Below are 57031 nucleotides of genomic sequence, written 5' to 3'. Positions count from 1 at the left end.
GTCGACGCCGGCAAGCAGGCGGCCGAAATCGCCAAGAAGGCGATGCCCAATGGCGGCAAGTGCCTCGGCTTCGTCGGCCTGCTCGGCGCCGACAATGCCAAGGAACGCATCCAGGGCATGAAGGACGGCCTGGCCGGCACCAAGATCGAGCTCGTCGACGTGCGCGGCGACGACATCGACCAGGCGCGCGCCAAGAAGAATGTCGAGGACGCGCTGGTCGCCAGCCCCGACGTCACCTGCATGGTCGGCTTCTACTCCTACAACACGCCGCGCATCTATGAAGCGCTGCGCGACGCCGGCAAGCTCGGCTCGATCACCGTCGTCGGTTTCGATGACGATCCGATCACGCTGGGCGGCGTCAAGGAAGGCACCATCGCCGCCACCGTCGTGCAGCAGCCCTTCGAATGGGCCTATCAGGGCATGAAGCTGATGGCCGCCTATCTCAAGGGCGACAAGTCGGGCATCCCGGCCAACAATCTGATCATCATCCCGACCAAGATCATCGGCAAGGATGATGTCGACGCCTACGCCGCCAATTTGAAGGCGATGGCCGGAAAATAAGACCTCGGGCAGTGCAGCCGGCTCAACGTCGCTTGAGCCGGCTGTCCGCATTGACGAACCCTGCCGGGACCGTCAGTCTGCGGATGGTTCAGTTCGCCAATCGCTGTCAGGCATGATGAATTACACCGACACCTCCATTGCCGCCTCCACCCCGTTCCTCAGCCTCGAGAACGTGCGCAAGACCTATCCGGGCGTCGTGGCGCTGGACGGATTTTCGATGGCCGTGATGCCGGGCGAGGTCATCGGCCTGGTCGGCGAGAACGGCGCCGGCAAATCGACGCTGATGAAGATCCTCGGCGGCGTCACCACGCCCGATACCGGCACGATCTCCGTCGACGGCACCGCCCATAACAGCCTGACCGTCGAAGGCAGCCTGGGTTCGGGCATCGCCTTCGTCCACCAGGAACTCAACCTGTTCGACAATCTCGACGTCGCCGCCAACATCTTCTTCGGCCGCGAGCCGCTGCGCGCCGGGCCGCTGAAGCTGGTCGACCGGGCGAAATTGCGCGAAATGGTGGCGCCGCTGTTGAAGCGCGTCGGCGCAAATTTCTCCGCCGATACGCAGGTCGCCGACCTGTCGCTGGCGCAGCAGCAGATGGTCGAGATCGCCAAGGCGCTGTCGATCAAGGCCAGGCTGGTCATCCTCGACGAGCCGACTTCGAGCCTGCCGATCGCCGAAACCGACAAGCTGCTCGACGTCATCAAGGCGCTGAAGGCAGACGGCATCTCGGTCATCTTCATCTCGCACCGCCTGCACGAGATCGAGCGCGTCGCAGACCGCGTCGTGGTGCTGCGCGACGGCATGCTGGCCGGTACGCTGGGCAAGCGCGACATCAACCACGACCAGATGGTCAAGCTGATGATCGGCCGCATGCTGAAGGAGCGCGAGAAGGCTTCCGAGGCGGCGCGGGCGCCGGGCGCCGTGGCGCTGTCGGCCAAGGCCGTCCGCACCCCCACCTATCCCGGCCGGCCGGTCGATCTCGACGTCAGGCGTGGCGAGATCCTCGGCCTCGCCGGCCTGGTCGGCTCCGGCCGCACCGAGCTCGCGCGCGTCTTCTTCGGCATCGATGCCTGCCTCGGCGGCACGCTGGAACTCAACGGCAAGCCGCTGGCGCTGGCGAGCGCCGCCGACGCCGTCGCGCAAGGCATCTTCCTGGTGCCGGAGGATCGCAAGCTGACCGGCATCCTGCTCGATCTGTCGATCGCGCAGAACATCTCGCTGCCCAACCTGCCGGCGCATGCCAGGCGATCGCTGGTTTCGGCGAGTGCCGAGACCGCCACCGCCGAGAAGCAGAAGAAGGACCTCGGCATCAAGGCGCCTTCGGTCTTAACCCGCACCGGCACACTGTCGGGCGGCAACCAGCAGAAGGTCGTGCTCGGCAAATGGCTGGCCATGAACCCGAAGGTGATGATCCTCGACGAGCCGACGCGCGGCATCGATATCGGCGCCAAGGCGGAGATCTACGGGCTGATGCGGGCGCTGGCCGATGCCGGCGTCGCGGTGCTGATGATCTCCAGCGACATGGAAGAGGTGATCGGCGTCTCCGACCGCATCGCCGTCATGCATGAGGGCCAGATCTCGGGCATCCTCGACAAGGACCAGTTCAGCCAGGAAAACGTGCTTTTGCTCGCGGTGGGCAAGCAGCCGAAATAGTTTTGCCGGGGGCTCGCGGTAGCGCGGCCGGCCCGGGCAGGCATTGGGGAGAAGACGATGAGCAAGAAAGATCTCGGCCTGCTGATCCTGATCCTGGTGGTCGGCGCGATCGTCGCCCTCATCAATCCGCGCTTCCTGTTGCCGATCAACCTCGCCAACACCTCGAACCTGATCGGCCTGTTCGGCATCCTGTCCATCGGCCAGGCCTTCGTCATCATCACCGGCGGCATCGAACTGTCGGTCGGCTCGCTGGTGGCGCTGCTCGGCACGCTGTTCATCGACTTCATCGCCGTGCGCGAGATGGACTGGCCGCTGGCCTTCGTGCTGATCCTGGTGCTGGGCGCCATCATCGGGCTGGTGCATGGCTGGCTGATCACGCGGCTGAAGCTGCAGCCCTTCGTGGTGACGCTGTGTGGCCTGTTGATCTATCGCGGCGTGGCGCGCTTCTACACCGCCGACGGAACGGCCGGTTTTGCCTTCGGCCAGAATTTCCCCGATCTCGAATTCCTCACCGCCGGCCGGTCCTGGGGCGTGCCGAACTCCTTCTTCGCGCTGATCGTCATTTCGATCGTCATGTGGGTGGTGCTGCACCGCTCGGTGTTCGGCCGCTATCTCTACGCCATCGGCAAGAACGAGGAGGCGGCGAAATATTCGGGCATCCGCACCGGACGCGTGGTCATGGCGGCCTACGTCATCTGCGGCGTGCTGACGGCACTGTCGGCGATCTATTTCGCCATGTATACGCGCTCGATCTCGCCGGCCAGCCACGGCCAGTTCTACGAGCTCTACGCCATTGCCGCGGCCGTGCTCGGCGGCTTCTCGCTGCGCGGCGGCGAAGGCTCGCTGGTCGGCGTCATCCTCGGCACGGTGCTGCTGCAGGAACTGCAGAACCTGGTCAACCTGCTCGGCATCCCCTCCTCGCTCAACTTCGCGGTGATGGGCGGCGTCATCCTCATCGGCGTGCTGGTCGACCAGCAATGGGGCGTGTTCCGGGCGCGCCGGCGGATGGTCGATGCCGCCCGCAAGGGCGCCGTCGGCGCGGCTGCGGAATAAATCCCCCGTCGCCCGCGAACAGCTTGTCCCTGCCGGTAGATTATTATAATAGCATAACCGATGCTGGCGGGGAGCTGACGGGATGCGCTGCGATTTGCGAGGCAAGGTGGCGCTGGTCACGGGAGCCGCCGGCGCGATCGGCAGTTCTATCGCACGACGACTGTCGGACAATGGCGCCGCGGTGGTCGTGGCCGACATCAATGGCGAAGGCGCAAGCGACATCGCCGGCGGATTGGGCGATGCGATGGCCTGCGCCACCGATATCCGCGACCCGAGCTCGGTGGACGCCGCGATCGCGGCCCTTATGCAGCGCTATGGCCGCCTCGACATCCTCGTCAACAATGCCGGCGTCAACACGCTGGCGCATCGCGTCACATTGGACGAATTCCCAACCGAGGAATGGGACCGCATCACCGGCATCGACCTCGATGGTCTCTACATCATGAGCCGGGCGGCACTGGCCCCGATGCTCGCCGCCGGCAAAGGCGGGCGCATCGTCAACATCGCCTCGGTGGTCGGGCTCGCCGCCATGCGGCTGCAGAGCCCGTTCGTCGCCGCCAAGGCGGGCATCATCCATCTGACGCGGTCGATGGCGATCGAACTCGGCGCCCGGGGGATTCTCACCAACGCCATCGCGCCGGGTTCGGTGATGACGGCGCTGACCGCCAAGTTGTTTTATGGCGAGGACGGCAAGTTCGCCGGGCGCACGCAGGAATTCCTCGCCCATGTGCCGCTGGCCCGGCCTGCCCAGCCCGAGGAGATCGCCGAGGCGGTGCTGTTCCTGGCCTCGCCGGCGGCCAGCTATGTCAACGGCCAGGTGCTTGCCGTCGATGGCGGCTGGACCGCGGGATACATGATGTGAGCGAGGCCATGGAAATCGATCTCGCCGGGGCAGTGATCGCGCTGGAAGGCGCAGGCAATCCGGTTGCCGAAGCCGCGCTCGCCGCCTTGCGCGCCAATGGCGGCCGCATAATCGACGGGGCGCGGCCCGCCGACATACCGCCTCCCGACATCATGCTGGTGTCATGCCCGCTGCGTCCGGGCACCACGGCGGAGAATCCCGGCGCCTTGTATGCGGCTGCGCGCAAGGCGGCGGTGGCGATGGCGGAACGCGGCGGCGGACGCATCGTCTTCCTGCTGTCGGTGACCGCCGGCATGCCGATGCGCCGCCATCCGCGCTTTTCCATGGAGAACGCCTCGATCCTGGCCGGCATGCGCACGCTGGCCATGGAGTTCGGCCCCAGAATCCTGGTCAACGCCGTCGGCGTCGGCCTGATCGAGGACGAGACCATGGTTTCGGGCGACAAGGCGATGCTCAGCCATGTCCCGGTCAATCGCGCCGGCAACATCGAGGAGGCGGTGGCGGCCGTGCTGTTCTTCTGCGATCCGCTCAACACCTACACGACAGGCCAGATGCTGGGCGTCGACGGCGGCTGGACGGCAGGCTATGGGCGCAATTTCTGACGCGCTGAGACCGAAGCGCCGGCCCTCTCGGGTGCCGCATGGCACCCAGGTCGACATGGCGCGCCCGTTGACGGCATCCAACCGTGCATTAGCCGGGTCCATCGCTGGAAAGCGGCGGCGGCAGACGCTATGAATGGGCATGCAGCGTGATCCCGGCGCATTGCCATGGTGGATCGTCTACGCTTTGGAGCCATTCGAGATGACCGATAGGCCAGGAGACGGCTCGGGCGGAAAGAAGCAGCCGCGCCGCCTCGGCGTCCGCGAGATCGCCAAGCGCGTCGGCGTTGCGCCGATGACGGTGTCGCGCGCGCTGTCCAATCCCGACATGGTCTCGCCGGAGACGCGCGCCAAGGTGCTCGAGGCCATAGAGCAAGCCGGCTTCGTACCCAACCGGCTGGCCTCCAGCATGCGCGGCAATGGCCGCATGATCGGCACGGTGGTGCCGCCGCTGATCAATTCGGGCATAGCCGAACAGGTGCAAGGCATGTCCGACGAATGCCACGAGAGCGGCTATTCGATGCTCCTGGTGCAAGGCGAATTCACGCAGGAGGCCGAGGACAAGGCGATCCGCGCGCTGCTCGGCTGGCGCCCGGTCGGCATGATCCTGCAGAGCTTCGTGCAAAGCGAGACCGCGCGCGCATTGCTGAAAAACAGCGGTGCTCCGGTGGTGGAGATCTCCGAGATCAAGGGCAGCAAGCCGATCGACATGGTGGTCGGCGTCTCAAATTTCGAGACCGCCTATGCGATGACCATGCATCTGGCCGCCAAGGGTTACAAGCGCATCGGCTTCGTCTCGACGCCGGTCCATGGCAATGACCGTCTCCGGCAACGCCGCACCGGCTACCACGCGGCATTGACCGAACTCGGCTTCAAGAACCATGCCGATCTGGAGGTCGAGGTGCCGATCACCGCGCAAGGCGGCGCCGAGGCGCTGGTGACGCTGACCTCCCGCCACAGGGATATCGACGCCATCTTTTTTTCCAGCGATACGCTCGCCATCGGCGCCGTGCAGGAATGCCACCGGCGCGGCTGGGCGGTGCCGGGAAAAATCGCCATTGCCGGCTATGGCGACATGGATCTGGCCGCGCAGCTTCATCCACCGCTGACCACGGTGAGGGTCAATCGCTACGAGATGGGCCGGCGCGCCGTACGGCAGTTGCTGGCAAGGCTGGGCGGCGACACCAAGGTGCCGACAATCACCAGCCTGGGCTTCGAAATCGTCGACCGCGAGAGCGCTTAAGCTCAAGGGAGGCTGCGTTTCCCCGCCTCTTCCCGCCGCCCGAGGCGCTTCTCCCAGCCTTGCGCGTGAACATTGAGATAGGCGTTCGGATCATAGGGATGATCCTTGATCGCATCGATGTCGAGGTCGATGCCGAGCCCCGGCGCATCCGGCAGCGAGAGATGGCCATTGTCGGGATTGACGGTCGGATGCCAGTTCACGAGGTCGCGCGTCCAGGGATCGTTGAAGGCATCGAAATGCTCCTGGATGAGTAAGTTCGGCACCGCTGCCGCCAGTTGCAGGCAAACCGCTGTCGCCACCGGCCCACCGCTCTGGTGCGGCGCGATATGGCTGCCATGGGCAAACGCCAGATTGGCGACCTGCATGGACGGGCCGATGCCGCCGAGCGACATCGGCTCGGGCTGGAAGATGTTGACGCCGCCGCCGGCCGCCAGCGCATAGAACTGGCCGACCGTGTCGTACATCTCGCCCGTCGCCACCGGGATCGGCGAACGATGCGCCACTTCGTGCACGGTCTCCTGACGGTCGCGCGAGGTCGGTTCTTCCCACCAGTAGATGTCGAGGTCGGCGAACTTTTGCGCCGCCTGCAACGCCGCGATTTCGGTGAAGCGGGCATGCACGTCGATCAGGATCAGCGTGTCCTTCGGCAGATGATCGCGCAAGGTCCGGCAGATGGCATAGGAAAGGTCCAGCTCGTCGCGTGAAATGAAGCCTTGCGCGGTGCCGAACGGGTCGAGCTTGAACGCCTTGAAGCCTTTGGCCAGCACCGCCTTGGCGGCCTCGAGGAAGGCCTCCGGCGTGCGCTCGGTGCGGTACCAGCCATTGGCATAGCCGAGCACGCTGTCGCGCACCTGTCCGCCGAGCAGCTGGTGGACCGGCACCCCGAGGCTCTTGCCAAGAATGTCCCAGCAGGCGACTTCGATGGCTGCGATCACCGTGCGGTGGATATGGCCGCCATCGAGCGAGACGCTGTCCAGCATGCGCCTGGCCAGCGCGTTGATGCGGCACGGGTCCTGGCCGATGGCGAGATGCTTGAGCTCATGCACGCCGGCTTCGGTGGTCTTGATGAAGCCGTTCAGCGTGCCTTCGCCGATGCCGTGGATGCCCTTGTCGGTATGCACCTTGACGAACAGCCAGTTCTTCCAGCCGGCGCCGACGGCAAAGGTCTCGATTTCAGTGATCTTCATGCCAAACCCTAGCTCAAACCAACGACCGTCGCGATGACGGCCTCTGTCGTCAGGCCGTATTTCGCTTGCAAGGTCGGCACCGCGCCGCATTCGATATAGCGATCCGGCAGGCCGATGCGCGTCACTGTCTTGCCAATACCGGCATCGAACAAGGTCTCGACGACGAGACTTGCAAGCCCGCCCACGACAACATGGTTCTCGACCGTCACGATACGGCCAACGGAAGCGGCGAATTCGGCCACCGCCGCAGTATCGAACGGTTTTATGGTCGGCACGTGCAATACGCCGGCGGCGATGCCCTGTTTCTGCAGAGCGTCCGATGCATCCAATGCCCGCTCGGTCATCAGGCCGGTCGAGATGATGCCGACATCGGAGCCGCCGCGCAGGCGGCGCGCCTTGCCGATCTCGAAGACATAGCCGGGCTCGAACACGACCGGCACGCTGCCGCGCAACAGGCGCATGTAGACGGGACCGCGATGGTCGGCGATCGCCTCCGTCGCGGCCTCGATCTCGGTCGCGTCGCAAGGATCGATGATGGTGAGGCCGGGGATCATGCGCATCAGCGCCAGATCCTCTATCGCCTGGTGGGTGCCGCCATAACCGGTCGTCAAGCCCGGCAGGCCGGCGACGATCTTGACGTCGAGATTGGAGTGGGCGAGCGCAATGGCGATGAAATCATAGGCGCGCCGCGTCGCGAAGACGCCATAGGTTGTGGCGAACGGCACCTTGCCGGTGCGCGCCAGCCCGGCGGCGACGGCGACGAGGTTCTGCTCGGCCATGCCGACATTGAAGAAGCGGTCCGGGAAGGCGTCGCGGAACGGCAGAATATCGGTGTACTTGCCGAGATCGGCGGTCAGCCCGACAATGTCGGCACGGCTCCCGCCGAGCCTTGCCAATGCCCGGCCGAAAGGCGCTTCGACGCTGCGCCGTCCGCCGCCGACGGCCTCGTCCTGGCCCATGGCCAGGGTGCGTCCGGCCTCCATCGCCGCGCCGCTCATCGGCCAACTCCCACGGTTTTCTCGAACTCGGCGATGATGCCGTCCCATTGCGCCACGTCGATGCGGAAGAAGTGCGATTTTTCAGAGGTTTCGATGCGCGGCACACCCTTGCCGGGCAGTGTGCGCAGAACGATTGCCTTCGGCCTGCCGTTGCGGTTTCTCGCATCCGTCAGCGCACCCACCACCGCGCTCATCTCATTGCCGTCGATCTCCGAGGTCTGCCAGCCGAAGGCACGCCATTTGTCGGCCACCGGCTCCATGTCGAGTACCACGGGCCCATCGGCCTGGATGCCGTTGCAGTCGATCAGCGCGACAAGCCCGTCGAGCCTGAAATGACTGGCCGACATCGCCGCTTCCCAGGTCGAGCCTTCCTGCATCTCGCCATCGGAAAGTTCGACGAAAACGCGCGCGTCGGATTTGTCGATGCGCAGGCCGAGCGCCTGCCCGACGCCTTGTCCGAGGCCATGACCAAGCGAGCCGCCGATCACCTCGACGCCGGGCGTGGTGTCGAGCGTCGACATTTCGAGCCGGCTGTTGTCGGCGCCGTAGGTAACGAGCTCCTCGACCGGAATGATGCCGGCCTCGGCCAGTGCCGCCCACAGCGCGATGGAATAGTGGCCGGTCGACAGCAGGAAGCGGTCGCGGTCGGACCATGCCAGATTGTGCGGATCGTAGCGCAGTTCGTGGAAATAGAGCGCGGCCAGCACATCGGCGATACCAAGACCCTGGCCGATATAGCCCTGGCCCTGGCCGCGCGCCATGGTCAGCATGTGCCGGCGCAGCAGCGTCGCCTTGCGTTCGAGCGCGCCGATATCGGCGCTGCCGGGTGGAGAATTTCGCAGCATGGGATCAGTCCTTGTCGAGCCCGCCCGACATGTTAAGGCGCTCTGCGGTCATGTATTTCGGCGCATCTAGGCAGAGCCAGACGACGGCCTCGGCCACTTCCGCAATCTCGGCGCGACGGCCGAGCGGAATGCGGCGCGTGCGCTCGTCGAGGAAGGCCTGCAGATCGTTGCGGCCATTGGCGCGGGCGAGATCCACCTCGGTCGAGCGCTGCATCTCGGTGTCCATCATGCCTGGCGCCAGGCTGTTGACCAGCACGCCATAGGGCGCCAGCGCCACCGCGGCGGCGCGGGTGATGGAATCGACGCCGGCCTTGCTTGCCGTGTAGGCGGTGTAGTCGGGAAGCGCCATACGCGAGCCGGGCGAGGTGATGTTGATGATGCGGCCCGAGCGCTGTTCGCGCATCACCCGTCCCGCCGCCTTGCAGGCCATGGCAAGGGCGGTGACGTTGAGCGCCAAGGTGCGCGTCCAGGCCTTGAAAGTGGCGTCGAGGAACGGCTCGATCACGCCATAGCCGGCATTGTTGACGAGGATGTCGATGCCGCCCCAGCGCGCGACCACTTTTTCGACGGCTGCTTCCGGCGCGCCTTCCCCGGTGAAATCGCTGACGATGCTTTCTGCCGGCGCGCCGGCGCCGGCAATCTGTCCGGCGGTCTCGGCGAGACCGTCACTGTTGATGTCGGTCACGGCGACGCGACAGCCGCGCCGCGCCAGCTGGATCGCCACCTCGCGGCCCAGGCCGCCGGCGGCGCCTGTGACCAGAGCCCTGGGCGGCATCGCGGTTTGATTTTCGGCAGGCAAGCGAGCACCCTCCCCGGTGGCTGTCTTGACGAATTTGATACCGGTACCATAAATGGCTGTCAACGGCGATGTGCTATTGTCCCGTCTGCCGGAATTGGGAGGACAAGATGAAAGTCGTCGCGCTCGAAACGCTGCAGCTGGCGGAATTTCCGTTCCTGTTCTGGCTGCGCGTCCACACCGATGCCGGCCTCATCGGCACTGGCGAGACGTTCTGGGCGCCGGGACCGGTGGCCTCCTATATCCACGACAATGTCGCCGCCTATCTGCTGGGCAAGGACCCGCGCGACATCGAGCTGCATGACCGCACGCTGGGCAGCGTCTATGTCGGGGCGCGCGATTCCGGCGCCGAGGTGCGCGGCAATTCGGCGGTCAACATCGCGCTCTGGGATATTTATGGCCAGGCGCTTGGCGAGCCGGTGTGGCGGCTGCTTGGCGGACGCACCCATAAGAGCGTGCCGATCTACAACACTTGCGCCGGCTACAAACATGTCCGCGCCACGAAGAAGAACGCGCTGTTCGAGCGCGGCGAGGACTGGTCGCTCAAGGCGGGCGATTCGAACGAGGGTCCGTATGAGGACCTGCTCGCCTGGCGCTACAATGCCGGCGATCTCGCCAGGAGCCTGAAATCGGAAGGCATCGGCGCCATGAAGATCTGGCCGTTCGACATCGCCGCCGAGGCCTCGAACGGCACCCGCATCTCGCTTGCCGACCTCGACAAGGCTCTGCAGCCTTTCCAGAAGATTCGCGAAGCCGTCGGCCGCGACATGGAGATCATGGTCGAACTGCATGGGCTGTGGACCTTGCCGCCGGTGCTGCGCATCGCCGAGGCGCTGAAGGCCTACGACGTCGCCTGGCTGGAGGAGCCTATCCGCTACAATGAACTCGACGCCATGGCCGAGCTTGCCCGTCATACATCAATTCCGATTGCCGCCAGCGAACGGCTCGCTTCGCGGCAGATGTTCAAGCAGTTGATCGACAAGCGTGCCGCCAGCGTCATCATGATCGACCTTGCCTGGTGCGGCGGCCTCTCCGAGGCACGCAAGATCGCCAACATGGCGGAAGCCAGCGAACTGCCCGTCACCTTGCACGACTGCACCGGGCCCATCGTCTATGCCGCGAGTTGCGCCTTGTCGGCGACCTTGCCCAACGTCAACTACCAGGAAGCGGTGCGCGCCTATTTCACCGGCTGGTACAGCGAGATCGTCGCCGATATTCCACCGGTGAGCGACGGCCATGTCGCTCCTCTCGAAGGCCCGGGCCTCGGTCTCAGCCTGCGGCCGGAGTTGTTCCAACGGCCCGACGCCACCGTGCGGATCACCAGACTCTAGCGTCTCACGCGGCACGCTTAGCGCCAGTAGACATTATGCTATTATAATCTATGATGCATCGAAGCGGACGACTTGCAAGTCCGCCGCCGGCGCTCAGCCGCCCGGCTCAGGACGTATTCAGGGAGGCTTTGGTGGCAATGTCCGCGGCGCGCGCATACGAGGACTCCAGAAGTGCGTCCAATCTGCCGGATCGGGAGATCCTGCTCGACCTGTTCGAACGCATGGTGCTGTTGCGCCGCTTCGAAAGCGTCGCCCAAATCGCTTGCCGCAAGGGCGAAACACCCGGCTTCCTGCATCTCTATATCGGCGAGGAGGCGACCGGCGTCGGCGTCTGCGCGCATCTGAGGCCAACCGACTGGGTCACCTCGACCCATCGCGGCCACGGCCACGCGCTGGCCAAGGGCGCCGATCCCGGGCGGGTGATGGCGGAGCTGTTCGGCAAGGCCGACGGCATCTGCGGCGGCCGTGGCGGCACCATGCATCTCTACGACCGTTCGGTCGGGCTGTTCGGCACCAACGGCATCGTCGCCGCCGGCATCGGCCACGCCGTCGGCATCGGCATGAGCGCGCGCCAGCAGGGCTGCGACGACATAGGCGTCGCCTTCTTCGGCGACGGCGCCGCCAATCATGGCGGCTTCCACGAGGCGCTCAATTTCGCCGCCGTGCAACGCGCGCCGGCCGTCTTCATCTGCGAGAACAACCTCTACGCCACCGCCACGCCGCTGAAGTCGATCACGCTCAATCCCGAAATCGCCAGCAAGGCCGCGTCCTACGGCATGCCGGGCGTCGCGGTGGACGGTAATGACGTGTTCGCCGTCTGGCTGGCGATGAAGGAGGCCACCGAGCGCGCCCGCGCCGGCAAGGGTCCGACGCTGATCGAGGCCAAGACCTACCGGACCGTCGGCCACCATGAAGGCGACCCGGTCATCGGCACCTATCGCACGCAGGAGGAGCTCGACGCCTGGATCAAGCGCGATCCGATCGACATGTTCCGCAAAATGCTGATCGAGGATTACGGCATTGCCGACGCCGAAGCGCTCGCGACAATAGAGACGCGGATCGAGAAGGTGGTCGAGCAGGCGCTGACCTTCGCCCGCAATTCGCCGGAGCCCGACCCGTCGACGGTGCGCCTGCATGTCTTTGCCGATCCGATCAATCCGCCCGCCGCGCTACAGCCGCGAGCGGTGACCGAGACCCGCACGCAAGGCTGGCTGGAGGCCGTGCGCGACGGCATCGCCGAGGAGATGCGCGCCAACAAGACTATCCTCTATTTCGGCGAGGGCACCGGCGAACGCGGCGGCAGTTTCGCGCACACCAAGAACCTCTGGCAGGAGTTCGGCGCCGAACGGATGGTCGACACGCCGATCTCCGAACAAGGCTTTACCGCCGCCGCCGTCGGCGCCTCGGCGACCGGCGCGCGCACCGTCTCGGACCTGATGTTCGCCGACTTCGCTTTCGAGACCGCAGGCCAGATTTTTCTGCAGGCGGCGAAGCTGCGCTACATGACCAGCGGGGTGATGAGCGCGCCGATGGTGGTGCGTGTCGGCGCCGGCGCACTGCGCAGCTCCGGGCCGCATCACAGCGGCATCTACCATCCGGTCTTCGCTCACATGCCGGGCCTCATCGTCTGCGTGCCTTCGACCCCGGCGGATGCCAAGGGGTTGATGAAGACGGCGCTGCGGGCCGGCGATCCCGTCATCATGCTGGAGCCAAAGGCGCTGTTTGCCTCCAAGGGCGAGGTGCCGGTGGGCGATCATTTCGTGCCGTTCGGCGTCGCGCGCATCGCCCGGGCCGGCGCCGACATCACCATCGTTGCCGCCGGCCAGATGGTGCAGCGCGCGCTGGAGGCTGCCGAAGCGCTCGCCGCCGAAGGCATAGGGGCGGAGGTGATCGACCCGCGCACCATCATGCCGCTCGACATCGACAGTATCGTCGCCAGCGTGCGCAAGACACATCGCCTGCTTGTCGTGGACGAAGCCTGGGCGATGTGCGGCCTCGGCGGCGAGATCGCCCAGGCGATCAACGAGCTCGCCTTCGACGAACTCGACGCGCCGCCCGGACGGCTGCACACCGCGCCAACCTCGCATCCTTTCGCGCCAGTGCTGGAACGCGCCATGCTGGTCGACAGCGCGCGCATCGCCCAAGGAGTGCGCGACGTCATGGCGGGGCGGCCGCCCGTGCCGGATCACTGGTATACGGTCGGCTTGAAAAGTGTTGCGCCGGCTAATTTGGCGCCTGCTCCGGTCAAGCCGCCGCCCGCCGCGCCAGCAACGGCTATTCTCGCTGCCGGAGACGACGAGCCGATAACAATGCCGTTCGGCGATCTGACCGTCAGCGAAGGTACCGTCGTCAAATGGCTGAAGTCTGTCGGCGATGCCGTCAAGGAGGGCGAGTTGATCGCCGAGATCGAGACCGACAAGGCGGTCGTCGAGATCGAGGCGCCGGTCAGCGGAACGCTCTGCGCGATCGATCAGCCGGTTGGCGCCGTGGTGCCGATGGGCGGCCGCATCGGCGGCATCAAAAAGTAACGCATCCCAATACGAGATCCGAAGGACTGGCATGAAGATCCTGTGCGCCAACTGGCAAGCCGCCGACGAGGCCGAACTCGAGCGCGAGCATTATCCCGACATTGAATTCGTGCTCGCGCGGTCGACCAATGACAGGGCGGCCGCTCTCGATCCGGCCATGTGCGAGACGGTCGATGCCGTCATCAACTATTCGCCGACCCACAATGTCGCCGCCGCTCCGACGGCCTTCCCCAAGGCACGCATCGCCGTGCGCTCCGGCGTCGGCTTCGACAACATCGATACGGCGGGCTGGGGCGCGCGTCGGATTCCGGCCTGCAACGTGCCCGACTATGGCACGACCGAAGTCGCCGACCATGCGATCGGCCTGATGCTGGCGCTGACGCGCGGCACCTCGGCCTATGGCGCGGAACTTTCCGGCCATGGCGCCGGAGGCTGGCATTTTTCCAAGGCGCCGCTGGTGCGTCGCCACAAGGGCGCTACTTTCGGCATTGTCGGGCTCGGCCGGATCGGACTTGCCACCGCCCGCCGCGCCGCCGCCTTCGACATGAAGGTGGTGTTTTACGATCCGCACCTTCTGTCGGGCGTCGATCTTTCGACCGGCTATGAGCGGGTTCATTCGCTGGCCGAGCTGATGGGGCGCGCTGATGTCGTCAGCGTCCACACGCCGCTCAGCGACGAGACGCGAAAGCTGCTCGGCGCGGCTGCCTTCGATGCCGCCAAGCCCGGCCTTGTGCTGATCAACACGGCGCGCGGCCCGATCGTCGATCTCGACGCGCTGGAGGCCGCCATGCGCAGGGGCACCATCGCGGGCGCCGGGCTCGACGTGCTGCCGAGCGAACCGGGCGATCTCGATCATCCGCTTTTGGCGGCATGGCGCCGCCGCGAACCCTGGATCGCCAATCGTCTGATCGTCACGCCGCATGCCGCCTTCTACAGCCCTGCGTCGATGCGCGACCTCCGGCTGAAATCGATCGAGGTCGTGCATGCCTATCTTGCCGAGGGCCGCCTCACCAACTGCGTCAATTCGGAGTTCCTGAAATGAATGCGGCCCTGGCACAGGCGAGGCGCCTCGCGGTCTCGCCTTATGCCCGCCGACTGGCGCGCGAGCGCGCGTTGCCACTCGAAGCGCTTCGCGGCAGCGGGCCGCATGGCCGTATCCTGGCCGCCGACGTGCTGGGCTTCGTTGCGGCGGCCGTTCCGGCAATCGTGCCGGAGGCCGCCATCTCGCCCGAGGCCGTTACTCCCCCCGCGCCAGTCGTGGTCCGCATCGCGGCCTTTGCGACGTCGATCGCCCTCGCTCCGCTGAAGGACCTGCTCAAGACGCTCGCGACCTCGGGCCATGTGTTCGATGTCGAGGACGCGCTGCCGCGCGCGGCCGGTCGGGCATTTGGACAGGTGCCGGACGCTGGCGCCGGCAATGGACCTGTGGCCCTTGAATTGGCCGGCGGGCAGGTTGTGTTCGTCACCAATCCCGAGATGCCGATGCTGTCGCTACGCGCGACGCGACTCGCGGCCTTGGCCGACGGCCGCGATGATGCCGAGAAGCCGGCGGCACTGTCGTTGCGTGTGCTTCCGGCAAGCGACATCCGGCCGGTGATGATGCCGCTTCTGGCTGGCCGCGCCATGCGCCTCGCCGTTTGCGTGGCGACGGCCGGCGACAGCGCCGAATGTCTGCTCACGGTGGATGCGGCAAGCCTGGATGAGGCGACGGCGGCCGCCTGGCTTTCGGCCCTTAAATCGGCGATCGAGCAGCCGCTTCGACTCTTCGTCTGAGACGGTTGACGATCGTCGACCTTGCCTAGCCTCGGCCCGAGGAAGCTATTATAAAAGCTTCGACACAGGCGCGACGAGGCACATGGACCACTCCGTTCCCACCATCGAAAGTCTTCCCAAGCGCACGCTCGGCCGCGCCAACGGACCGCTCTACCGCCAGCTCGCCGACATCCTGCGCGAGCCGATCGGCAACGGCACCTTTCCGGTCGGCGGCGAGCTGCCGAAGGAAGCGACCATCGCCGAACATTTCGGCGTCAGCCTGATCACCGTGCGCCAGGCGCTGCGCGATCTCGAGGCCGACGGCCTTATCCGCAAGCGTTCGGCCAAGCCCGCCGTGGTCGCGGCGCGGAGCCCTTCGGTCAATCTGAGCTGGAAGTTCAAGAATTTCGCCGACATGGCGGCCTTCACCAAGGACGCGAAGCTGACGGTGAAATCCTATCGCAAGGAGGCTTCACCCGTGCTCCAGCGCCATTTCGGCATGGGCAAGGACGAGGCCGGCTATTGCCTGCGCAGCGTGCTGTCGATCGGCGAACAGAGGAAGGCGCAGATCACCACCTATTTTCCGCCCGATGTGGGCGCCCGGTTGAAGCGGGAGGACTTTTCCGACGTGCTGATCTTCCGTTCGGTGCAAAAACATCTCGGCCTGCGGCTCGATGTGGCGCATGTGACGGTGCGCGCCGAAATCGCCGACGAGGCGGTTGCCGCCGATCTCGGCATTTCGCTTGGGGCCGCCGTGTTGACGGTGGAGATGCTCTACCAGTCGGCGGACCAGCGCAGCATCGAATTCTCCGTTGCCCGCCATCCGGCTGACATTTTCAGCATCACCTACGATGCGCCGAACGACCTGTCTTGAAGCCAGTCCGAAGCAGCATTTTGTGATGCGGTCCGCATAGACAGGACCATAAAATTATAATAGCATGATAGCTAGGCTGAGATGCCCGCTCAGGAAGGCGTCGCAGGGAGGAAATCCGGCGAATTCTGCCCGCGGTGCAGCCTTGGGAGTGTCCTGACCAAATTGACATTCGAAATTGGTACCGGTATCATAAACACCTTCCCGACCGATCAAGATGGCGCAGTCCATCACCGGTTGGGCAGGGAACACAGGGAGGAAATCATGAAATTGAGGAGCTTGAGCGCCTGTCTCGTGGCGTTCGCCGGTCTGGCGGTATCGATGGCCGCGATGCCCGGCCATACCGCGACCCAGAAGCCCTACACCATCTATCTCTCGAACAATTTCGTCGGCAATGACTGGCGCCAGCAGATGGAGCGCGTCGCCAATGTCGCGATCACCAAGGGGCCGCTGAAGGGCCGCGTCGACCTCAAGATCGAGAACGCCGAGAACACCGTCCAGGCGCAGATCAATTCGCTGAACAACATCATCCGCCAGAAGCCTGCCGCCATCCTCATCGACGCATCGTCGGCGGAAGCGCTCAATCCCACCATCAAGAAGGCTTGCGACGCCGGCATCATCGTCGTCAGCTTCGACCAGACCGTGTCGGCCGAATGCGCCTACAAGCTGCATTCCGATTTCGACATCATGGCCAACAACCAGGCGGAGTGGATGGCTTCCATCCTCGGCGGCAAGGGCAAGGTGCTGATGGATCGCGGCCTCGCCGGCGCGCCGATCTCGGAACAGTTCGAGAAGAACTTCGGAGCCGTTCTGAAAAGATATCCCGGCATCGAGATTGTCGGCTATTTCAACGGCAATTATGCCGCCGGCCCCGAACAAGAAGGCGTTGCCAGCCTGCTTGCGGCGCATCCGCAAGTGGACGGCATCTTCTCGCAGGGCTACGGCACGGGCGCCATCAAGGCGTTGCAGAATGCCGACCGGCCAATGGTGCCGATCGTCGCGGCGGCCTTCAACGGCACCGGCGTTACGTGCGCTGAGACCAAGGGCGCCAAATGCTGGCTCGGCGCCAATCCGCCGTCGCTGTCGGCCGAGGCGATCAAGCTCGCCGTCGACATACTCGATACCGGCAAGAAGCCCGCGGACACCACCGTGCTGTTCAATTCGCCGGGCCTGACCACGGATATGGTCGATGCCAAATACGCCCCGAATTCCTCGGCGGTGAAGATCGAACTTGGGAAGACCGTATTTCCCGATCTGGCGCCGGGCCTGTCCTTGCCGGTGTCGCCGAGTTGGGTTGAAATCACGCCCAAGGAGGCCTCGGGTACCTGACTTGACGGATGCAATGCGCCACTATCGGGCGACGCTGTTTCGAAACGGAAAACGGGAGGAGAACCATGAAATCATTGAGCCGTAACATCGGCCTTGCCGCAATCGCCGCCACCATGATGGCTGCCGGGATGCAGGCCGGTCACACTGAGGACAAGAAGCCCTACACCATCTATCTCTCCAACAATTTCGTCGGCAATGACTGGCGCCAGCAGATGGAGCGTGTCGCCACCGTCTCGGTCAACAAGGGGCCGCTCAAGGGCCGTGTCGACCTCAAGATCGAGAATGTCGAGAACACCGTCCAGGCGCAGATCAATTCGCTGAACAACATCATCCGCCAGAAGCCCGACGCCATCCTCGTCGATGCCGGTTCGGATTCGGCGCTCAATCCAACCATCAAGAAGGCCTGCGATGCCGGTATCGTCGTCATCAGCTTCGACCAGGTGGTGACCGAGCCCTGCGCGCTCGCCGTCGCTTCCGACTGGGATCGCATCCCCTCGGTGATGGCCGAATGGATGGCCGAACAGCTCGGCGGCAAGGGTAACATCATTTTGGACAGGGGCCTTGCGGGCGCGCCGATCTCGGCGCAGCTGCAGGGCGGCTATGAGAAGGTTCTGGCCAAATACCCCGACATCAAGATCGTTGGCTACTACAACGGCAACTATGCGCTCGGGCCAGAGCAGTCCGGCGTCGCGGCGCTGCTTGCCGCCAACCCGAAGATCGACGGCATCATGACGCAAGGCTATGGCTCGGGCGCCATCCAGGCGCTGAAGGATGCCGGCCGGCCGATCGTCCCGGTGGTCGGCTTCTCCTACAATGTCGCCGCCGTCACCTGCGCGCAGACGCAAGGCGCCAAGTGCATCCTCGGCTCCAACCCGGCCTATCTGTCCTCGGAGGCGATCAAGCTCGCGGTCGAGATCCTCGACACCGGCAAGAAGCCGGCAGAACGCTCGGTCTCGGTCAAGGGTGATTTCGTCACCACCGATCCTTTCGAGTCCAAGCTCTATCCCGGCACCAAGATGATCAAGATCGCGATCGGTGAAAACGCCTTCCCCGACCAGGCGCCCGGCCTGACGCTGCCGATCACGCCCGACTGGGTCGAGATCACCGCCGCGGAAGCGGCCGGCGCGAAGTAACATCCTCATCCACGACCCTGTCTCCCGGCATCGCAAGATGCCGGGAGAGCTTTTCGAAGGCGCATCCATGGACCTCGTCACCGTCACAGGCCTGTCAAAACGCTATGGCGGCATCGTTGCGCTGAGCGATGCGGCATTCAGCGCCCGCGCCGGCGAGGTGCATGCGCTGCTCGGCGAGAACGGCGCCGGCAAAAGCACCTTCATCCAGATCCTTTCGGGCGCCGTGCAGCACGATGGCGGCTCGATCCTGGTCGATGGGCAGGATTATCGTCCCGCCAATCCCGACGCCGCGCAAGCGCGCGGCATCGCCGCCGTCTTCCAGGAACTGTCGTTGATCCCCGATCTCAGCGTCGAACAGAACACCTGGTTCCGCCACGAGCCGCGGACATGGCTTGGCACCGTCAACCGCGCCGAGATGCGCCGCAAGACGCTTGCCTTGCTGGAAAGGTACAATTTTCCGGCGCTGCGTCCCGACCAGGAACTGCGCCGGCTGACGCTGGCCGAACGGCAGATCGTCGAGATCGCCAAGGGGCTCGCCAAGGATCCGCGCATCCTCATCCTCGACGAGGCGACCTCCGCGCTGCCGGCGCGAGAGGCCGAATGGTTGCTGAAACTGACCCGACAGCTTGCCGCCGAAGGCCGGCTGGTCATCTTCATTTCGCATCGCATGGCCGAGGTACGTGCCATCGCCGACCGGCTGACCATCTTCCGCAATGGCGCGACCGTCGCCGCGCACGAGGCCAACGCCGTGTCCGACACCGAGATCGTCACCCAGATGATCGGCCGGCATCTCGACCGGCTCTATCCCGAGCGCGTGGCCTCGGCGACGGATCGCGTCGCGCTCAGCGTCACGGGCCTGTCGAGCGGCAGCCGGCTCTCAGGCGTCGACTTCATCCTGCGCGAAGGCGAGGTGCTGGGGGTCGGCGGTCTGCAGGGCCACGGCCAGCGCGAACTGTTCCAGGCGCTGTTCGGCGCAAGCAGGGCGAGCGGCGCCGTCGAGCTCTGGGGCAAGCCGGCCTCGATCAGCAATCCGCGCCAGGCCTTGACCGGCAGGGACGGCATCGCGCTGGTGCCGGAGGATCGGCGCGGGCAAGGCCTGCTCCTGACCAAGAGCGTGCGCGAGAACCTGACGCTGTCGGTGATCAGGCGCTTCAGCGAGAACGGTTTGCTCAGCCGGCAAAAGGAAGCTGATCTGGTCAGGGAGATGGTGGATTTCCTGCGCATCAAGGCCGGCACGCCGGAACAGCTCGCCGGCACCTTGTCCGGTGGCAACCAGCAGAAGGTGATCTTCGGCAAGATGCTGTTGACGCAAGCGCGCGTGCTGCTGCTCTACGATCCGACGCGCGGCGTCGATGTCGGCACCAAGGGCGAAATATTCCAGCTGATGCGCGATCTCGCCGCCAAGGGCTACGCTATCCTGTTCCACTCCAGCGACATGCCGGAACTCGTCCATGTCGCCGACCGCGTGATGGTCATGCGCGACGGCCATGTCGCCGCGACGCTGGAAGGCGATCGCATCTCGGAGGCCGGCATTTTGCGCGCCGCCATGCTTGAACGCGAGGCGGCTTAGGGCATGGTGATGGCGAGCGCGGAGCAGATTGGCGAGATGACGCAAAGGTCGGCCGAAACCAGATCAACCAGGCCAGCCATCGATTGGCGCGGCCGCCTGCTCGACCGCGCGCCGTTCCTGGTCGCCTGCCTGATGCTGGCTTTGATCGTCGGCATCTATGGCAGCCTGCAATCCGGCGTCTTCACGCTGGATGAACTAAATCTCGACACCGCGGCGGCGATGACACTGATGCTGGCGGCGACGGGCCAGACCATCGTGCTCTTGCGCGGCGGCATCGACCTGTCGATCGGCGGCATGATCAGCCTCGGCACCGTCATAGCGGCGACACGTTTCACCGATGATCCTTCGACGACGGCATTATGGGCGCTCGTCATCCTGGCCCTCGGCTTCGGCATCGGCGCGTTGAACGGCCTGCTCATCTCGCTGCTCAAGCTACAGCCTTTCCTGGTCACGCTCGCGACCTGGTCGATATTGAACGGCATCGCCATGATCATCCTGCCGACCGACGGCGGCAGCATTCCCACATGGTGGGTCGGCTTTGCATCGGCACAGTTATTCGGCCTGACCAGCCCGGTCTGGATGCTGTTCGCGCTGGTGCTGTTCTGGTGGTGGTTCCGCGCGACAAGGGTTGGCATCACCATCCAGGCGTCAGGCTCCAACGAGAAATCCGCCTTCCTGTCCGGGGTGTCGATCACCCGCGTCAACCTCGTCACCTACGGTCTTTCGGGCCTGTTCGCGGCGGGCGCGGCGCTGTTTCTGGTGACACAGACCGGAGCCGGTTCGCCGACCATCGGCAAGGACTATATCTTGCCCTCGGTGGCGGCGGCGGTCATTGGCGGCGTCAGCCTGTTCGGCGGCCGCGGCCATCTTGCCGGCACGCTGATCGGTGCCTTCGTGCTGACGCTCATCGGCAATCTGGTCTTCGTCCTGCATTTGTCGAGCTACTGGCAGCCGGTGGCGTCGGGCGTCATCCTGCTGCTCTCGGTGCTGGCCAGTTCCGTCGCCGAGAAAGCCGCAAGGAGCCGCGTCCAATGAGCGCCTTCCTTGCCCGCAACCGGCTGATCGTGCTCGCCTATGCCGGCATGGTCGTGCTGCTCCTGGTCACCGCGCTGTTCTCGCCGGGCTTCCTGTCGGTCTCCAACATGCGCTCCACCGTCGTGCTCGCGGCCTTCGTCGGCATCGTCGCGCTCGGCCAGACCTTCGTCATCATCGGCGGCGGCATCGACCTGTCGGTGCCGTGGGTGCTGAATTCGGCGGCGATCATCATGGCGCTGCTGTGCGGCGGGCAGGATCTGCCGCTCGTCTGGGTCATGCCGCTGCTGCTCGCCGGCGGCGCCTTCGTCGGCCTCATCAATGGCGTCGGCGTCGCCCGCTTCGGCGTGCCGCCGATCATCATGACGCTGGCCACCAATGTCATCCTGCAGGGCCTGATCCTGGTGCTGACCGGAGGCTCGCCGACGCCTTCGGCACCAGCCTTGATCCAGTTCCTGTCGGTCGGCCGCATCGCCGGCTTTCCGGTCATCGCACTGATCTGGCTCGCCCTGACGCTGGTGGCGACCGTGCTGCTCTCCAAGGCGGCCTTCGGCCGCCATCTCTACGCGCTTGGTACCAGCGCCACCGTGGCCGAATTCTCCGGCGTGCCGACGGCGCGCACCACGATCCTGACCTATGTGATTTCAGGCCTTACCGCCGCCTTCGCCGGCATGCTTCTGACCGGCTATTCCGGCCAGGCCTATCTCGGCATGGGCGACGCCTATCTGTTCACCTCGATCGCCGCGGTCGCCATTGGCGGCGCTTCGATCCTGGGCGGCAGCGGCCATTATCTCGGCACCGTCGCCGGCGCCATGGTGCTGACCATCCTCACCGGCCTGCTGCCGGCACTCAACCTGTCGAGCGGCGCGCTGCTCGTCGTCTATGGCGCGGTCATTCTGCTCACCGTCTCGATCGGCAGCGAGGCCTTTGCCGGCCTTGGCGGCAGGCTGCGCAGGAACTGAGACTGGAGGAAAGAATGGTCGAGATCACCTGTGTCGTCGATGCCAGGGCCGAGCTTGGCGAAGGCACGCTTTGGGATGCAAAAGCCGGCGTGCTATGGTGGATCGACATCTGGAAGAAGCTGATCCACCGCTACGACCCCGCGACCGGCAAGGACGAGGTCTTCGAGACGCCGCACTATCTCGGCTGCCTCGGCCTGCGCGAGAAGGGCGGCCTGGTGCTGACCATGACCGACGGTTTTCACTTCTTCGACCCGGCAACCGGCACCTTCGAGGCGATTGTCGATCCGGAGGCGCATATGCCGAAAACCCGCTTCAATGATGGCAAGCCGGATCGCCAGGGCCGCTTCTGGTCCGGCTCGATGTTCGAGGTGCCGGGCCAGCCGATCGAATTCATCGGCGCGCTCTACCGTCTCGATCCGGACCTTTCGGTGCACAGGATGATCGACGGCATCGGCTGCTCCAACGGACTCGCCTGGAGTCCGGATTCCAAGACCATGTATTTCTCCGACAGCCATGCCGGGGCGGTCTGGGCCTATGACTTCGACCCCGCCACCGGCGACATCGATAACCGCCGCACCTTCATCGACATGACGGTGACCAGCGGCGTTGCCGACGGCGCAACCGTCGATGCCGAGGGCTGCTACTGGGTGACCATCCCGGTGACCAGCAAGATCTGCCGCTACGATCCCCAGGGCAAACTGATGCAGACGGTGCTTTTGCCGACCGATCTGCCGACCTGCTGCGAATTCGGCGGCAAGGACCTCGACATCCTCTATGTCACCTCGGCCGTGCTCAGGCGGCCCGACAGCCATTTCACCGGCCAGAAGAATCCGGGCGGATTGTTCGCGCTCGATGTCGGCGTCAAGGGCCTGACCTTGCCGGCGTTCAAGGGCTGACGGTTTCGCTCAGACCGCCGACATGCCCAGCGGCGTCTCGACCCTGCGCGTCGTTCCGGTAGCGAAACGACGTTCGAGATAGCCGGCATAGAGCGACAGCGGCCAGCACAGCGCGAAGTAGATGATCGACACCGTACCGAACACCATGACTGGCTGAAAGGTGACAGTGTTGACCTGCGTGGCGGCCCGCGCCAGCTCGGTCAGTCCGATCAGCGAAGCGATCGAGGTCGTCTTGACGATCTGCACCATGAAGCCGACGGTCGGCGGCAGCATCAGCCGCACCGCCTGCGGGATGATCACCAGCCGCAATGTCCTGACGAAGCGGAAGCCGAGCGCGGTCGAGGCCTCCCATTGCCCCCTGGGGATCGCTTCGATGGCGCCGCGAAAAATCTCGCCGAAGAAGGCGCCGCCATTGAGCGAGAAGGTCACCGCCGCCGCCACCCAAGGATCGGGCCGGTAGCCGAGCAGGGACGAGCCATAATAGGCCATGAAGAGCTGGATCAGAATCGGCGTGCCCATGAAGAACTGGATGTAGGCCGCCGCCAGCCAGCGCAACGGCCGCGCCGGCGCCACCCGGATCGCCGCCACCACCAGGCCGATCACGCCGCCGCCGGCGAAGGCGATCAGCGCCAGCAGGATCGTCCAGCGCGTTGCCAGGAGCAGGAACATCAGTTCATTGGGGCCGAAGTCGCGCAGGCTCATGGCTCAGACCTTCCACCGGAACATGAGCCTGCCCACCCCGGCAAAGAGCAGGCTGGCGGCCTGCACCAGCGCGAAATAGATGAGCGCGATGACGATATAGACCTCGAAGCTCCTGAAGGTCTGCATGACGAGGTTGTTGGCGACCGCCGTCAGTTCCTCGGCGGCGATGGCGCCGACGATCGAGGTGCCCATGATCTGCAGGATGAATTGTGCCGACAGCGACGGGTAGACGGCGCGCGCCGCCGGAACCAGGACGACATGGCGGATGATGCGATAGCGGCCGAGCCCGAGCGATTTGGCCGCCTCGATCTGGCCTTCCGGAATGGCCTCGATGCCGGCGCGCAATATTTCGGTGGCGTAGGCGCCGAGATGGATCGAGAGCGCCACCACCGCCGCCGTATTGCTCGACAATTTGAAGCCGAACAGCGGTAGCGAGAAGAAGACGAAATAGAGCTGGATGAGCAGCGGCGTGTTGCGGATCAGTTCGACATAGCAGGCGATAGGCCAGGATAGAAATCGCGGCCCGAAGCTGCGGCCGACGGCGCCGAGGACACCGATGGCGGTGCCGAACAGGATCGACAGGGCCGCCAGCTGGATGGTTTTTTCCAGGCCGCGCAGCAGCAGGTCGAGATGGACAAGGATCGGGCCGAATTGCAGGGCGGTTTGCATGGCATCCCGTCACGAGGTCAAGGAAACGGGGCCGACTTAGCCCCGCCCGACTGCGGATGTGTAAATCAGAAGACCGGCAGTACCGGCAGCGGCTGGTTGCGGTACTTCATCGACAGCGCATCCAGCGTTCCGTCGGTCTTCATCGTGAACAGCCAGGTGTTGATCCATTGGCGCAGATTGTCGTTGCCCTTGGCGACGCCGATGCCGAAATAGAACGTCTTCAGCACGTATTTCTGCTCGAAGGCGTCGCCATCTTGCGCCTTCTTCAGATAGATCTCGCCATAGTCGCCGCCGCCCATGGCGTCGATCTGGCCCGACACCATCGCCTGCAGCAGCGAGGAATAGTCGTCGAAGCGCAGGATCTCGATGCCGGGATTGGCTTCGGCCGCCTTGGTCAGCAGGCCGTCCTCGCCGGTGCCGCGCGTCAGGCCGACCTTCTTGCCGACGAGGTCGGCGACGCCCTTGATCGAGGTGCTCTTCGGCGCGATCACCACCGCCGACTGGCCGGCATAGGGAATGGAATAGTCGATCTGGATGGCGCGTGCCGGCGTGATCGAGAAGATCGAGATCACCGCGTCGACCTGCTTGGTCAGCAGGGCCGGTATGCGGCCGGGCGAGGTGACGGTGACGAATTCGACGGGCACGCCGAGCGCCTCGCCCATCTTGTTGGCGACCTCGATGTCGAAGCCGGTCGGCTTCAGATTGGCGTCGAGAAAGCCATAGGGCGGCGTGGTGGTGTCGATGGCGACGACGAGCTTGCCGCGCGCGATGATATCCTCGACCGACTGTGCCGAAGCGATCCGCGGCAGCAGCGCCGACAGCGCCAGCACGATGCCGGCAAGCATCGCGCCCCTCAGGAAAGTCCGCATGTTTTCCTCCCATGCATTTTTCTGGCGCCTTGCGTCGATACCGGCGGTGCGGGGCGCGGGGCCGCCCGACGATCTGAAACAGCTCGCTCGCCGACACCCTTGCAAACTGGAGAGTCAGCGGTTCCTCTGCGAGTTATAATGGTATGCTATTATAATATTTTATGCCTGTCCATCAACGTCCCCGCGCGAAGCCAGCGCCTGTTTGATACCGGTACCATATTTTCCATCTTGCAATGGCGTCAAGAGAAATGGGGCAAGACCACGATGATCAAGATGGCGTTGCGCACCGGTCCGCCCGGCCGCCGTCGCGCCGGCTGCCTTTCATGGCGCGCCCCATTGGGCGCTGCCACCGGTCATGGAACGATGCGGCGCTACCGGCCGCTCTGGCGTACGGCGCGGCGGACGCTTTGCAAAAGGATGGCGAGACAGCCGACCAGCAGCAGCGCGCCGCCAAGCAGCGGCGGCAGCGCTAGGAGCTTCACCCCTGCCGTGACGGCGGCCACCAGGATCAGCGCCAACAGCGCCAGATTGCCGTCATCGACAAACATGCCGAGGAATTCCCTGGCAACAAGACGAATGATGTTCATCGGGCGAGCCCTCCAGCCGCGGTCGGACGGGCGTCGCGCAACCAGCGCACGATGGCGAAGGACGCCAGTGCGACGATGACGAAGATGGCAAGCAGCGCGAGATCGGCGCCAGGCCAGTCGGCGCCTATGCCTTCGCCGGTCCAGAAGATGCCGAAGCTGGTCAGCATCAGCCCGACGGTGAATTTAAGCGCATTCTCCGGCACGCGCGCCAACGGCCGGTGAACCGCGAGGCCGACAAGCATCACCAGGACGAAGGCCGCCAGCGCACCGAGGCTGGCATAGAGCGTCTGCCCATGCGCGGCGCCGACCGCAATGACGATGAACACCACCTCGACGCCCTCGAGCAGCACCGCCTTGAAGGAGGCCAGGCCGGCAAGGTAGTCGGCGCGCCGGTCATTGGCCTGCCGGTTCAGGGCCGCCGTTTCCTTGGCGAAGGCAGCCTCCTCGTCATGCAGCGCGATGACGCCGATGCTGCGCAGGATGGCCTTGCGCAGCCAGCGCATGCCGAACAGGATCAAGAGCACCCCGACGACGAACTGCAGCGTCGTAATGGGCACGAGCGCCAGCAGCGGCCCGAACGCCAGCACCAGGGCCGCGAGCACCGCCAGCGCCAGCGCGGCACCCGTCAGTGCCGGGCGCCAGCTGCGCGTCACCCCGACCGCGAGCACGATGGTGAAGGCTTCGACGACCTCGACCAGGGAGGCGAGAAATGCCGCCGTGATCGTCGAGAGGATGGGTGTCAGTGTCTGCATCAAGGCTTCCTGTCTTGTCCTGTTCGACCATAATGGCCAGCTACTTGCAGCTTCGGCGCGCTATCGGGAATCACTATGCGGTCAGCACCACACAGCGCTCCGGCGGCAGCGAAAAGGCAAGCGGAGCGCCAATCGGCGGCGATTCGGGCCAGTCGAGCCGCACGCGCTGTCGTCCCAGATCGACCGCCAACCGCCAGCACCGGCCCTGGAATGCGCTCGACAGCACCTTGCCCTGCAACCGATTGCCGGGATAGGCATCCGCCGGCCGGGCGTCCTCGGGACGGATCACCAGCATACCCGCGCCGGATCGGGCGCCCGGCGTGCGCACGGTTTCGGCATCGCTGTCGGCGATGCTGAAGAGCTCGTCCCGAACCTGCCCGCGAACAGTCGAAAAGCCGCCGATGAAGCTCGCCACGAAAGAATCGCCCGGTGCTTCGTAGATTGCGCGTGGCGTGTCGAACTGGACGATCTCGCCGGCCCGCATGATGGCGATACGGTCGGAGACCGCCATCGCCTCCGCCTGGTCATGCGTCACATAGACGACGGTGATGGCTTCGCGGCGCACCATCTCCATCATCTCGATGCGCATGTCCTCGCGCAGCGCGGCATCGAGATTGCTCAGCGGTTCGTCGAACAGCATCAGCGCCGGACGCGCGGCGAGGCAGCGCGCGATGGCGACGCGCTGCTGCTGGCCACCGGACAATTCCGTGGGATAGCGATCCCTGTAGGGAGCAAGGCGGGTGACGTCGAACGCATGGTTCACCCGCTGAGCGATTTCATGTTCCGAAAGCCGCTGCGCGCGCAGACCAAAGGCCAGATTGTTGGCCACCGTCATATGCGGCCACAGCGCATAGTCCTGAAACACCATGCCGATCCGCCGCTTTTCAGGCGGCACGACCGACGTCTCGCTCCATACGACCCGTCCGTCCAGCGTGATCGCGCCCTTTTCGGGCATGACCAGCCCGGCAATGATGCGCAGCAGTGTGGTCTTGCCCGAGCCGCTGGCGCCGAGAAGCGACACAACTTCGCCGGCTTCGATCTTGAGGTCGAGGTCGGTCAGGATGGGACGCCCGCCGAGCGACTTGCAAATGCCGGCGCAATGCAGGGATGCGGTCATGACAAGATTTCCGCTTTGACGAACTGGGGGCTGCCAGCGTCGACACGCGCCACACTCCGGCGTGGTCTCATGAACCGCTGGAGCGGATACCACACCAGTGCGGCACCGATGCCCGCGGCCGCCATGGCGACCAGCGCGATCGCCGAGGCCAGTCCGTCCCGGTCGTGGCTGAACAGTTTGAGGATGAGCGTCGGTGCCGGCGGGCCGCTCTGGGGAATGAGCATTTGCGAGATCGGCAGTTCGAACACGGTGCGGATGAACGTGAGCAGGAACGCCGTCACCACGCTCAGCAGGATCAGCGGCAAGGTGATTGCCAGCAATCGCCGGGTTGGCCCGACACCGTGCAGGCGCGCCGCATCCGTCAGCCCCGGCGCCAGCTGGCCGATGGCCGAGAGGATCACCACCAGGCAGTAGGGAAGCGCCGCCGCGACATAGCCCATGACCAGCAGCGAGCCATCGCCATAATGAGGAAACGGCCAGTCGCGGAAACCCGGCAGGCGGTTCCACACAAGGATGTAGCCGAAGCCGAGTACGATGCCCGGTATCGCCACCGACCCCAGCGACAGACCGACGACGGCGCTGCGCAGAGCCGCGCCGGCACGGTCGAGTTGCGTCGACAGGAGCAGGGCAAGGGAGCTGGCTATGAGAGCCGTCAGCCCGGCGTAGAAGAGGCTGCGCAACAGGCCGTCATTGGCCGCGGTGTTCAGGCTGAGCGCCGCCACAACATTGGCGGCGGTGAAATTGCTCCAGACGAGCCCGTTGCCAAGCGTTTGCGTCAAGGCGCGCGCCGCGATCGCGGCGATCGGCAATGCCAGCGCAAGGAATGTGAGGGTCAGGGCAGCCGCCATGGCAAGCCAGCGCCATTTGCCGAGACGGTACAGCCTGGCGGGCCTGGCACGGCCCGAAATCAGGCGCGGGTCGGCACGGCGGCGCAACAAACGGTCCGCCACCACGACGAGCAGGACAAGGCTGAGAAGGACGAGCGCCTGGGCACCGGCGGCGGGAAAATCGACCGGATAATCGCTCGCGGCGGCGTAGATACCGTAGGTCAGGACACCAAAATTCGACATTCTGGCAATGGTCGAGGCCAGGCCGAAATCCGACAGCACCTCGGCGAAGGTGGCGATGAAGCTCAGGGCGATGGCTGGTGCCAGCAAGGGACCGTTGATGCGAAGCCAGATCCTGAAGGGAGCGGCGCCGGAGAGCCGCGCGGCATCCTCAAGTTCGCTGCCCAGTCCGGCCAGCGCGCTGCCGATGATGAAGGCGGCCAGGGGAAACAGGCTGAGCGTGTGCACGAACACCAGGCCGCCCAAACCGAAGAACGCAGAGCCCAGCGACAGGGGCAGCAACCCGAATTGAGCCAGGTAGCCGCCGGAAGACATCAGCAGCACCCAGGCAAGCGCCTTCAGATAGGACGGTGTCAGGAAGACCAGCCACGGCACCATTGAAATTGCCGCCCGCCCCGGAATGTCGCAGCGCTGGACCAAGACCGCGAAGGCACCACCCAACGCCGTCGTGGTGCAGGCGACGAGCATGCCGAGCTCGAGCGAATGCAGGACCGAGCCCGCGACATAGGGCGCGTTGAAGACACGCGCCAGGGGCTCGAGGCTAAGATCGTTGCTGGCGTCCCGCGCGGCAAACAGGCCAGGCATGACCGCCTGGACCAGCACCAGGGCCAGGGGCAATCCGATCAGCAAGGCAAACACGGCATAGACGGCAAATGGCCCGCCATGGCGGGCCAGCGCCGACAGGCGGCTTTGCGACCGCTTTCCGATGCCAGCGCCGCGGGCAAAGGCCGCGGCGCCGGAATGCTGCAGAATAGTCATTGCCCGAACATCCGGGTTACTGGACGAAATTGGTCTTGTACCACTGCTTCCATTCGGTCTCGTGAGCGGAAGCCACGGCATCGTCGAGATGCGTGTAGGTAATGTTGGTCTCGCGGCCTGGCTTGGCGTCGATGCCCTTGATGATCGGGATGTAGAAGAAGTCGGTGTCGTCGCCATTCTGCATGGCGGCCTGACCCTCGGCGCTGGTGACGAAGGCGATGAATTTTTCCGCCGCGTCCATGTGCTGGGTTTTGGCGCTGATGCCGAGGCCTTGCGGCAGCGACACCGAACCTTCGCTGGGATAGACCGCGACGACGGGTTCGCCGGCGGCGATCTTCGAGAAGATGGCGCTGTCCTGATTGATGCCGACCGAAGCATCGCCGGTCAGCACGGCCTTGTTCACCTTGCCGCCGCTCGACAGGCCCGACAGTGATTTGTTCGTCAGGGTCCTGGCCAGGAGAGCCTTGCCTGCATCCAGGCCATTGGTCTGGAAGAAGCCAGCCAGCCATTGATAGGCCGGACCGGACAGGTTGGGATCCTTGGCCGCTACTTTGCCGGCGAAGGACTGAAGATCGGCCCAGGATTTGGGCATCTTGTCCGCGGCCACCTTCTTGGTGTTGACCTCGATGGCCGTGGTGCTGGTGCCGGTCGGCAGGAAGGCGTGGCTTTGCGGGATCAGCGACTTGCCGAGATCGGTGAAGGACACCTTGTCGTAGGCGGCGGCGGGAACAGCCTGCAGCACATGGTCGGCCGCCATGCGCTCCAGCACGGCGGAGCCGTCGAGCCAGACGATGTCGAATTGCGGGTTGCTGCCTTCGGCGGCGATCTTGCCCAGCGTCTCGCCAGTGCTGCCGGGTTCGACGATGTCGACGGTGAGGCCGGTCTTGGCCTGGAAGGCTTTTGCCACCGGGCCGGCGAAATCAAGCGCATCATAGAGCACGAGGTCGGATGCCGAGGCAGGTGCCGCCATGGCAAGCGTACTCAAACCCATTGCCAAGCAGAAAGTTGTACGTACGCTCATCTTGTTCTCCAGTAGATTTTTCTGAGGCGTAATAAGCCCCATCGTATCATCTATGATGAGGTTGAATGTTTTGTGTCATATTTAGAGTCCCCTACTTTTTTTTATTATTTTTATTCTTTTGGACACCGCGCTTTATCCAGGCTTTGTCTATGGATCCCCGAACTGTGCTTAACCGCTCAAGGGCATCGAAGGCGGCTTCGCTGTTTCGCTTCGCCAGTCCGATGATCATCGCTTCGATGAGGACGATCGTGCCGCCATGCATGGCCAGATGATCGGCTTTGCCGCGCGGAACCGGAAGGTTCTCCGCCACCTTGCCGGTAACCAGCGGGGCCAGATTGTCACTGATCAACACCACCGGAACATCGAACCGCATGGCATGGTCGAGGACGACTTCCACCTCGCGATAGAGCGGCGCGTAGGCCATCATCAGCACGGCATCGCCCTTGCCGAGCCACAGCAAGCGGTCGGCCAGCGCAATTCCCGAAACCGACAGCGCGCTGGTCGGCAGGCCGATACGGTTGAACTGCAGACTGGCATAGTCGGCCATGGCGCCTGACGGACCGATGCCGAAGACATGGCGGCGGCTGGCCCGCGCCAGGATGTCGACACTGCGCTCGAAGGCGGCCGCCATTTCAGGACGCTTGAGCACGTCGAGCACGCTTTCATGGAGGTCGATCACGTGCCGCAGCGCTCCGGCGCTGCCGTCGCCGGTTTCTTGCAAGGTGCGTGCCAGGCGCTTGCCGGGGGATGGCGTGCCGGTCAGGTCCGACAGCAGCATCTGGCGAAGCGCGGACAGGCTTTCGAAGCCTAGCGAACGCGCTGTGCGCACAACGGTTGCGTCGCTGGTGCCGGCGAGTTCTGCGATCTCGGCCGCCGATCCCAGAAGGACGGACTGCTTCTGGTCAACGAAGAAACGCGCCATGCGCTGCTCGGCCGGCGGCAGGCTCTCAAGCACCGCCTGAACGCGGGCATCGACCGTTATCGTTGCATCTTGCGAGGTATCGTCCGTCATGGAGAGCGGCCCGTTCGTATGTAGTGATTACGACGAAATCCAGCATCCGAAATATCTATTACAGGGATGTGACAATGGCGCTCTGGCGACAAGGCGAACATTCAGGCTGCCCTCAGACGAGCGGCAACGCACCATTGGCGCCGGCATGCCCGGCATTTTGACGCGGTTTTCACAAAAAGTTGAAGCGTGGGGACCGCAGATAACAGCCCTTGTCGGAAAATGGGGGCTGGGCTAAGCAATTGGCATCACATGCTTCAAGAACACAAAATGGGAGGGAATACCGTGAAATCATCACGTTGGATGGCGCTCGCCGCGCTGGCGCTCACCTGTTCGACCCCGGCGATGGCCAAGGACTGGAAAACCGTCACCGTGGCGATGGAGGGCTCCTATGCCCCCTGGAACCAGACGGATGCCAGCGGCAAGATCGTCGGGTTCGAAGTCGACATACTGAACGACGTCTGCGGCCGCGCGAAGCTGGAATGCAACATCGTGGCGCAGGACTGGGACGGCGTCATCCCCGGCCTGACCGCGGGCAAGTTCGACATCGTCATGGACGGCATGTCGATTACCGAGGAACGCCTGAAGACCATCGATTTCTCGATTCCCTACGCCTCGTCCCCTGTGGCCTTCCTCGCCGACAAGAACGGACCGCTGGCGCAGCTCTCCAACAGCGGCAAGATGATCGACCTCTCCAAGGACGACGCCGAATCCAAGGCGGCCCTCGACACCTTGCGCAAGGAACTCACCGGCAAGAATGTCGGCCTGCAGGTTTCGACCACGGAAGCGACCTTCGCCGACAAGTATCTCAAGGATGTCGCCAGCGTCCATGAATACAAGACCACGGACGAGCATGACCTCGACCTGATGGCGGGCCGCCTCGACGTGGCTTTCGCCGACACCACCTACTTCCTCGGCACGCTGGCCAAGCCCGACGCCAAGGATCTCGAATTCGTCGGGCCGCAGTTCAAGGGCGGCCCGATCCTGGGACCGGGTATCGGCGCCGCTTTCCGCAAGACCGACAAGGATCTGCAGGACATCTACAACAAGGCCCTCAAGGCCGCCCTCGATGACGGATCGGTGTCGAAGTACAGCATGCAGTGGTTCAAGATCGACATCACCAAGTGATGTCGCAACGGGAGCAGCCTTGGCTGCTCCCGTCCGGCATTGAGGTGTAGTCGCAGCATATCTCGGCGCCCGGAGGGAGACGTGCGTGGAGTTTCTGAATAGCCTGCTGGAACAGATATCGACGGCCTATGACCTGTTGGCCGCAGGCTGGGGCGTGCAATTGCTCTGGGGCATCGGCTGGACCCTGGCGGTGACCTCGGTCTCGATGGTGATCGGTGCGGTGCTGGGATCGCTGGTGGCGGCGGCCAAGCTTTCGCATCGCGGCAGGTTGAGATTTCTCGGCGAGAGCTACACCACCGTGTTCCGCGGCGAGCCGGAACTTCTGATCATCTACCTATTCTACTACGGCGGCACGCAGGTGCTGACGGGCGTGGCGAGGTCCACGGGATCGATAGGGCCGACCGACATTGTGAATATGCCGAGCTTCCTGGGCGGTGTCCTGGCGGTCGGCATCATTTCGGGCGCGTACCAGGCCGAGGTTTTCCGCGGATCGTTCCTGGCGATCCATCGCGGCGAGCTGGAGGCGGCGCGCGCCTACGGCATGTCGGCCTGGCTGCGTTTTCGCCTCGTGATCATGCCGCAGGTGCTGCGTCTGGCGGTGCCGGGGCTGGGCAATGTCTGGCAGCTGACCATCAAGGACTCAGCTCTCATCTCGGTCACCGGCGTCGCCGAGCTGATGCTGACGGCGAACAAGGCGGCGCGTTCAACGCACCATTCGCTGCTTTTCTATACCGTCGCCGGCATCCTTTACCTGGTGATGACGTCGATCTCGACGCCGATCTTCGAAAAGGCCGAGCGTTACACCTCACGCAGCTTTCTGCGTCCGAAGTAAGAGGTGGCGGTGGATTACGACTTCTACCTTTCGACCATGTGGAGCGTGCTGAAAGCACTGCCGCTGACGCTCGAGATCTGGTTTTTCGGCATTGCTTTCGGCCTGGTCATCGCCACCGGCCTGACCTGGCTACGGGCATCGGGGTACAGATCCGGCGAATATTTCACCCGCGCCTATGTCTTCGTCTTTCGCGGATCGCCGCTGCTGGTGCAGCTCTATCTGATCTATTTCGGGCTCTCGCAGTTCGATTTCGTGCGGCATAGCCCGATCCTGTGGCCGATCCTGCGCGATCCCATGTATTGCACGATCGTCGCCATGGCCTTGAACACGGCCGCTTATGAGAGCGAGATCTTCCGGGGCGCGCTCAGGGCCGTGCCGGTCGGGCAGATCGAGGCGGCGAAGGCGTTCGGCATGTCGGCGTTTACCCGCTTCCGCATTGTCACGCTGCCGATCGCGCTGCGGCTGGCGCTGCCGGCCTATTCGACCGAGATCATCCTGATGACGAAGGCGACGGCGCTCGCGTCCGTGGTCACGATCATGGAGATGATGGGAACGGCGCAGAAGATCCAGCACGACACGTTCCGGCCGATCGAGGTGCTGACCTGCGCCGGCGTGATCTACCTGCTGCTCAACCTGTCGATCGCGAGGCTGTTTGCCTGGGTCGAATACGTGCTCTCGCCGCATCTGCGCCCGGCCCCAGACCAGTCCCAGCAGATCAAGCCCGTCCCGGAGGTGTTGTGATGTCGGCAAGTCCCGCCGCAGCCGCGAAAGCGGAACCATCCCACGACGCGACGTCGGCCATCTCGGTCAAGGAGATGCGCAAATGTTTCGGCGACCACGAGGTGCTCAAGGGCATTTCGCTCGAAGCCCACAAGGGCGATGTCATCTCGATCCTCGGCTCCTCGGGGTCCGGAAAGAGCACGCTGCTGCGCTGTATCAATCTGCTGGAGACCCCTGATTCCGGGGAAGTATGGGTGGGCGGCGAACTCATTCGGATGAAGTCGGGCCAGGGTGGCCATCAGACGCCGGCCGATATCCGCCAGGTGGAACGGATTCGCGCCGACCTCGCCATGGTTTTCCAGAGCTTCAATCTGTGGTCGCACATGACCGTGCTGGAAAACCTTGTCGCCGCGCCGGTGCATGTACAGAAGCGCCCGCGCGCCGAATGCCTGGAGCAGGCGGAAGCCTTGCTGAAACGCGTCGGCATTTGGGAGCGCCGCAACTATTATCCGCCTCACATGTCTGGCGGCCAGCAGCAGCGCGCGGCAATCGCGCGGGCGCTCGCGATGAACCCCAAGGTGATGCTTTTCGACGAGCCGACCTCGGCGCTTGATCCCGAACTGGTCGGCGAGGTGCTGCGGGTCATGCGCTCGCTTGCGGAAGAAGGGCGCACCATGCTGGTCGTGACCCATGAAATGGGCTTTGCCCGCGACGTGTCGAGCAAGGTGATGTTCCTTCACAAGGGCGAGGTGGATTCGCTGGGCGAGCCCAAGGAAATGTTCGCCAGACCACCCACGCAGCAGTTCAAGCAGTTCATCACCAACTTCAACAAGTGACGCGCCAGCGCCGGCGAGCCCCGGCGCAATAGGCTCAAACTCTTTGGTTTTCACCCAATTCCCTAGGGCAAGCGCCACGCGCTTGTCCCGGGAACCGTTACGCACTTCCCCGGGATTGCCCTAGATCAGGCCCGACATGTCGGAAAAGGCCATCGCCTTGCGCAGCACTTCGGCGAAGCGCTCGCCGGCTGCCTCGCGTGGACCGCTGTTGTCGATGGAGGTGACGCCTGGACCGGACAGGGTGATGTTGGCGCTGCGCGCCAGCCGGGCCAGCACTTCGCCGCGCGACTCGCGGCCGCGCATCGCCAGGCGCTCCGCCAGCACTTCGGGCGAGGCGGTGATCTCCACGATCGCCAGGTTGGCATAGCGTTCGCGCAAGGTGGGGATTACCGCCCGCGACACGTTGGCCACCGCGACGTGGCCGTTTGAAACCGACCAGTCGACATCGGCGGGCAGGCCATAGCGCAGGCCATGCGCTTCCCAGGAGATGGCGAAGGCGCCGTCTGCCTCGGCCTCGGCGAAGGCGGCGTCGGCCAGCGTGTCGTGATCCTCGCTCGCCGTATCGCTCGGCCTGGTGATGACGCGGCGCACGAATTCGATTTGGGTCTCGTCGGCGAAAAGCGCCTTGGCGTAGCCGATCACCGTGTCCTTGCCGGCGCCGCTGGGGCCGACGACGGCGACGAAGACGCCGTGACGGATCGGAAAGGTCTCGGCGGACAGTTCGCGCTCGATCAAGGCCGACACCATCATGCCACCCGGCGCCCCTGGCGCCAGACGGTGCGCACGACCGGAACATGATCGTCGACGCGCACGCGCACCAGATCGGCGCGGCGGCCCTGCTCGATGATGCCACGGTCATCGAGGCCGATGGCCTCGGCCGGGTTCTTCGACACCATGGCGACCGCCTGCGGCAGCGAAATTCCTTCGACCATGTCGCCGAGGAAGAAGGCCGACTGGATCAGGCTGAAGGGGATGTAGTCGGATGACAATATGTCGAGAAGGCCGTCGCGGGCCAAGGTACGCGCGGAGACATTGCCCGAATGCGAGGCGCCGCGCATGACGTTGGGGGCGCCCATCAGCACGCCGAGCCCGGCGGCCTTGGACGCACGCGCAGCCTCCTGCGTGGTCGGGAATTCGGCGACCCGCACGCCCTGCTCGATGGCCTCATCGACATGAGCCGAAGTGGCATCGTCATGGCTGGCGAGCACGATGCCGCGCTCCTGGCAGGCGGCGGCGATGAAGACGCGGTTCGGTCCGGAATTGCGCGCCGATTCGCCCATCCGCTTCTCGCAGAATTTCTTGAAATCCTGATCCGAGAGCTTCAGCTTGCGCTGATAGTAATAGGCATAGGTCTCGAGATTGACGAACTGGCGCTGGCCCGGCGCATGATCCATCAGCGATGCCAGCTTGACCCGGTCGTCGGTCTCGAAATTGGCGAAGGCCTTGAGGCAGTCCGGTGCCGAGACCTCGCAGCGCAGATGGATGAAATGGTCGGCCCTGAGCCGCTCCTGCTGGACGCTGTCCTCGATCGCGTCGGCGAGCTTGCGGATATCGTCCGAGGTGAGGTCGGCGTCCTCGTCCATGCCGACGCGCAAGGCATCGAGCACGGTGGTGATGCCGGCGGTCGCCACCTGAGCGTCATGCGCCAACACCGCGGCGATCGGATTCCAGCGCACCTTCGGCCGCGGCGCGTAATGGCCTTCGAGATGGTCGGTGTGCAGTTCGACCAGCCCGGGAATGATGTAATCGCCGCCCATGTCCTCGCCAGTGCGGGCAACACCCGCGTCGATGCCGGCGACAAGGCCGTCGCGCAGCACCAGCGACCCCTCGACGATCTCGTCGGCAAGCACGATGCGGGCGTTGGTAAGAACGGTTTCGGCGGTCATTTCAGGCAGTCCTTGCTCTTGGCTATCTCTCGGCGATCGTTCAGGCGGTCTTTCGCGCCGGCCGGCGCCCGAGCGCGTGCTGGGAAAGCACCATGAACGGCGCACCGGGCTCGGGTTCGACAAACAATGTCAGCGCGTCCACCAGCACAGGTTGACGCAACACCTCTGCGAACAGGCTGTCGATTGCTGCGCTGAGACGGGGGCTTTCCTGTGGCCCTGCCCGGCCTGACAGCGTCATGTGAAAGCGGAAGGTCTCGAACACATAGGGGTAGCCCCACTGGCAGAGATTGCGAAACTCGGCCGGCTTCAGCGAGTCCGGGCTGCGCCGCTCGATCTCGGCCTCGGTCAGCGGCGCGCGGAACCGGTCAAAATCGCGGACCACGTCGTCGGCGAAGCGGTTGAGCGAAGGCTGTGGACCATCCGGCACCAGCGCAAAGAAGCCGTCGATCTGGCTGACGACAAGACGCGGGATGGTCACCACGGGCGTCGCTTCGGCAAAATGGTCGAGCGCGGCGCGCAGCGAGGCCTCGGTCTCGTTGGCGGCGAGGCGGAACGGCGCCTTCAGCGTCGCGTGGAAACCATAGCGGCGCGCCGAGGCCGTGTGGAAGGCCACTTCCGCCGCCGACAGCTCGGCAACGGCCTCGACCGGCCTGGTCGCGGCGCCGAAGGGATCCCGGCCCAGCCAGTTGGCGGCGATCCGCGCCAGCGGTTCGTCCTGCCTGGGGGTGAAATAGATGGCGTAGCGCATGGAAAGTCCTCGTTAAAGCGCGCAGGAACGCGCTTTAAGCCTTCATCTGGCGCATGTCTTGCTCCCAAAACCGCTGAACACTTTTGGGAGACATGCACTAACCCGCTGCCATAGGTGATTTCCATGACGGATTGACGAAGCTTTCAAGGGTTTTCGAAGGCAAAGCGACCCCAGGAGTCCTTAGCCGACGATTTTTCCGGACTGAACCAACGATTTCGGCCGAAATGGTCGGCTCACGCCTTCATCAACCATTCATGCTCGGGTGCATTGTGGAATTTCCACGTCCGCTTCGGACCGGCCATGACGTTGAGGTAATAGAGGTCATAGCCGTGGCACGCCGCGCAGGGATGATATCCCTCGGGCACCAGAACGACATCGCCGTCCTCGATCGCCATGGCTTCGTCGAGCGCGCGCCGGCCATCCTTGCCGGCGTCGGTATAGACGCGCTGGAAGGCAAAGCCCTGCGGCGGGTTGAGGCGATGGTAGTAGGTCTCCTCGAGATAGGATTCGGCGGGCAGATTGTCCTGGTCGTGCTTGTGCGGTGGATAGCTCGAGGTGTGGCCGCCGGGGGTGATGACCTCGACCACCAGCAGCGAGTCGGCCGGCTGGCCTTCCGGCAGGATGTTGGTGACATAGCGCGTGTTGGTGCCCTTGCCGCGTACCTCCTGGCCGAGATCGTCGGGCGCAATGACGCGAACCGGCAGTCCGCCGCTTGAGCCCGGCGCCGAGCAGACCGCGAGTTCGAGTTCCATGTCCGCCGCCACCGACCAGTCCGAGCCCTGAGGCACGTAGACGGACCACGGCTTGCCTTCGAAGGGCGACATACGTTCTCCGAGCAGGCCGAGGTCCTTGCCGCCGGCCGTGACCGTGCCCTTGCCGGTGACGAAGACCAGGCAGACCTCGCGGTCGCCGGTGCTACCCGAGGCGTTCTGGCCCGGCTTCAGCCGGTGCAGGTCGAAACCGACATAGGTCCATCCGGCGCTTTGCGGCGTCACATGCGCGACGCGGCCATTGCCCTTGTCGGCTTTGACGAGCAGTTTCGACATTGTTGTCTCTCCTATTCCACTGGCGTGAGGGGCTCCGTGAAGCCAAGCCGTCTGTTCGAAAGGGCCATTGCAGATCTTTGGTCGGCGCGCCGCAAGCTAATCGCCAACGCATGCGATCAGTTACTCCTTCGGTTCGGCCTCGGCCGTCGCCTTGCTCTCATCAACCGGCTTGTAGAGATAAAAAAACTGCCAGACGGCATAGCCGGCGAAGCCGAGCGCGATGACGCCCCAGAACGGCGTGCCGGAGGCGAATTCGATGACCGACCAGACCAGGCAGACCGCAACGACGGCAACGCGCCGCCAGAGCGGCCGGAAGAACGGGTGTTCGTAATCTTTCATCGCGCCATCCGAGAGTTGCTGGACCAGGCCTCAGATAAGCCGCCCGTGGCAACCAATCCAGCCTTCAAGTATTCGGGAAGCCCTGCGTCTCGACCGTGTAGCCGGCTGCGGTCATCACCCGCATCAATTCCTTGTGGCCGACCTGCGCCATTTTCAGCGGCGGGTTCTTCCTCGGGTCCTGCTCGGCCTCGACCACGAACCAGCCTTCATAGTCGTGATCGGCGAAGCGCTGCACGATGGCGCCGAAATCGAGCGAACCGTCGCCCGGCACGGTGAAGGCGCCGAGCGCCACGGCGTCGAGGAAGGACTGTTTGGTGCGATCGAGCCCCTCGATCACATCCATGCGCACATCCTTCACATGGACATGGCTGATGCGCTTGTGATGATTGTCGATGGCGCGCAGCACGTCGCCGCCGGCAAAAGCCAGATGGCCGGCATCGAGCAGCAGCGGAATGCCTTCGCCGGAATGGCGCATGAAGGCGTCGAGCTCCGGCTCGGTCTCGACCACCGCCGCCATGTGGTGATGGTAGGAAAGCGGCATGCCTTGCCCGGCGCACCATTCGCCGAACTCGGTCAGGCGCCGCGCATAGGCCTTCATCTCGTCACCGGAAAGCTTCGGCTTGGTGGCGAGCGGTTTGGAACGGTCGCCCTGGATCGAGCGGCCGACCTCGCCATAGACGATGCACGGCGCATTGACCGCCTTGAACAGCTCGATCATCGGCAGGATCCGGTCCTTATTCCTGCCCATCTCCTCATCGACCAGCGTGCCGGAAAACCAGCCGCCGCACAGCGTCACGTCGGCTGCCTTCAGGATCGGCAGCATGACAGCGGGGTCGTTGGGAAAGCGCCGGCCCATCTCCATGCCGGTGAAGCCGGCCGAGCGCGATTGGCGCAGGCACTCTTCCAGCGAGACGTCGTCGCTCAACTCCGCAAGATCGTCGTTCCACCACGCGATGGGGGACATGCCCAGTTTGGCTTTCAAGTCGTCACTCCGGTTCCAGAACAGTCATTCTCTCGTCGTCGGCGCCAACGTTCAATCGCCGACGCTCTGCATTTGCCGCTTCTCGTCATAGGCCTTGCGGGCTGCGTTCACCTGCGGCCGCGCCGACACCTCTGGCACCGCCACGTCCCACCAGTGGCCGCCGGCATCGGTCGAAACCAGCGGATCGGTGTCGATGACCAGCACGGTGGTGCGGTCGTTCGTCCTGGCCCTCCGCAACGCGTTTTCGAGCCCGGCGATCGACGGCACTTTCTCCGCTATCGCGCCCATGCTGGCGGCATGGGCGGCAAAGTCGACATCGGGCAGGATCTCGTGGCGCGAGTCTTTCAGGAGATTGTTGAAGTTGGCGCCGCCGGTGGCCATCTGCAGCCGGTTGATGCAACCAAAACCCCTGTTGTCGAGCAGCACGATGGTGAGCTTCAGGCCGAGCATGACAGAGGTGGCGATCTCTGAATTCAGCATCAGATAGGAGCCGTCGCCGATCATGACGACGACTTCCTCGTTTGGCTTGGCCATCTTGGTGCCGAGCCCGCCGGCGATTTCGTAACCCATGGTCGAGAAGCCGTACTCGGCGTGGTAGGAGCCCGGCGCACCCGCCTGCCAGAGCTTGTGCAATTCGCCCGGCAACCCGCCGGCGGCATGGAGCAGCGTCACGCCGGATCCCATGGAGCGCTGCACGGCGCCGATGACCTGCGCGTCGGACGGGAAAGCGGCGTTGGTCGACGCCGTCACCTTGGCCGCGTCGGCCTGCCAGGCCTTCTTGCCGCTGGCCGCATTTTCGGTCCAGGCGGTTGGCGCCTTCCAGCCCTTCAGTGCGGCGCCCAGTTCGGCCAGGCCTTCGGCCGCGTCCGCGACCAGGGGCAGCGCGCGGTGCTTGCCGGCATCGAAGGGCTGCACGTTGAGCCCGATGATGGTCTTGCCGGAATTCTTGAACAGCGCCCATGATCCGGTGGTGAAATCCTGGAGCCGCGTGCCGATGGCAAGTACGACATCGGCCTCCTCCGCCAGCCGGTTGGCGGCCGATGTGCCGGTGACGCCGACCGCGGCCATGTTGAGCCTGTGATCGTCCGGCAGCGAGGATTTGCCGCCCTGCGTCTCGCAGACCGGAATGCCGGCAGCTTCGACGAATTTGGCCAGTTCGTCGGAGGCCTGCGAATAGAGCACGCCGCCGCCGGCGATCACCAGCGGCTTCTTCGCGCCCTTGAGTGCCGCGACGGCGGCGGCAAGCTCGTGGCGATCCGGACGCGGCCGGCGCTGGTGCCAGACGCGCTCGGCGAAAAAGCTCTCGGGATAGTCGTAGGCCTCGGCCTGCACGTCCTGGCAGAGCGACAGCGTCACCGGGCCACATTCGGCCGGGTCGGTCAGCACCTGCATGGCGCGGCTGAGCGCCGGGATGATCTGCTCGGGCCGGGTGATGCGGTCGAAATAGCGCGACACCGGGCGGAAGCAATCATTGACCGTCGCCGTGCCGTCGGAAAAATCCTCGGCCTGCTGCAGCACCGGGTCGGGAATGCGGTTGGCGAAGACGTCGCCGGGCAGGAACAGGACGGGCAACCTGTTTACATGGGCGAGCGCGGCCGCCGTCACCATGTTCAACGCGCCCGGACCTATCGAGGAGGTCGCGGCCATGAAGCGGCGGCGGAAATTGGCCTTGCCATAGGCGATCGCGGCATGCGCCATCGCCTGTTCATTGTGGGCGCGGAAGGTCGGCAGTTCGTCGCGCACCTGGTACAGCGCCTCGCCGATGCCCGCGACATTGCCATGGCCAAAGATCGCCCAGACGCCGCCGAAGATCGGCACTTTCTTGCCGTCGATCTCGGTCATCTGGCGGCTGAGGAAGCGGGTCAGCGCCTGCGCCATCGTCAGGCGGATTGTCTTGCTCATGATGTTTCCTCCGCAGTCCTTGATGCCGCCTGTCTGTGCCAGCGTCTTGTTATGCCGCCTTGCGGCCGCGCGCGGCAAGCCAGGCTTCGGTCAGCTGTTCGAAGCGCGACGCCATGTCGGCGACCGCCTCGTCATCCGACATCCTGCCGGAAAGCCACTGTTCGGCGGCGTGTACGAAGATGGTGCGGCCGACGGCGAAGCCCTTGACGATCGGCGCCTTGGCGGTGGCCGCGAAGGCCGCCTCCAGCTCGTCCTGCGGCGCTTCCAGCCCGAGCAGCACGATGCCCCGGCACCAGGGATCGTGCTTCAGGATGACGGCCTCGATCCTGGCCCAGGCGCCGCTCGACGCCTGCGGCTCCAGCTTCCACCAGTCCGGCTTGATGCCGAGCGCATAGAGTTCTTCCAGCGCGCGCGGGATGGTCGTGTCGTCGAGCTTGCCGTTCTTGCCGGCGATGATCTCGACCAGCAACTCGCGGCCTACTTTGCGGGCGGCCTCGTAAAGGCTCTTGAGCTTCTGCTGCTGTTCTTCCTTGAGGTCGGCCGGATCGTCGGGATGGTAGAAGCACAGGCATTTTATGCAGTGATCGACCGGCCATTCGACGAGCTGCGAGCCGATATCCTGCGAGAATTCGAAGCGCAGCGGCCGCGAGCCCGGCAGTTCCACCGGCCGGCCGAGCCAGGCGAAAGGATGCCTGGCGAATTCGAACATCGCCTCGCGGCCATGCTTCTCGTCGATCAGCATGCCGTAGCCGTCGCGCCCGGCGGCGACCTTGGCCGCCGCCTTGACCGCCAGCACCTTGAAATCGCGGATGCGCGCGGGATCGGCGCCGGTCTTGGCCGCGACGTCCTCGAGCTGCACACGGTGGTCGCAGGCGAGCGCCATCAGCGAAGGGATGTCGCGGCGGCGTGTCGTTGCCCAATGGATGTGGTTGATCGCCTCGTCCTTGCGCAGCGCGCGATGCCTGCTGCCGTTCTTGAGGAAGAACTGCAACTCCTCGAAGGTCGGATATTCCGGCGCGCAGAGCAGCCGCGACACGGCGAAGGCGCCGCAGGCATTGGCCCAGGTCGCCGCGGTCTTGAAACTTTCGCCGCCGAGCCAGCCGCGCAGCAGACCGGACATGAAGGCATCGCCGGCGCCCAGCACATTGTAGATCTCGATCGGGAACCCCTCGCCGACGATGCCGTCCTCGAGGTCGTCGCTGATCGGCCCGTCATAGACGATGCAGCCCATGGCGCCGCGCTTCAGCACGATGGTCGCCGCGGACAGCGAGCGGATCGTCTTCAGCGCGCTCAGGCAGTCGTCTGCGCCCGACGCGATCATGATCTCCTCCTCGGTGCCGACGATGAGATCGCAATCGGGCAGCACCGTCTTCAACTGGGCCGAGACCCGGTCCGACTTCACATAACGCTCGAAACCCTCTGCATGGCCGGCAAGGCCCCACAGGTTCGGCCGGTAATCGATGTCGAAGACCACCTTGCCGCCCTTGGCCTTCATGATGCGGATCGCCTTGCGCTGGGCGGCGTCGCTGTTGGGACGGGAAAAATGCGTGCCGGTGACGACGATGGCGCGCGCCGAGGCGATGAACGCCTCATCGATGTCCTCTTCGGCCAGCGCCATGTCGGCGCAATCCGAGCGGTAGAAGATCATCGGCGAGACGCCTTCGCTCTCGACCGAAAGCAGCACCAGCGCGGTGAGCCGTTCCTTGTCGGTCTTCAGCCCGTCGGTGTTGACGCCTTCGCGTTTCAGCTGCTCGCGGATGAAGCGGCCCATCTGCTCGTCGCCGACGCGCGTCAGCAGCGCCGAGCGCAGCCCGAGCCGCGCCGTGCCGACCGAGATGTTGGCCGGACAGCCGCCGACCGACTTGGCGAAAGAGGTGATGTCCTCCAGCCGCGAACCGATCTGCTGGCCATAGAGGTCGACGGATGCGCGACCGATGGTGATGACGTCGAGCGGCGCCTGTCTTGCGTCCACGGCTTCGCTCATTGGAACCTCCCGTCAGTCTTGTCGTCTTGAGCAACGTAGTTGGGGGACACGCGCTAGCGGCTGCGTGGCGCCAGCAATATGAAATAATAATTCCAATCCATAGTCAATATGGAATGAGTGTTCCTTCGTGAATTCGATGTTCCGGGCGTCCCGGTCACGCCTTGCGCTTGCGACCCACGTCGCGCCGTTTCTCGCCGACGCCGACCGTCAGCGCCATGGCCAGCGCCATCGTCGCCGACAGGGAGCGGAAGCCGGCGAAATCGGCTTCCGCGACTTCGAACCAGACCCTGGCGAACTGGGCCAGCGGCGAGAAAGAACTGTCGGTGATGGCAACGATCGGCACGCCTTGCTCGGAAATGGTGCGGGCCTCCTCGATCGTGGCCGGCGCGTAGGGCGAGAAGCTGATGGCGATGACGGCATCCGCCGGCGTGGCGAAGCCGACCATCTCGGCGTTGAGGCCGGCCGCCGATTCGATCAGCTGGTTGCGGATCTTCAGCTTGCCCAGCGCATAGGCGATGTAGGTCGCGACCGGATAGGAACGCCGCTTGGCCAGGACGTAGATGGTCTGCGCCTTTGCCAGCAGCGAAATCGCCTCTTCCAGATGGGCGTCGTCGAGCGTGCGCGAAATGTCGTTGAGCGAGGTGCTGGCGGCGGCGATGAAGCCATCGAAGATCGCCCGGTGACCAGCGCCGCCCTCGGCCTTGGCGCGCAGCGCCTGCAAGCGCTCGTCGTAGGAAGAATTGCGCTCGCGCAGCCGCTCGCGAAACACCTGCTGCAGGCTGGTGAAGCCGTCGAAACCGAGTTGCTGGGCAAAACGGATCAGTGTCGAGGGCTGCACGCCGGCCGAGGCGGCGATGCTGGCGGCCGTGCCGAAGGCTATGTCGTCGGGATTGTCGAGCGCATAGGCGGCGATCTGGGCGATCCGCTTGGGCAAGCTCTCGCGCCGATCAAGGATCGTGGCGCGCAGCGTCTCGAAGTCGCGAGGTACCTGTTCGTCCATCGTCGCCCTGCTCAGGCCTGTCTGGAGCATGATGCGGGTTTCGCGGACAGACGTCTCCGTTTGTCCAGGCATCGTGCTTCGGCTCTGGAACGCTCTCTGTGCCCCATCATAGCGGGCCTGCGCAAGAACACCATAAAAAATGAGACAGACATTCCATTCCGTAGAAAAATGGATTAATTCATCCACGCGATGCTCAAGCAGTGGAGAACAGGCGGATGGTCGGCGTAGGTCTTATCGGCACGGGCTTCATGGGCAAATGCCACGCCATCGCGTGGAGCGCAGTGGGGGCGGTCTTCCCCGATGCGGCCAAGCCGCGGCTGGTCCATCTGGGCGAGGTCAATGAGGATCTCGCCAGGCGCAAGGCCGGCGAATTCGGTTTCGCCAAGGCGTCCGGCGACTGGCGGGCCGTCATTGCCGATCCGGAGGTCGACGTCGTCTCGCTGACGACGCCCAACCAGTTTCATCCCGAGATGGCCATCGCCGTCCTCCAGGCCGGCAAACATCTGTGGTGCGAAAAGCCGATGGCGCCGAGTTTCGCCGAGGCCGAAGCGATGGCGGCCGCGGCCAAAGCGTCGGGCAAGGTTGCGGCGCTCGGCTACAACTACATACAGAGCCCGGCGATACGCCACATCGGGACGCTGCTCGACGAGAAGATCATCGGCGAGGTCAACCATCTGCGCATCGAGATGGACGAGGATTTCATGGCCGATCCCGAGGCGCTGTTCTTCTGGAAGCACGAAGCGTCCTCCGGCTATGGCGCGCTCGACGATTTCGCCGTGCATCCGCTATCGCTGGTGACGGCATTGTTCGGCCGCGTCGCCAGCGTCATCTGCGACATGGCCAAGCCCTATGCCGACCGCAAGCTGGCGGATGGCGGGCGCCGCGCGGTCGAGACCTACGACATCGCCAGCGTGCTGATGCATCTGGAGAACGGCATTGCCGGCACGCTGCTGGTCAACCGCTCGGCCTGGGGCCGCAAGGGCCGCATCGCCATCCAGATCTTCGGTTCCAAGGGCTCGATCCTGTTCGACCAGGAGCGGATGAACGAATTCCAGCTCTACCTCACTTCGGACCGGCCTACCGAACAGGGCTATCGCACCATCCTGGTGGCGCCGCAGCACAAGCCCTATGATCTGTTCGTGCCGGCGCCGGGCCACAGCGTCGGCTTCAACGATCTCAAGATCATCGAATGCCACGAATTGCTGGCGCGGCTTGCCGGCAAGCCGGCGCGGCTCATCGAGTTCGCCGAAGGGCTGGAGATCGAGCGCACGGTGCACGCCATGGCGCGCTCCTTCGAGGAAAAGCGCTGGGTGGACGTGCGCTAGGCCGATCGAGCCTATCCGTGTTCGGCGTGCCCTTGGACGGCCAGGGCCAGTCGCCCGACAGCCGGGGCTGCGTCCTCCCCGTGCAGGGCGGAAAAGCCGAGAAGAAGACCGTGGCTGACTTCAGGCGCAAGATGCATCGGGGAGATCGGCAGCACGCTAACACCGGACCGGCGGGCTGCCTGTGCGATTGAGACATCGTCCGACCCCGGGGGCAATCGGGTCAGAAGATGGACGCCCTGCATGGGCACTTCGATCCCGATCCCTTGCTGCTCCGCAAATTGGCCGCGAAGCAGCGCCACCAGCACGTCGCGCGAGGCGCGATAGCTTTCGCGCAGCCGCCTGAGATGGCTGGAAAAATGCCCCTCGCCTAGAAAGTCGGCGACCACCAGCTGATGGAATGGCGCCGGGAAGCGGTCGAGCAACACGCGCATGGCGCGAACGGCCGGCACCAGCTCCGGCGGTACCACGAGATAGCCGAGCCGAAGGCCGGGCAGCAACGCCTTGCTGAACGTGCCGAGATAGATGACCCGGTCATGCTCGTCGACGCCCTGCAGCGCCGCCAGCGGACGGTCATCATAACGAAACTCGCTGTCGTAATCGTCCTCGAGAATCCACGCGCCCTTTGCCGCCGCCCAATCGATGAGGGCCAGGCGCCGCGCCATCGAAAGCACCGTGCCCGTCGGGTATTGGTGCGAGGGCGTCACATAGACAGCCCGGATAAGTTCCGGACGTTCGGCAAGCAGGTCTACGTTGATCCCGTTCGGGTCGACGGGGATCGGAACGAGCCTGGCGCCGCCGGCGGTGAAGGCCAGCCGTGCCGGCGGATAACCCGGTTCCTCGATCGCGACGCTATCTCCCCTGTCGATCAGAGTGCGGATGGCAAGATCGATCGCCTGCTGCGAGCCGGAAGTGATGAAGACGCGGTCCGGATCGCAGCGCACGCCGCGGGCCGCTGCGAGATAGGTCACCACCTCGCCGCGCAGCCGTTCCTCGCCCTGCGGATCCCGGTAATGGTCGCTGAGCGCGTCGAGATGGCGATGTCCCAGGCGCTTGAGAACGGCACGCGTCCTGTCGTCGGGCGCCGCCCGGCCGGTGGCGAACGGCACCTGGCGCTGCGGAGCGAGCAGTGCGTTGCCGATGACCGAGCGCGCTGCCGACGAGATGTCGTTTCTTGCTGTCGCGCGCGCGGTCCGGCGCGCCCGCTCCGGTCGCCCCGGCACGTCGGCCGAGACAAACGTGCCGGAGCCGTGATGGCCGACGACATAGCTCTCGCTCAACAGCGTTTCATAGGCTTCGACCACGACGCCGCGCGACACGCCCCAAAGCCCGGCTGCGGCGCGCGTCGATGGCAGCCGTGCGCCCGCCGGCATCCGGCCCGAGACAATCGCATCGCGCAGCACGAAATAGAGCTGCCGCCCGATCGAGGCCTGCGACGCGCGGTCGATGGCGATGTCGACCAGATGCGTTGCCCCCTCGTGCCGGCGCGATGTCTTGTCGGCCATGAACTCCTCCCAAGTGGTCCCCGATCCTCGACCCAAGAGGACCTGTAAGTCGATCGGAATTTAAAGGATCACTGTACCACATTGCCCGGATTTGCGGGACGTTATCTTGGATAAGGTGCAGCCCGATGCGTACAGCGCACGCCTATTTGCTCTTTGTCGCCACCTTGCTCACATCGATGGGCTATGGCGCCACGTTCCTTCTCACCGAGCATTTTCGCGCGCTTGGCGGCAGCGAGATCGAGACAGGCACGACGCTTGGCGGCGCCATGCTGGGCACGCTGGTCGGCGTCCCCCTGGTCGGCTGGTTTGCCTGGCGTCTCGGCGCGGGCCGCATGGCCGGGCTTGGCGCACTTCTGGTTGCCTGCGGCTATCTCGGCCTGGCGTCGTTGTCGGCGCTGACGCCATTGATCGGCGTCGCCGGCTTCTTCATCGGCCTTGGCTGGGGCATCTTCTTTCTCGCCGCGCCGATGGCGCTTTCGATGCGCGTGACCGACCAGGATCGCGGCTTCTGGTTTACGCGCTATGGCGCGTTCCAGATGGGCGGCATCGGGCTGAGCCCGATCGCGGCCAGCGCGCTGATCAACCAGGCCGGGCTCAACACCGGACAGGCATTCGGGGCTGTCGCCTTGGTCTGTCTGCTTGCCGCATTGCTCCTGGCCCTGTTCGAGGCCATCGCGGTGCGGCCGGTCGCTGCGGCGGTCAAGGCGGCGGGCACCGCCTGGGTGCGGACCTTGCCGGCACTGCTGCGTACACGGGCCATGTACCCGATACTGATGGTCGGGCTTGGCGCCTGTGTGTTCAGTGGGCTGTTGACCTTCCAGACGTCTCTGGTCCGCGGCACCGGGCTTCAGGCCAGCACATTCTTTGCCGCCTATGCCATTACCGTCGTCGCGTCCCGCTTCTTGCTGGCGCCGGTCATCGGCCGTGCCAAGGGCGATCACGTCGCCGTCATTCTGCTGGCCATCATGATCGCCGGCGTCATTGTCGCTTTCGGCCTCGCCTATGGCGTTCTGGTACAGATTGCCAGCGCGATCCTGCTGGGCGTCGGCTACGGACTGGTCTATTCAGTCATCCAGACACAAGCTGTGAACGATGCCCCGGCCGAACACCGAAACGCCGCTCTGACATGGTTCGTCGTCGCCTATTTCCTGGGCATTTTCGGGTTTCCGATGCTCGGCGGCTGGCTGATCGTCCATGTCGGGACCAACGGATTCCTGGTCGCCGTCCTCCTGTTTGCAATGGCGGAAATCGCACTGGCGCTGTTGCGCGGACAGCGTCTTGCCGCCCGAAGCGTACAGGCGATATGAGATCTGTTCCCTCGCGAGGACATCTCAGCCACTGGCAGCGGCGTTCGTCTCCCAGCCGTCCACCCAGACCTGCCGCAGCCGATCGCCTTCGCCCTTGAAGCGCAGGCCAGTCGGCCGGCAATCCGCGATGCGGTCGCTGCGGAAATTGCGGATCGCCTGACGCAGCTCGCACCAGGCGACGATGTTGGCGGCCTCGGCGTAGTAGATGAGCGCGATCGGGCGAATGAGCCGCTCGGAGGCGCGGCCCATCTCGTCGCGGTAGGAAAGATCGAGCTTTTCCTCGTCGCGGATGGCGCGGCGCACCAGCGCCAGATCGATCGCGCCCGCTGAAGGCGCCGCGAAACCCCAGGCATGAAGCGCATTGGCGTCCAGCGTCTGGCGCAAGGGCGGCGGCACCGCGCCGGCGATCTTGGCGCCGACGCGTTTTGCCGCCTGTTTGAGCTCGTCGTCTCCGGTGCGCTCCAGGAGCGCCAGCGACAGCACGATCGCCTCCATTTCCTCGATCGAGAACATCAGCGGCGGCAGGTCGAAACCCGGGCGCAATATGTAGCCGACGCCACGCCCGCCCTCGATCGGCACGCGCATGGCCTGAAGCGCGGCGATGTCGCGATATATCGAGCGGATCGTCACCTCCAGTTGCCCGGCGATCATTGCCGCCGTCACCGGCTGCCTGGCCAGCCGCAGGATCTGGATGATCTCGAACAGGCGCGAGGCCTTGCGCATTTTTCTCACCGGCTGCGAAACACAACTGACACACCATCGTCAGTTGGCCCGATCTATAGGAGCGCCTATGGGCTTGAAAATCAACAATTCCTTGGCGGCATGCCGACGAGAGGCGACAGGCAACTGACATGAGCTACGCGGAAAATCTCTGGCTTTTCTTTCTTCTGCTGTTCGGCATCATCGCCGTTCCAGGCATGGACATGCTGTTCGTGCTTGCCAATGCGCTGACCGGCGGGCGTGACAGGGGACTTGCCGCGACCGGCGGCATCATGGTCGGCGGCATGGTGCACACGCTGAACGGCGCCGTCGGCGTCGGCCTGCTGATGCATTTCGTGCCCGTTCTGTTCAAACCGCTGCTGGTCGCCGGCGCCGCCTACATGGCCTATATCGGCATCACGCTGATGCGCAGTTCCATCACCGTCGGCCATGACGGCCCCGCCGGCAGCCGCTCCGCGTGGAGGGCGTTTCGCCAGGGTTTCGTGACCTGCCTGATCAATCCGAAGGCCTATCTCTTCATCCTGGCGGTCTATCCGCAGTTCCTGAAACCCGTGTACGGTCCGATCTGGGCGCAGGCGACGATCATGGGCCTGCTGACCATGCTGACCCAGGGCGCGATCTATGGCGGGCTCGCCATAACAGCCGGGCGTAGCCGGCAAATGCTGGTCGCCAATCCGCGCGCCACGGCTTTTGCGGGACGCGCCGCCGGATTGCTGCTGTTCGCCGTCTCGCTGTTCACCGCCTGGGAAGGCTTGAAGGCGGCGTGAGCCCGGAGCCTGGGACCCACGCCGCCTCTCAAACCGTCAAGCAGCGCCCTGACGGCTCTCCAGCATGGCGCGGCGCGCCGAGCGGCGCCATTCGACGGCGCCGGCAAGGCCATGCAGCACCGTTTCGGTGGTCGCCCAGTCGATGCAGCCATCGGTGATGCTCTGGCCATAGGTGAGCGACTTGCCTGGAATGACATCCTGACGCCCGGCGACGAGATTGCTCTCGATCATGACGCCGATGATGCGCTCGTCGCCGGCCGCGACCTGGCTCGCCACGTCAGCCGCCACCTTGGGCTGGTTCTCGGGTTTCTTGGCCGAGTTGGCGTGGCTGACATCGATCATCAGGCGGGGCGCGATGCCGATGCGGGCGAGTTCGGCCGAAGCGGCCTCGACGCTTGCCGCGTCATAGTTAGGCTGAACGCCGCCGCGCAGGATGACATGGCAATCCTCGTTTCCGGTCGTCGCCGCGATGGCGCTGCGTCCGCCCTTGGTCACCGCCATGAAGTGATGCGGCTGGGCGGCCGACTTCACCGCCTCGCCAGCGATCCTGAGATTGCCGTCGGTGCCGTTCTTGAAGCCGACCGGGCAGGACAGGCCCGAGGCCAGTTCGCGATGGATCTGGCTCTCGGTCGTGCGTGCGCCGATGGCGCCCCAGGCGACGAGGTCGGCAATGTATTGCGGCGTGGTCATGTCGAGGAATTCGGTCGCCGCCGGCAGGCCGAGATTGTTGACGGCCGACAGCACGTTGCGCGCCATGCGCAGCCCCTTGTCGATGTTGAAGGAGCCGTCGAGGTCGGGATCGTTGATCAGGCCCTTCCAGCCGACGGTCGTGCGCGGCTTCTCGAAATAGACGCGCATGACGATCTCGAGCCGGTCGGACAAGGTCTCGCGCAGCGCCGCCAGACGGCTGGCATAGTCAACGGCCGCGACCGGATCGTGGATGGAACAAGGGCCGACGATGACAACAAGTCGATCGTCGGCCCCCGTCAGGATGGAGTGGATGGCGTTGCGCGAAGCGGCAACGGTGCGCGTCGCCGTGAGTGAGCGCGGTATCTCGCGCATCACCTCTTCCGGCGTGCTCAGCAGTCTCAGTTCCTTGACCCGAAGGTCGTCTGTGGTGGTCAACACGGCTTTCTGCTCCTGTTTGGGAGACCTGCCGGCTGAAACAAAAAAGCCGCCAGGTCTGGCGGCTTGTCGGACTGTTTGCTGCAATCTTCAGATCGAGCGCAATCCTCCCGCCGCCAGCGAGCTGCTAAAGTACCAATAGGTGGCGGACAGGTGGATCATGCGGCTCATATAATCGATGTCGGAGCGCTTGTCACGCTCTGAGATTCTACTCGCCGACCACTCCGGCGATGTTCTGGTCGTAGTCGACCAGCGATCCGGTCATCACGCCGGCCTGCGGGCTGAGCATATAGGTGATCAACCGTGCCAACTGGGCCGGCTTCACCAGTTGGCCCATCGGCTGCGAGGCCTCGGCCTTCGCCAGCCAGTCGTCGGGCGCGTCGTGCCACTTCTTCTGCACGATGTCTTCGCCTTCGGTATCCATCCAGCCGGGCAACACCGCGTTGCAGCGGATGCGGTTCTTCCGATAGGAACTGGCGACATTCTTGGTCAGCGTCATCAGCGCGCCCTTGCTGGTCGAATAAGGCGTCAGAAAGGACTGGCCGGCATGCGCCGACATCGACAGCACGTTGACGATCGAGCCGGGCGTCTTTTTCTCGAGGAGATGCGCCACCAAGCCCTGCATCAGGAAGAAGGGACCGCGCACATTGGTGTCGAAGATCTGGTCGAAGACGTCTTCCGTCGTTTCGACCAGCGAGCCGCGCGCCGAGGTGGCGGCGGCGTTGACCAGTGCGTTGAGCGTGCCGAAGTGGGAAATCGCAGTGGCGACCGCGCGCTTGCAGTCCGCCACTTTGGCGACGTCCGCACTGATGAAGATGGCGTCGACGCCGTTCTTCTTCAGCGTGGCGACCGCCTTGTCGCCTTTCTCCTGCGAGCGGCCGATGAGTGCCAGCGCCTTGCAGCCTTCGTCGGCCAGTGCCTCGGCGACGGCAAAGCCGATGCCTTGCGCGCCGCCGGTGACGATGGCGCGTGTGTTCGAATTGCGATCGGCCGATGCGCTCATCGCTCTGCTCCTGGGTTGGATAATTGCTTCTACTTGTCGAGGCGTACGGTCTTGCCTGTCGTTGCCGATTTCAGCGCCGCGTCCGCCAGCTTCAGCGCGACGAGCCCGTCGGCCCCGCTCGGCGCCGCCTTCTTGCCCTTGGTCGCGGCGGTGATGAAGGCGGCGATCTCGTTGGCATAGGCGTCGAGATAGCGGGTCATGAAGAAGTCGTGCAGTGGCGGGCGCGTATAACCCTTCTCGTTGGCGACTTCGATCGACACCGGCCGCTGGTTCTCGGCCGCCACCATGCCCTTCGAACCATGCACCTCGATGCGCTGGTCGTAGCCATAGGTGGCGCGGCGCGAATTGGAGATGACGGCCTGCTTGCCGGAAGCCGTTTCGAGGATGACGCTGACCGAATCGAAATCGCCGGCCTCGCCGATCTTCTTGTCGACCAGCACCGAGGCATGAGCGCTGACCGCCACGGGTTCCTCGCCGAGCAGAAAGCGCGCCATGTCGAAATCATGGATGGTCATGTCGCGGAAAATGCCGCCGGAGCGCGCGATGTAGTCGAGCGGCGGAGCGCCCGGGTCGCGCGACGTGATGGTGACCATCTCGACCGTGCCGATGGCGCCATCGTCGATCGCCTTGCGCACGGCGGCGAAATGCGGATCGAAGCGCCTGTTGAAGCCGACCATCAGCGTCGCCTTGGCCTTCTCGACCACGGCCAGGCACTTCTCGACGCGCTTGACATTGAGATCGATCGGCTTCTCGCAGAAGATCGCCTTGCCGGCCTTGGCGAAGCGCTCGATCAGATCGGCATGGGTGTCGGTCGGCGTGCAGATGACGACAGCGTCGATGTCTTTCGCTTTCTCGATGGCGTCGATGGTGCGCACCTCGGCGCCATATTCATTCGCCAGGTCCTTCGCCGCCTTCTCGAAAGCATCGGCGACGGCGACCAGTCTGGCCTGCGGGTTGGAGCCGACGGCGCGGGCATGGACCTTGCCGATGCGGCCGGCACCGAGGAGGGCGAAACGAACAGTCATGTGGATTTCCTCTAGGGGATGGGTTCGAGAGAATTGTGTCCGCACCTTCCGGCCTGGGGAAGGTGGCAATGTTGTTTTTCCGGCGCGCCAGATCGTTCCGCAATCGTGTCACCTGCGGCCTCAAGCCGCGAGTTCAGCCTCCCCGGTCTTGGCGCCGGTGATATAGGAGACGATATCCTGGCCGTCGGTGTTTTCCTTGCGCAGATTGGCGACGATGCGGCCGCGCCGGAACACCACGATGCGGTCGCACAGATCGAAGACCTGGCGCATATTGTGGCTGATCAGGATCAGCGGCTCGCCATTCTCCTTCAGCGTGCGGATGATGTTTTCGACCTGAGCCGTTTCCTGCACGCCGAGCGCGGCCGTCGGCTCGTCCATGATGATCAGCTTGGAGGCGAAGGTAGCGGTCCTGGCGATCGCCACGCACTGGCGCTGGCCGCCCGACATGTGGCGGATGGTGTTGGACAGGTTGGGTATCTTCACCGCCGTGCGCACCAGGGCGGCCTCCGTCGCCTTGCGCATCGCCCTGCGGTCGAGGATCGAGAACGGGCCGAGATTGAACAGCACCTTCTCGCGGCCGAGGAACAGGTTCGACGGCACGTCGAGATCGTCGGCCAGGGCCAGGTTCTGGAACACCGTCTCGATGCCGGCCTCGCGCGCCGCGATCGGCCCGGTGAAGTTCACCTCCTTGCCGTCGAACCAGATCTTGCCGCTGGTGCGCTGCTCGACGGCGGTGATCTGGCGCACGAAGGTCGACTTGCCGGCGCCGTTGTCGCCCATGATGGCGACGTGCTCGCCCTTGCGCAGTTCGAAATTGGCGCTTTCGAGCGCGTGCACGCCGCCATAGCGCTTGGTGAGGTTTTCGGTCTTCAGGACGATGTCTGACATGGTCAAGCCCTCAATGCCCGCATGCGCTGGCGCCACTGGTCGAGAACGACCGCGCCGACGATGATCACGCCCTTGACCATTTCCTGATAGTAGGCGTCGAGGCGCAGGAAGGTGAAGCCGGAGATGATGACGCCGAAGATCAGCGCGCCGATCACCGTGCCGATGATGGAGCCGCGGCCGCCCGACAGCGAGACGCCGCCGATGACGGCCATGGCGATGGCGTCGAGCTCGTACATCACGCCCATGCCGGCCTGGGCGGTGAGGTTCTTGGAGGACAGCACCACGGCGGCGAGCGCCGCCAGGATGCCGGCGATGACGTAGACGAGGATCTTGTGATTGGCGATCTTGATGCCCGACATGCGCGCGGCATCCTCGTTGGAGCCGATGGCGTAGCAGTGCTTGCCGTACCTGGTGTAGCTCATGATGAGTTGGAACAGCACGGCCAGCGACAGGAAGATGATGACGGGCATCAGGCCCTTGCCGATCGCGGCGAAACTGTCGGTCGGAAACGAGATCGGCTGGCCCTTCGACCACCATTTGGCGATGCCGCGCGCGGTCACCATCATGCCGAGCGTGGCGATGAAGGGTGGGATGCGCGTGTAGGCGATCAGGGCGCCGTTGACCAGGCCGGCGAGCAGGCCGCAGCCGATCGCCACCAGAACCGGGACGATGACCGGCAGGTCGGTCCAGCCCTGTGCCAGGAACATCGCCTTGGGGTTGGGATTGCCGTTGACGGTCGCGACCTGCGCGAAACTCATGGCGATCATGGCTGTCGCGCCGACGATCGAGCCGGAGGACAGGTCGATGCCGCCGGTGATGATCACCTGGGTGACCCCGATGGCGATGATGCCGACGATAGACACCTGCAGGATGATGATCTGCAGGCGCGCTTCGTTGAAGATGCCGGCGACGTCGCTGCGGGTGTTGAACAGGAAGGAATCGCCGAGGAAGATCCGGCCGATCAGCTCGAAGATGACGACGAGGATGACGAGCGCCAGGAAGACGTTGAATTCAGCCGGCCATGTGCGCTTTTTGGCGTCATAGCTGACCCCGCCGACGCCGTGAGATGTCTGTGCCACTCTTGTTTCCTCCGTCAGCCGCGGTCGTTCCTCGGCACCTGTCCGGCACCGAGGGAAGAGGAGCGGCGCTGTCCTTGCGGGAGCGCCGCTCCGAAATGTCCGCCGCTCAGTTCTTCTTCAGGAACTTGTCGATGTTTGCCGGGGTGACAAGCTGGAAGGGAACGTAGACCTTGCGTTCGACTTTCTCGCCCTTGGCGAGCTTGAGCGCGGCATCCAGCGCGCCCGCGCCCTGGCCGGCGGCGTCCTGGAACACGGTGGCATCGAGGTCGCCCGCCTGCATGGCGGCAAGCGCGTCCTGGGTGGCGTCGACGCCGCCGACGACAACCGACTTCATGTCGATGTTGGCGGCCTTCATCGCCTGGATGGCGCCGATGGCGCTTTCGTCATTGTTGGCGATGACGCCGTCGAACTTCTTGCCGGTCGACAGCCAGTTGGTCATCAGGTTCTGCGCCTGGTCGCGGTCCCAGTTCGAGGTCTGCTTGTCGATGATCTTGATGAAGCTGCAGTCCGGCGTGGCGATGACATCGTCGATGTCCTTGGTGCGCTGCACGGCGGCCTGGTTGGAGAGCTCGCCCATGATCACGTAGACATTGGCTTCCGTCTTGCCGGCTTCCTTGAACAGCCGGCAGACTTCCTTGGTCTCGAGCGTGCCGGAATCGGCTTCGTTCGAAGCGACGAAGGCCTGGTTGTCGGGCAGGGTGTCGACATTGACCGGCTGGCGGTTGACGTAGACCAGCGGGATCTTGGCGGCGGCGGCCGCATCCGACATTGCCTGCGTGGCCGAAGTGTCGACCGGGTTGACGATGATGGCGTCGACGCCGGAAGCGGCGAAATTCTTGATCTGGTCAAGCTGCTTGGCAACGTCGTTCTGCGCGTCCTCGACCTGCAGCTCGACTCCGCTCATGCCCTTGGCCTGCTCGATCATGCCGTTGCGCAGCACGGTGAGGAAATTGTCGTCGAACTTGGCCATCGAGACGCCGATCTTGGCGGCCATGGCCGATGAACTCATCAGCGCCGCGAAGGCGACGCCCAAAAGCAGTTTCTTCATTTTATCTCTCCTCCACTTTTGGTGTCCGGTTGCACCGATCTCTCCGGAATCCCCGATCTGCCTGGGGAATCTCTCCCGATTTTCG

Annotated in this window: 54 protein-coding genes (1 of these 54 only partly in view); 24 read left to right on the top strand and 30 right to left on the bottom strand. The window is 64.6% G+C overall.

Features of this window, described 5'->3' with window-relative positions; translation table 11 throughout:
- From FJ967_RS06730 to FJ967_RS06705, 6 genes are all read left to right on the top strand, one after another.
- Nucleotides 1–561: the 3' portion of a sugar-binding protein gene (locus FJ967_RS06730; RefSeq protein WP_140730933.1), read on the top strand. The gene continues 402 nt to the left of window position 1, outside the view; 561 of the gene's 963 nt are visible here — the last part of the coding sequence; the start codon falls outside the window, past its left edge; its stop codon occupies nt 559–561.
- 115 nt (nt 562–676) lie between these two features.
- Nucleotides 677–2215, top strand: coding sequence for a sugar ABC transporter ATP-binding protein (locus FJ967_RS06725; protein ID WP_140731142.1), 1539 nt, complete (start codon nt 677–679; stop codon nt 2213–2215).
- A 57-nt stretch (nt 2216–2272) separates the two neighbouring features.
- The gene (locus FJ967_RS06720) at nt 2273–3268 is read left to right on the top strand and encodes an ABC transporter permease (protein WP_140730932.1); all 996 of its coding nucleotides are present in this window, start codon (nt 2273–2275) and stop codon (nt 3266–3268) included.
- A gap of 82 nt (nt 3269–3350) precedes the next feature.
- Entirely contained in the window at nt 3351–4130 is a 780-nt protein-coding gene (locus FJ967_RS06715; RefSeq protein WP_140730931.1) for an SDR family NAD(P)-dependent oxidoreductase, read from the top strand.
- Complete coding sequence (locus FJ967_RS06710) at nt 4127–4732, top strand: SDR family oxidoreductase (protein WP_246675200.1); 606 nt, start codon at nt 4127–4129, stop codon at nt 4730–4732. The genes FJ967_RS06715 and FJ967_RS06710 overlap by 4 nt, the downstream gene beginning before the upstream one ends.
- A 199-nt stretch (nt 4733–4931) precedes the next feature.
- Complete coding sequence (locus FJ967_RS06705; RefSeq protein WP_140730930.1) at nt 4932–5972, top strand: LacI family DNA-binding transcriptional regulator; 1041 nt, start codon at nt 4932–4934, stop codon at nt 5970–5972.
- 2 nt (nt 5973–5974) lie between these two features.
- Here the strand turns inward: FJ967_RS06705 and FJ967_RS06700 are convergent, their stop codons facing one another.
- Genes FJ967_RS06700 through FJ967_RS06685 form a run of 4 tightly spaced genes read right to left on the bottom strand, consistent with a single transcriptional unit; the run spans nt 5975 to nt 9801 of the window.
- Nucleotides 5975–7159 carry a mandelate racemase/muconate lactonizing enzyme family protein gene (locus tag FJ967_RS06700; protein WP_140730929.1) on the bottom strand — a complete coding sequence of 395 codons (1185 nt, stop codon included), beginning with the start codon at nt 7157–7159 and terminating at the stop codon, nt 5975–5977.
- Between the two features lie 8 nt (nt 7160–7167).
- Nucleotides 7168–8157 (bottom strand): transketolase C-terminal domain-containing protein, encoded by a 990-nt coding sequence (locus FJ967_RS06695; protein ID WP_181175692.1) that lies wholly within the window; start codon nt 8155–8157, stop codon nt 7168–7170.
- The gene (locus tag FJ967_RS06690) at nt 8154–9002 is read right to left on the bottom strand and encodes a transketolase (RefSeq protein WP_140730928.1); all 849 of its coding nucleotides are present in this window, start codon (nt 9000–9002) and stop codon (nt 8154–8156) included. Before FJ967_RS06690 ends, FJ967_RS06695 begins: the two co-directional genes overlap by 4 nt.
- A 4-nt stretch (nt 9003–9006) precedes the next feature.
- Nucleotides 9007–9801, bottom strand: coding sequence for an SDR family oxidoreductase (locus FJ967_RS06685; RefSeq protein WP_140730927.1), 795 nt, complete (start codon nt 9799–9801; stop codon nt 9007–9009).
- A gap of 107 nt (nt 9802–9908) precedes the next feature.
- Here FJ967_RS06685 and FJ967_RS06680 point away from each other — a divergent pair, with 107 nt between their 5' ends.
- The 11 genes from FJ967_RS06680 to FJ967_RS06630 all read left to right on the top strand — a co-directional run bounded on the left by FJ967_RS06680 (nt 9909) and on the right by FJ967_RS06630 (nt 23202).
- Nucleotides 9909–11129: a mandelate racemase/muconate lactonizing enzyme family protein gene (locus FJ967_RS06680; protein ID WP_140730926.1), complete on the top strand. Its 1221-nt coding sequence runs from the start codon at nt 9909–9911 to the stop codon at nt 11127–11129.
- Between the two features lie 137 nt (nt 11130–11266).
- Nucleotides 11267–13657: a thiamine pyrophosphate-dependent enzyme gene (locus tag FJ967_RS06675; protein ID WP_246675212.1), complete on the top strand. Its 2391-nt coding sequence runs from the start codon at nt 11267–11269 to the stop codon at nt 13655–13657.
- 31 nt (nt 13658–13688) lie between these two features.
- Nucleotides 13689–14699 carry a C-terminal binding protein gene (locus tag FJ967_RS06670; RefSeq protein ID WP_140730924.1) on the top strand — a complete coding sequence of 337 codons (1011 nt, stop codon included), beginning with the start codon at nt 13689–13691 and terminating at the stop codon, nt 14697–14699.
- Nucleotides 14696–15430 (top strand): E3 binding domain-containing protein, encoded by a 735-nt coding sequence (locus FJ967_RS06665; protein WP_140730923.1) that lies wholly within the window; start codon nt 14696–14698, stop codon nt 15428–15430. The genes FJ967_RS06670 and FJ967_RS06665 overlap by 4 nt, the downstream gene beginning before the upstream one ends.
- Before the next feature lie 82 nt (nt 15431–15512).
- Nucleotides 15513–16283, top strand: a complete 771-nt coding sequence (locus FJ967_RS06660; protein ID WP_140730922.1) for a GntR family transcriptional regulator — start codon at nt 15513–15515, stop codon at nt 16281–16283.
- 261 nt (nt 16284–16544) lie between these two features.
- The gene (locus FJ967_RS06655) at nt 16545–17609 is read left to right on the top strand and encodes a substrate-binding domain-containing protein (RefSeq protein ID WP_246675199.1); all 1065 of its coding nucleotides are present in this window, start codon (nt 16545–16547) and stop codon (nt 17607–17609) included.
- 65 nt (nt 17610–17674) lie between these two features.
- Nucleotides 17675–18742 (top strand): substrate-binding domain-containing protein, encoded by a 1068-nt coding sequence (locus tag FJ967_RS06650; RefSeq protein ID WP_140730921.1) that lies wholly within the window; start codon nt 17675–17677, stop codon nt 18740–18742.
- Nucleotides 18743–18809: 67 nt separating this feature from the next.
- On the top strand, nt 18810–20312 hold the full coding sequence (locus FJ967_RS06645) for a sugar ABC transporter ATP-binding protein (RefSeq protein ID WP_246675198.1): 1503 nt from the start codon (nt 18810–18812) through the stop codon (nt 20310–20312).
- Nucleotides 20313–20348: 36 nt separating this feature from the next.
- A complete protein-coding gene (locus FJ967_RS06640; protein WP_246675197.1) occupies nt 20349–21347 on the top strand; it encodes an ABC transporter permease in 999 nt (332 codons plus the stop codon).
- The gene (locus FJ967_RS06635) at nt 21344–22306 is read left to right on the top strand and encodes an ABC transporter permease (protein ID WP_140730918.1); all 963 of its coding nucleotides are present in this window, start codon (nt 21344–21346) and stop codon (nt 22304–22306) included. Before FJ967_RS06640 ends, FJ967_RS06635 begins: the two co-directional genes overlap by 4 nt.
- Before the next feature lie 14 nt (nt 22307–22320).
- On the top strand, nt 22321–23202 hold the full coding sequence (locus tag FJ967_RS06630; RefSeq protein ID WP_140730917.1) for an SMP-30/gluconolactonase/LRE family protein: 882 nt from the start codon (nt 22321–22323) through the stop codon (nt 23200–23202).
- 9 nt (nt 23203–23211) lie between these two features.
- On the opposite strand, the gene FJ967_RS06625 is transcribed toward FJ967_RS06630, so the two are convergent.
- From FJ967_RS06625 to FJ967_RS06585, 9 genes are all read right to left on the bottom strand, one after another.
- Nucleotides 23212–23904, bottom strand: coding sequence for an amino acid ABC transporter permease (locus FJ967_RS06625; RefSeq protein WP_140730916.1), 693 nt, complete (start codon nt 23902–23904; stop codon nt 23212–23214).
- A gap of 3 nt (nt 23905–23907) precedes the next feature.
- Nucleotides 23908–24573, bottom strand: coding sequence for an amino acid ABC transporter permease (locus tag FJ967_RS06620; protein ID WP_140730915.1), 666 nt, complete (start codon nt 24571–24573; stop codon nt 23908–23910).
- 65 nt (nt 24574–24638) lie between these two features.
- Complete coding sequence (locus FJ967_RS06615; RefSeq protein ID WP_140730914.1) at nt 24639–25442, bottom strand: transporter substrate-binding domain-containing protein; 804 nt, start codon at nt 25440–25442, stop codon at nt 24639–24641.
- Nucleotides 25443–25813: 371 nt separating this feature from the next.
- Nucleotides 25814–26029, bottom strand: a complete 216-nt coding sequence (locus tag FJ967_RS06610) for a hypothetical protein (protein WP_140730913.1) — start codon at nt 26027–26029, stop codon at nt 25814–25816.
- The gene (locus FJ967_RS06605; protein ID WP_140730912.1) at nt 26026–26781 is read right to left on the bottom strand and encodes a COG4280 domain-containing protein; all 756 of its coding nucleotides are present in this window, start codon (nt 26779–26781) and stop codon (nt 26026–26028) included. The genes FJ967_RS06610 and FJ967_RS06605 overlap by 4 nt, the downstream gene beginning before the upstream one ends.
- A 73-nt stretch (nt 26782–26854) precedes the next feature.
- Nucleotides 26855–27898, bottom strand: a complete 1044-nt coding sequence (locus tag FJ967_RS06600; protein ID WP_140730911.1) for an ABC transporter ATP-binding protein — start codon at nt 27896–27898, stop codon at nt 26855–26857.
- The gene (locus tag FJ967_RS06595) at nt 27895–29724 is read right to left on the bottom strand and encodes an ABC transporter permease subunit (protein WP_181175691.1); all 1830 of its coding nucleotides are present in this window, start codon (nt 29722–29724) and stop codon (nt 27895–27897) included. The genes FJ967_RS06600 and FJ967_RS06595 overlap by 4 nt, the downstream gene beginning before the upstream one ends.
- Before the next feature lie 16 nt (nt 29725–29740).
- On the bottom strand, nt 29741–30745 hold the full coding sequence (locus FJ967_RS06590) for an extracellular solute-binding protein (RefSeq protein ID WP_181175690.1): 1005 nt from the start codon (nt 30743–30745) through the stop codon (nt 29741–29743).
- A 91-nt stretch (nt 30746–30836) separates the two neighbouring features.
- Nucleotides 30837–31757: a MurR/RpiR family transcriptional regulator gene (locus FJ967_RS06585; protein ID WP_140730908.1), complete on the bottom strand. Its 921-nt coding sequence runs from the start codon at nt 31755–31757 to the stop codon at nt 30837–30839.
- Nucleotides 31758–32039: 282 nt separating this feature from the next.
- On the opposite strand from FJ967_RS06585, the gene FJ967_RS06580 reads away from it, so the two are divergent.
- From FJ967_RS06580 to FJ967_RS06565, 4 genes are all read left to right on the top strand, one after another.
- Complete coding sequence (locus FJ967_RS06580) at nt 32040–32882, top strand: transporter substrate-binding domain-containing protein (protein ID WP_246675196.1); 843 nt, start codon at nt 32040–32042, stop codon at nt 32880–32882.
- A gap of 85 nt (nt 32883–32967) precedes the next feature.
- Nucleotides 32968–33714 (top strand): ABC transporter permease subunit, encoded by a 747-nt coding sequence (locus tag FJ967_RS06575; RefSeq protein WP_246675195.1) that lies wholly within the window; start codon nt 32968–32970, stop codon nt 33712–33714.
- A gap of 9 nt (nt 33715–33723) precedes the next feature.
- Nucleotides 33724–34455, top strand: a complete 732-nt coding sequence (locus FJ967_RS06570; protein ID WP_140730906.1) for an ABC transporter permease subunit — start codon at nt 33724–33726, stop codon at nt 34453–34455.
- On the top strand, nt 34455–35270 hold the full coding sequence (locus tag FJ967_RS06565; protein WP_140730905.1) for an ATP-binding cassette domain-containing protein: 816 nt from the start codon (nt 34455–34457) through the stop codon (nt 35268–35270). The genes FJ967_RS06570 and FJ967_RS06565 overlap by 1 nt, the downstream gene beginning before the upstream one ends.
- A 120-nt stretch (nt 35271–35390) precedes the next feature.
- Here the strand turns inward: FJ967_RS06565 and phnN are convergent, their stop codons facing one another.
- The 9 genes from phnN to FJ967_RS06520 form a co-directional block, all read right to left on the bottom strand.
- Nucleotides 35391–36020 (bottom strand): phosphonate metabolism protein/1,5-bisphosphokinase (PRPP-forming) PhnN, encoded by a 630-nt coding sequence (phnN, locus tag FJ967_RS06560; protein ID WP_181175689.1) that lies wholly within the window; start codon nt 36018–36020, stop codon nt 35391–35393.
- Nucleotides 36017–37156 carry an alpha-D-ribose 1-methylphosphonate 5-triphosphate diphosphatase gene (locus FJ967_RS06555; RefSeq protein WP_140730904.1) on the bottom strand — a complete coding sequence of 380 codons (1140 nt, stop codon included), beginning with the start codon at nt 37154–37156 and terminating at the stop codon, nt 36017–36019. The genes phnN and FJ967_RS06555 overlap by 4 nt, the downstream gene beginning before the upstream one ends.
- A gap of 40 nt (nt 37157–37196) precedes the next feature.
- Complete coding sequence (locus FJ967_RS06550) at nt 37197–37904, bottom strand: DUF1045 domain-containing protein (RefSeq protein ID WP_140730903.1); 708 nt, start codon at nt 37902–37904, stop codon at nt 37197–37199.
- Between the two features lie 233 nt (nt 37905–38137).
- Entirely contained in the window at nt 38138–38950 is an 813-nt protein-coding gene (gene iolB, locus FJ967_RS06545; protein ID WP_140730902.1) for a 5-deoxy-glucuronate isomerase, read from the bottom strand.
- Nucleotides 38951–39070: 120 nt separating this feature from the next.
- The gene (locus FJ967_RS06540) at nt 39071–39289 is read right to left on the bottom strand and encodes a DUF3329 domain-containing protein (RefSeq protein WP_140730901.1); all 219 of its coding nucleotides are present in this window, start codon (nt 39287–39289) and stop codon (nt 39071–39073) included.
- A 64-nt stretch (nt 39290–39353) separates the two neighbouring features.
- Complete coding sequence (iolE, locus tag FJ967_RS06535; protein WP_140730900.1) at nt 39354–40271, bottom strand: myo-inosose-2 dehydratase; 918 nt, start codon at nt 40269–40271, stop codon at nt 39354–39356.
- Between the two features lie 51 nt (nt 40272–40322).
- The gene (iolD, locus tag FJ967_RS06530; protein ID WP_140730899.1) at nt 40323–42173 is read right to left on the bottom strand and encodes a 3D-(3,5/4)-trihydroxycyclohexane-1,2-dione acylhydrolase (decyclizing); all 1851 of its coding nucleotides are present in this window, start codon (nt 42171–42173) and stop codon (nt 40323–40325) included.
- 49 nt (nt 42174–42222) lie between these two features.
- Nucleotides 42223–44157, bottom strand: coding sequence for a 5-dehydro-2-deoxygluconokinase (iolC, locus tag FJ967_RS06525; protein ID WP_140730898.1), 1935 nt, complete (start codon nt 44155–44157; stop codon nt 42223–42225).
- Nucleotides 44158–44311: 154 nt separating this feature from the next.
- Nucleotides 44312–45157 carry a MurR/RpiR family transcriptional regulator gene (locus tag FJ967_RS06520; protein ID WP_140731136.1) on the bottom strand — a complete coding sequence of 282 codons (846 nt, stop codon included), beginning with the start codon at nt 45155–45157 and terminating at the stop codon, nt 44312–44314.
- A gap of 215 nt (nt 45158–45372) precedes the next feature.
- On the opposite strand from FJ967_RS06520, the gene FJ967_RS06515 reads away from it, so the two are divergent.
- Nucleotides 45373–46482 carry a Gfo/Idh/MocA family oxidoreductase gene (locus FJ967_RS06515; protein WP_140730897.1) on the top strand — a complete coding sequence of 370 codons (1110 nt, stop codon included), beginning with the start codon at nt 45373–45375 and terminating at the stop codon, nt 46480–46482.
- Nucleotides 46483–46493: 11 nt separating this feature from the next.
- On the opposite strand, the gene FJ967_RS06510 is transcribed toward FJ967_RS06515, so the two are convergent.
- On the bottom strand, nt 46494–47984 hold the full coding sequence (locus FJ967_RS06510) for a PLP-dependent aminotransferase family protein (RefSeq protein ID WP_140730896.1): 1491 nt from the start codon (nt 47982–47984) through the stop codon (nt 46494–46496).
- 125 nt (nt 47985–48109) lie between these two features.
- Here FJ967_RS06510 and FJ967_RS06505 point away from each other — a divergent pair, with 125 nt between their 5' ends.
- Nucleotides 48110–49291, top strand: a complete 1182-nt coding sequence (locus tag FJ967_RS06505; RefSeq protein WP_140730895.1) for an MFS transporter — start codon at nt 48110–48112, stop codon at nt 49289–49291.
- Between the two features lie 24 nt (nt 49292–49315).
- Here the strand turns inward: FJ967_RS06505 and FJ967_RS06500 are convergent, their stop codons facing one another.
- Nucleotides 49316–50014: a YafY family protein gene (locus FJ967_RS06500; protein ID WP_140730894.1), complete on the bottom strand. Its 699-nt coding sequence runs from the start codon at nt 50012–50014 to the stop codon at nt 49316–49318.
- Between the two features lie 128 nt (nt 50015–50142).
- Here FJ967_RS06500 and FJ967_RS06495 point away from each other — a divergent pair, with 128 nt between their 5' ends.
- On the top strand, nt 50143–50778 hold the full coding sequence (locus FJ967_RS06495; protein ID WP_140730893.1) for a LysE family translocator: 636 nt from the start codon (nt 50143–50145) through the stop codon (nt 50776–50778).
- A 36-nt stretch (nt 50779–50814) separates the two neighbouring features.
- On the opposite strand, the gene FJ967_RS06490 is transcribed toward FJ967_RS06495, so the two are convergent.
- The 6 genes from FJ967_RS06490 to FJ967_RS06465 all read right to left on the bottom strand — a co-directional run bounded on the left by FJ967_RS06490 (nt 50815) and on the right by FJ967_RS06465 (nt 56946).
- Nucleotides 50815–51906: a 3-deoxy-7-phosphoheptulonate synthase gene (locus FJ967_RS06490; protein ID WP_140730892.1), complete on the bottom strand. Its 1092-nt coding sequence runs from the start codon at nt 51904–51906 to the stop codon at nt 50815–50817.
- Nucleotides 51907–52111: 205 nt separating this feature from the next.
- The gene (locus FJ967_RS06485) at nt 52112–52906 is read right to left on the bottom strand and encodes an SDR family oxidoreductase (protein ID WP_140730891.1); all 795 of its coding nucleotides are present in this window, start codon (nt 52904–52906) and stop codon (nt 52112–52114) included.
- 29 nt (nt 52907–52935) lie between these two features.
- Nucleotides 52936–53931, bottom strand: a complete 996-nt coding sequence (iolG, locus tag FJ967_RS06480; protein ID WP_140730890.1) for an inositol 2-dehydrogenase — start codon at nt 53929–53931, stop codon at nt 52936–52938.
- Nucleotides 53932–54051: 120 nt separating this feature from the next.
- Nucleotides 54052–54819, bottom strand: a complete 768-nt coding sequence (locus FJ967_RS06475; RefSeq protein WP_140730889.1) for an ATP-binding cassette domain-containing protein — start codon at nt 54817–54819, stop codon at nt 54052–54054.
- Nucleotides 54820–54821: 2 nt separating this feature from the next.
- The gene (locus FJ967_RS06470; protein ID WP_140730888.1) at nt 54822–55898 is read right to left on the bottom strand and encodes an ABC transporter permease; all 1077 of its coding nucleotides are present in this window, start codon (nt 55896–55898) and stop codon (nt 54822–54824) included.
- Between the two features lie 106 nt (nt 55899–56004).
- Nucleotides 56005–56946, bottom strand: coding sequence for a sugar ABC transporter substrate-binding protein (locus FJ967_RS06465; protein ID WP_140730887.1), 942 nt, complete (start codon nt 56944–56946; stop codon nt 56005–56007).
- Between the last annotated feature and the right edge of the window lie 85 nt (nt 56947–57031).

It is taken from the genome of Mesorhizobium sp. B2-3-4 (assembly GCF_006442315.1).
Lineage (GTDB): Bacteria > Pseudomonadota > Alphaproteobacteria > Rhizobiales > Rhizobiaceae > Mesorhizobium.
The sequence above is the reverse complement of the archived record's forward strand: the minus strand, read 5'-3'. Positions and strand labels throughout refer to the sequence as shown.

Bases quoted from the DNA above. Each gene is read 5' to 3' on its own strand.
- FJ967_RS06655 (WP_246675199.1), top strand. From the start codon at position 16,545: ATGAAATTGAGGAGCTTGAGCGCCTGTCTCGTGGCGTTCGCCGGTCTG.
- FJ967_RS06515 (WP_140730897.1), top strand. From the start codon at position 45,373: ATGGTCGGCGTAGGTCTTATCGGCACGGGCTTCATGGGCAAATGCCAC.
- FJ967_RS06625 (WP_140730916.1), bottom strand. From the start codon at position 23,904: ATGAGCCTGCGCGACTTCGGCCCCAATGAACTGATGTTCCTGCTCCTG.
- FJ967_RS06495 (WP_140730893.1), top strand. From the start codon at position 50,143: ATGAGCTACGCGGAAAATCTCTGGCTTTTCTTTCTTCTGCTGTTCGGC.
- FJ967_RS06695 (WP_181175692.1), bottom strand. From the start codon at position 8,157: ATGAGCGGCGCGGCGATGGAGGCCGGACGCACCCTGGCCATGGGCCAG.
- FJ967_RS06660 (WP_140730922.1), top strand. From the start codon at position 15,513: ATGGACCACTCCGTTCCCACCATCGAAAGTCTTCCCAAGCGCACGCTC.
- FJ967_RS06465 (WP_140730887.1), bottom strand. From the start codon at position 56,946: ATGAAGAAACTGCTTTTGGGCGTCGCCTTCGCGGCGCTGATGAGTTCA.
- FJ967_RS06635 (WP_140730918.1), top strand. From the start codon at position 21,344: ATGAGCGCCTTCCTTGCCCGCAACCGGCTGATCGTGCTCGCCTATGCC.
- FJ967_RS06700 (WP_140730929.1), bottom strand. From the start codon at position 7,159: ATGAAGATCACTGAAATCGAGACCTTTGCCGTCGGCGCCGGCTGGAAG.
- FJ967_RS06540 (WP_140730901.1), bottom strand. From the start codon at position 39,289: ATGAAAGATTACGAACACCCGTTCTTCCGGCCGCTCTGGCGGCGCGTT.
- FJ967_RS06585 (WP_140730908.1), bottom strand. From the start codon at position 31,757: ATGACGGACGATACCTCGCAAGATGCAACGATAACGGTCGATGCCCGC.
- FJ967_RS06675 (WP_246675212.1), top strand. From the start codon at position 11,267: ATGTCCGCGGCGCGCGCATACGAGGACTCCAGAAGTGCGTCCAATCTG.
- FJ967_RS06475 (WP_140730889.1), bottom strand. From the start codon at position 54,819: ATGTCAGACATCGTCCTGAAGACCGAAAACCTCACCAAGCGCTATGGC.
- FJ967_RS06690 (WP_140730928.1), bottom strand. From the start codon at position 9,002: ATGCTGCGAAATTCTCCACCCGGCAGCGCCGATATCGGCGCGCTCGAA.
- iolB (WP_140730902.1), bottom strand. From the start codon at position 38,950: ATGTCGAAACTGCTCGTCAAAGCCGACAAGGGCAATGGCCGCGTCGCG.
- FJ967_RS06510 (WP_140730896.1), bottom strand. From the start codon at position 47,984: ATGGCCGACAAGACATCGCGCCGGCACGAGGGGGCAACGCATCTGGTC.
- FJ967_RS06505 (WP_140730895.1), top strand. From the start codon at position 48,110: ATGCGTACAGCGCACGCCTATTTGCTCTTTGTCGCCACCTTGCTCACA.
- FJ967_RS06615 (WP_140730914.1), bottom strand. From the start codon at position 25,442: ATGCGGACTTTCCTGAGGGGCGCGATGCTTGCCGGCATCGTGCTGGCG.
- FJ967_RS06725 (WP_140731142.1), top strand. From the start codon at position 677: ATGAATTACACCGACACCTCCATTGCCGCCTCCACCCCGTTCCTCAGC.
- FJ967_RS06500 (WP_140730894.1), bottom strand. From the start codon at position 50,014: ATGCGCAAGGCCTCGCGCCTGTTCGAGATCATCCAGATCCTGCGGCTG.
- iolD (WP_140730899.1), bottom strand. From the start codon at position 42,173: ATGAGCAAGACAATCCGCCTGACGATGGCGCAGGCGCTGACCCGCTTC.
- FJ967_RS06485 (WP_140730891.1), bottom strand. From the start codon at position 52,906: ATGAGCGCATCGGCCGATCGCAATTCGAACACACGCGCCATCGTCACC.
- FJ967_RS06520 (WP_140731136.1), bottom strand. From the start codon at position 45,157: ATGGACGAACAGGTACCTCGCGACTTCGAGACGCTGCGCGCCACGATC.
- phnN (WP_181175689.1), bottom strand. From the start codon at position 36,020: ATGATGGTGTCGGCCTTGATCGAGCGCGAACTGTCCGCCGAGACCTTT.
- FJ967_RS06630 (WP_140730917.1), top strand. From the start codon at position 22,321: ATGGTCGAGATCACCTGTGTCGTCGATGCCAGGGCCGAGCTTGGCGAA.
- FJ967_RS06650 (WP_140730921.1), top strand. From the start codon at position 17,675: ATGAAATCATTGAGCCGTAACATCGGCCTTGCCGCAATCGCCGCCACC.
- FJ967_RS06640 (WP_246675197.1), top strand. From the start codon at position 20,349: ATGACGCAAAGGTCGGCCGAAACCAGATCAACCAGGCCAGCCATCGAT.
- FJ967_RS06595 (WP_181175691.1), bottom strand. From the start codon at position 29,724: ATGACTATTCTGCAGCATTCCGGCGCCGCGGCCTTTGCCCGCGGCGCT.
- FJ967_RS06680 (WP_140730926.1), top strand. From the start codon at position 9,909: ATGAAAGTCGTCGCGCTCGAAACGCTGCAGCTGGCGGAATTTCCGTTC.
- FJ967_RS06670 (WP_140730924.1), top strand. From the start codon at position 13,689: ATGAAGATCCTGTGCGCCAACTGGCAAGCCGCCGACGAGGCCGAACTC.
- FJ967_RS06565 (WP_140730905.1), top strand. From the start codon at position 34,455: ATGTCGGCAAGTCCCGCCGCAGCCGCGAAAGCGGAACCATCCCACGAC.
- iolG (WP_140730890.1), bottom strand. From the start codon at position 53,931: ATGACTGTTCGTTTCGCCCTCCTCGGTGCCGGCCGCATCGGCAAGGTC.
- FJ967_RS06620 (WP_140730915.1), bottom strand. From the start codon at position 24,573: ATGCAAACCGCCCTGCAATTCGGCCCGATCCTTGTCCATCTCGACCTG.
- FJ967_RS06715 (WP_140730931.1), top strand. From the start codon at position 3,351: ATGCGCTGCGATTTGCGAGGCAAGGTGGCGCTGGTCACGGGAGCCGCC.
- FJ967_RS06720 (WP_140730932.1), top strand. From the start codon at position 2,273: ATGAGCAAGAAAGATCTCGGCCTGCTGATCCTGATCCTGGTGGTCGGC.
- FJ967_RS06550 (WP_140730903.1), bottom strand. From the start codon at position 37,904: ATGCGCTACGCCATCTATTTCACCCCCAGGCAGGACGAACCGCTGGCG.
- FJ967_RS06705 (WP_140730930.1), top strand. From the start codon at position 4,932: ATGACCGATAGGCCAGGAGACGGCTCGGGCGGAAAGAAGCAGCCGCGC.
- FJ967_RS06590 (WP_181175690.1), bottom strand. From the start codon at position 30,745: ATGAGCGTACGTACAACTTTCTGCTTGGCAATGGGTTTGAGTACGCTT.
- FJ967_RS06605 (WP_140730912.1), bottom strand. From the start codon at position 26,781: ATGCAGACACTGACACCCATCCTCTCGACGATCACGGCGGCATTTCTC.
- iolC (WP_140730898.1), bottom strand. From the start codon at position 44,157: ATGAGCGAAGCCGTGGACGCAAGACAGGCGCCGCTCGACGTCATCACC.
- FJ967_RS06645 (WP_246675198.1), top strand. From the start codon at position 18,810: ATGGACCTCGTCACCGTCACAGGCCTGTCAAAACGCTATGGCGGCATC.
- FJ967_RS06665 (WP_140730923.1), top strand. From the start codon at position 14,696: ATGAATGCGGCCCTGGCACAGGCGAGGCGCCTCGCGGTCTCGCCTTAT.
- FJ967_RS06600 (WP_140730911.1), bottom strand. From the start codon at position 27,898: ATGACCGCATCCCTGCATTGCGCCGGCATTTGCAAGTCGCTCGGCGGG.
- FJ967_RS06555 (WP_140730904.1), bottom strand. From the start codon at position 37,156: ATGACCGCCGAAACCGTTCTTACCAACGCCCGCATCGTGCTTGCCGAC.
- FJ967_RS06610 (WP_140730913.1), bottom strand. From the start codon at position 26,029: ATGAACATCATTCGTCTTGTTGCCAGGGAATTCCTCGGCATGTTTGTC.